The sequence below is a fragment of the Neobacillus sp. genome (assembly GCF_031988165.1).
In the GTDB taxonomy this organism is placed as follows: domain Bacteria; phylum Bacillota; class Bacilli; order Bacillales; family Cytobacillaceae; genus Neobacillus; species Neobacillus rhizosphaerae.
In genome coordinates this window covers 1-57,671 of the sequence record NZ_DALZYO010000020.1, presented here as the reverse complement: position 1 = coordinate 57,671, position 57,671 = coordinate 1, and the positions used below count along the sequence as shown (strand labels likewise).

Annotated in this window: 61 protein-coding genes, 2 tRNA genes and 2 other annotated features (1 of these 65 running past the window's edge); of the genes, 13 read left to right on the top strand and 50 right to left on the bottom strand. The window is 38.0% G+C overall.

The features are described from left to right. Positions 1–141, bottom strand: partial view of an AMP-binding protein gene (locus RTR43_RS13665; RefSeq protein ID WP_312472670.1) — the beginning only. 1,503 nt of this gene lie to the left of the window's left edge; the window shows 141 of its 1,644 coding nt (coding positions 1–141); its start codon is at positions 139–141; its stop codon lies beyond the left edge, outside the window. A gap of 236 nt (positions 142–377) precedes the next feature. Here RTR43_RS13665 and sda point away from each other — a divergent pair, with 236 nt between their 5' ends. Continuing rightward, positions 378–503, top strand: a complete 126-nt coding sequence (sda, locus tag RTR43_RS13660; protein ID WP_396954580.1) for a sporulation histidine kinase inhibitor Sda — start codon at positions 378–380, stop codon at positions 501–503. A gap of 80 nt (positions 504–583) precedes the next feature. On the opposite strand, the gene odhB is transcribed toward sda, so the two are convergent. The 11 genes from odhB to trpE form a co-directional block, all read right to left on the bottom strand. Further along, positions 584–1,852, bottom strand: a complete 1,269-nt coding sequence (gene odhB, locus RTR43_RS13655) for a 2-oxoglutarate dehydrogenase complex dihydrolipoyllysine-residue succinyltransferase (RefSeq protein ID WP_312472669.1) — start codon at positions 1,850–1,852, stop codon at positions 584–586. 2 nt (positions 1,853–1,854) lie between these two features. After that, positions 1,855–4,695 (bottom strand): 2-oxoglutarate dehydrogenase E1 component, encoded by a 2,841-nt coding sequence (locus RTR43_RS13650; RefSeq protein WP_312472667.1) that lies wholly within the window; start codon positions 4,693–4,695, stop codon positions 1,855–1,857. A 247-nt stretch (positions 4,696–4,942) separates the two neighbouring features. Continuing rightward, entirely contained in the window at positions 4,943–6,016 is a 1,074-nt protein-coding gene (mnmH, locus tag RTR43_RS13645) for a tRNA 2-selenouridine(34) synthase MnmH (protein WP_312472665.1), read from the bottom strand. A gap of 233 nt (positions 6,017–6,249) precedes the next feature. Continuing rightward, positions 6,250–6,825 (bottom strand): hypothetical protein, encoded by a 576-nt coding sequence (locus tag RTR43_RS13640; protein ID WP_312472663.1) that lies wholly within the window; start codon positions 6,823–6,825, stop codon positions 6,250–6,252. Between the two features lie 170 nt (positions 6,826–6,995). Further along, positions 6,996–7,775: a tryptophan synthase subunit alpha gene (gene trpA, locus RTR43_RS13635; protein ID WP_312472661.1), complete on the bottom strand. Its 780-nt coding sequence runs from the start codon at positions 7,773–7,775 to the stop codon at positions 6,996–6,998. After that, complete coding sequence (trpB, locus tag RTR43_RS13630) at positions 7,750–8,934, bottom strand: tryptophan synthase subunit beta (protein WP_312472732.1); 1,185 nt, start codon at positions 8,932–8,934, stop codon at positions 7,750–7,752. Before trpB ends, trpA begins: the two co-directional genes overlap by 26 nt. A 59-nt stretch (positions 8,935–8,993) precedes the next feature. After that, complete coding sequence (locus tag RTR43_RS13625; protein ID WP_312472660.1) at positions 8,994–9,602, bottom strand: phosphoribosylanthranilate isomerase; 609 nt, start codon at positions 9,600–9,602, stop codon at positions 8,994–8,996. Further along, positions 9,599–10,390: an indole-3-glycerol phosphate synthase TrpC gene (trpC, locus tag RTR43_RS13620; RefSeq protein WP_312472658.1), complete on the bottom strand. Its 792-nt coding sequence runs from the start codon at positions 10,388–10,390 to the stop codon at positions 9,599–9,601. The genes RTR43_RS13625 and trpC overlap by 4 nt, the downstream gene beginning before the upstream one ends. Further along, positions 10,391–11,416, bottom strand: a complete 1,026-nt coding sequence (gene trpD / locus RTR43_RS13615) for an anthranilate phosphoribosyltransferase (RefSeq protein WP_312472656.1) — start codon at positions 11,414–11,416, stop codon at positions 10,391–10,393. Further along, positions 11,388–11,999 (bottom strand): aminodeoxychorismate/anthranilate synthase component II, encoded by a 612-nt coding sequence (locus tag RTR43_RS13610; RefSeq protein WP_312472654.1) that lies wholly within the window; start codon positions 11,997–11,999, stop codon positions 11,388–11,390. The genes trpD and RTR43_RS13610 overlap by 29 nt, the downstream gene beginning before the upstream one ends. Continuing rightward, on the bottom strand, positions 11,983–13,386 hold the full coding sequence (trpE, locus tag RTR43_RS13605) for an anthranilate synthase component I (protein ID WP_312472652.1): 1,404 nt from the start codon (positions 13,384–13,386) through the stop codon (positions 11,983–11,985). Before trpE ends, RTR43_RS13610 begins: the two co-directional genes overlap by 17 nt. 244 nt (positions 13,387–13,630) lie before the next feature. Then, positions 13,631–13,880, bottom strand: a binding site (T-box leader). 36 nt (positions 13,881–13,916) lie between these two features. Then, positions 13,917–14,166 (bottom strand) — a binding site (T-box leader). A gap of 183 nt (positions 14,167–14,349) precedes the next feature. Here trpE and bcbE point away from each other — a divergent pair. Further along, complete coding sequence (bcbE, locus tag RTR43_RS13600) at positions 14,350–15,633, top strand: bacillibactin exporter BcbE (protein ID WP_312472650.1); 1,284 nt, start codon at positions 14,350–14,352, stop codon at positions 15,631–15,633. Between the two features lie 73 nt (positions 15,634–15,706). Here bcbE and RTR43_RS13595 read toward each other — a convergent pair whose 3' ends face one another. Genes RTR43_RS13595 through RTR43_RS13585 form a run of 3 tightly spaced genes read right to left on the bottom strand, consistent with a single transcriptional unit; the run spans position 15,707 to position 19,246 of the window. After that, positions 15,707–17,569, bottom strand: a complete 1,863-nt coding sequence (locus tag RTR43_RS13595) for a PTS fructose transporter subunit IIABC (RefSeq protein WP_312472648.1) — start codon at positions 17,567–17,569, stop codon at positions 15,707–15,709. Between the two features lie 16 nt (positions 17,570–17,585). Beyond that, the gene (pfkB, locus tag RTR43_RS13590; RefSeq protein WP_312472646.1) at positions 17,586–18,497 is read right to left on the bottom strand and encodes a 1-phosphofructokinase; all 912 of its coding nucleotides are present in this window, start codon (positions 18,495–18,497) and stop codon (positions 17,586–17,588) included. Next, complete coding sequence (locus RTR43_RS13585) at positions 18,494–19,246, bottom strand: DeoR/GlpR family DNA-binding transcription regulator (protein WP_312472644.1); 753 nt, start codon at positions 19,244–19,246, stop codon at positions 18,494–18,496. Before RTR43_RS13585 ends, pfkB begins: the two co-directional genes overlap by 4 nt. 217 nt (positions 19,247–19,463) lie before the next feature. On the opposite strand from RTR43_RS13585, the gene RTR43_RS13580 reads away from it, so the two are divergent. Together RTR43_RS13580 and RTR43_RS13575 are read left to right on the top strand one after the other, a co-directional pair. Next, positions 19,464–19,534: transfer RNA gene (locus RTR43_RS13580), tRNA-Gly, on the top strand. Positions 19,535–19,540: 6 nt separating this feature from the next. Beyond that, positions 19,541–19,632: transfer RNA gene (locus RTR43_RS13575), tRNA-Ser, on the top strand. A gap of 130 nt (positions 19,633–19,762) precedes the next feature. Here the strand turns inward: RTR43_RS13575 and RTR43_RS13570 are convergent. The 4 genes from RTR43_RS13570 to RTR43_RS13555 form a co-directional block, all read right to left on the bottom strand. Continuing rightward, a complete protein-coding gene (locus tag RTR43_RS13570; protein WP_312472642.1) occupies positions 19,763–20,668 on the bottom strand; it encodes a 4Fe-4S binding protein in 906 nt (301 codons plus the stop codon). A 160-nt stretch (positions 20,669–20,828) separates the two neighbouring features. Next, on the bottom strand, positions 20,829–21,416 hold the full coding sequence (locus RTR43_RS13565; RefSeq protein ID WP_312472640.1) for a DMSO/selenate family reductase complex B subunit: 588 nt from the start codon (positions 21,414–21,416) through the stop codon (positions 20,829–20,831). 12 nt (positions 21,417–21,428) lie between these two features. Continuing rightward, on the bottom strand, positions 21,429–23,822 hold the full coding sequence (locus RTR43_RS13560) for a DMSO/selenate family reductase complex A subunit (RefSeq protein ID WP_312472638.1): 2,394 nt from the start codon (positions 23,820–23,822) through the stop codon (positions 21,429–21,431). Then, entirely contained in the window at positions 23,801–24,484 is a 684-nt protein-coding gene (locus tag RTR43_RS13555; RefSeq protein WP_312472636.1) for a TorD/DmsD family molecular chaperone, read from the bottom strand. Before RTR43_RS13555 ends, RTR43_RS13560 begins: the two co-directional genes overlap by 22 nt. A gap of 243 nt (positions 24,485–24,727) precedes the next feature. On the opposite strand from RTR43_RS13555, the gene RTR43_RS13550 reads away from it, so the two are divergent. Then, complete coding sequence (locus RTR43_RS13550) at positions 24,728–25,021, top strand: DUF6509 family protein (RefSeq protein WP_312472634.1); 294 nt, start codon at positions 24,728–24,730, stop codon at positions 25,019–25,021. A 41-nt stretch (positions 25,022–25,062) separates the two neighbouring features. On the opposite strand, the gene RTR43_RS13545 is transcribed toward RTR43_RS13550, so the two are convergent. The 3 genes from RTR43_RS13545 to ku all read right to left on the bottom strand — a co-directional run bounded on the left by RTR43_RS13545 (position 25,063) and on the right by ku (position 26,764). Next, positions 25,063–25,266: a cold-shock protein gene (locus RTR43_RS13545; RefSeq protein ID WP_312472632.1), complete on the bottom strand. Its 204-nt coding sequence runs from the start codon at positions 25,264–25,266 to the stop codon at positions 25,063–25,065. Positions 25,267–25,402: 136 nt separating this feature from the next. Continuing rightward, positions 25,403–25,603, bottom strand: a complete 201-nt coding sequence (gene cspD, locus RTR43_RS13540) for a cold-shock protein CspD (protein ID WP_045524040.1) — start codon at positions 25,601–25,603, stop codon at positions 25,403–25,405. Positions 25,604–25,933: 330 nt separating this feature from the next. Beyond that, positions 25,934–26,764, bottom strand: coding sequence for a non-homologous end joining protein Ku (gene ku / locus RTR43_RS13535; protein ID WP_312472627.1), 831 nt, complete (start codon positions 26,762–26,764; stop codon positions 25,934–25,936). Between the two features lie 131 nt (positions 26,765–26,895). Between ku and RTR43_RS13530 the strand changes: the two genes are divergently transcribed. Then, positions 26,896–28,740 carry a DNA ligase D gene (locus tag RTR43_RS13530; RefSeq protein WP_312472626.1) on the top strand — a complete coding sequence of 615 codons (1,845 nt, stop codon included), beginning with the start codon at positions 26,896–26,898 and terminating at the stop codon, positions 28,738–28,740. A gap of 8 nt (positions 28,741–28,748) precedes the next feature. Here RTR43_RS13530 and dapF read toward each other — a convergent pair whose 3' ends face one another. From dapF to RTR43_RS13495, 7 genes are all read right to left on the bottom strand, one after another. After that, complete coding sequence (gene dapF, locus RTR43_RS13525; protein ID WP_312472625.1) at positions 28,749–29,732, bottom strand: diaminopimelate epimerase; 984 nt, start codon at positions 29,730–29,732, stop codon at positions 28,749–28,751. A 76-nt stretch (positions 29,733–29,808) separates the two neighbouring features. Beyond that, positions 29,809–30,600 carry a hypothetical protein gene (locus tag RTR43_RS13520; RefSeq protein ID WP_312472624.1) on the bottom strand — a complete coding sequence of 264 codons (792 nt, stop codon included), beginning with the start codon at positions 30,598–30,600 and terminating at the stop codon, positions 29,809–29,811. A 480-nt stretch (positions 30,601–31,080) separates the two neighbouring features. Continuing rightward, positions 31,081–31,935: a patatin-like phospholipase family protein gene (locus RTR43_RS13515; RefSeq protein WP_312472623.1), complete on the bottom strand. Its 855-nt coding sequence runs from the start codon at positions 31,933–31,935 to the stop codon at positions 31,081–31,083. 90 nt (positions 31,936–32,025) lie between these two features. After that, entirely contained in the window at positions 32,026–32,805 is a 780-nt protein-coding gene (locus RTR43_RS13510; RefSeq protein ID WP_312472620.1) for an ABC transporter permease, read from the bottom strand. Further along, positions 32,802–33,710: an ABC transporter ATP-binding protein gene (locus RTR43_RS13505; protein WP_312472618.1), complete on the bottom strand. Its 909-nt coding sequence runs from the start codon at positions 33,708–33,710 to the stop codon at positions 32,802–32,804. The genes RTR43_RS13510 and RTR43_RS13505 overlap by 4 nt, the downstream gene beginning before the upstream one ends. After that, the gene (locus tag RTR43_RS13500; RefSeq protein ID WP_312472617.1) at positions 33,710–33,907 is read right to left on the bottom strand and encodes a PLDc N-terminal domain-containing protein; all 198 of its coding nucleotides are present in this window, start codon (positions 33,905–33,907) and stop codon (positions 33,710–33,712) included. Before RTR43_RS13500 ends, RTR43_RS13505 begins: the two co-directional genes overlap by 1 nt. A gap of 102 nt (positions 33,908–34,009) precedes the next feature. Beyond that, entirely contained in the window at positions 34,010–34,333 is a 324-nt protein-coding gene (locus RTR43_RS13495; protein WP_312472616.1) for a DUF4870 domain-containing protein, read from the bottom strand. 192 nt (positions 34,334–34,525) lie between these two features. Here RTR43_RS13495 and RTR43_RS13490 point away from each other — a divergent pair, with 192 nt between their 5' ends. Together RTR43_RS13490 and RTR43_RS13485 are read left to right on the top strand one after the other, a co-directional pair. Further along, positions 34,526–35,653 (top strand): amidohydrolase, encoded by a 1,128-nt coding sequence (locus RTR43_RS13490; RefSeq protein ID WP_312472615.1) that lies wholly within the window; start codon positions 34,526–34,528, stop codon positions 35,651–35,653. A gap of 304 nt (positions 35,654–35,957) precedes the next feature. Then, positions 35,958–36,518, top strand: a complete 561-nt coding sequence (locus RTR43_RS13485) for a GNAT family N-acetyltransferase (protein WP_312472614.1) — start codon at positions 35,958–35,960, stop codon at positions 36,516–36,518. Between the two features lie 56 nt (positions 36,519–36,574). Here RTR43_RS13485 and RTR43_RS13480 read toward each other — a convergent pair whose 3' ends face one another. Further along, positions 36,575–36,733, bottom strand: coding sequence for a hypothetical protein (locus tag RTR43_RS13480; RefSeq protein WP_312472613.1), 159 nt, complete (start codon positions 36,731–36,733; stop codon positions 36,575–36,577). Positions 36,734–36,818: 85 nt separating this feature from the next. Beyond that, on the bottom strand, positions 36,819–37,592 hold the full coding sequence (locus RTR43_RS13475) for an SDR family oxidoreductase (protein WP_312472612.1): 774 nt from the start codon (positions 37,590–37,592) through the stop codon (positions 36,819–36,821). 239 nt (positions 37,593–37,831) lie between these two features. Between RTR43_RS13475 and RTR43_RS13470 the strand changes: the two genes are divergently transcribed. Together RTR43_RS13470 and RTR43_RS13465 are read left to right on the top strand one after the other, a co-directional pair. Next, entirely contained in the window at positions 37,832–38,308 is a 477-nt protein-coding gene (locus tag RTR43_RS13470; RefSeq protein WP_312472610.1) for an Hsp20/alpha crystallin family protein, read from the top strand. Positions 38,309–38,558: 250 nt separating this feature from the next. Next, on the top strand, positions 38,559–39,017 hold the full coding sequence (locus tag RTR43_RS13465; RefSeq protein ID WP_312472608.1) for an Hsp20/alpha crystallin family protein: 459 nt from the start codon (positions 38,559–38,561) through the stop codon (positions 39,015–39,017). A gap of 106 nt (positions 39,018–39,123) precedes the next feature. Here the strand turns inward: RTR43_RS13465 and RTR43_RS13460 are convergent, their stop codons facing one another. After that, on the bottom strand, positions 39,124–39,582 hold the full coding sequence (locus tag RTR43_RS13460; protein WP_312472606.1) for a FixH family protein: 459 nt from the start codon (positions 39,580–39,582) through the stop codon (positions 39,124–39,126). Between the two features lie 12 nt (positions 39,583–39,594). Beyond that, the gene (locus tag RTR43_RS13455; protein WP_312472604.1) at positions 39,595–39,873 is read right to left on the bottom strand and encodes a hypothetical protein; all 279 of its coding nucleotides are present in this window, start codon (positions 39,871–39,873) and stop codon (positions 39,595–39,597) included. A gap of 95 nt (positions 39,874–39,968) precedes the next feature. Between RTR43_RS13455 and RTR43_RS13450 the strand changes: the two genes are divergently transcribed. Then, positions 39,969–40,214: a DNA alkylation repair protein gene (locus RTR43_RS13450; RefSeq protein WP_312472602.1), complete on the top strand. Its 246-nt coding sequence runs from the start codon at positions 39,969–39,971 to the stop codon at positions 40,212–40,214. Positions 40,215–40,284: 70 nt separating this feature from the next. Here the strand turns inward: RTR43_RS13450 and RTR43_RS13445 are convergent, their stop codons facing one another. From RTR43_RS13445 to RTR43_RS13420, 6 genes are all read right to left on the bottom strand, one after another. Further along, on the bottom strand, positions 40,285–41,082 hold the full coding sequence (locus RTR43_RS13445) for a hypothetical protein (protein WP_312472600.1): 798 nt from the start codon (positions 41,080–41,082) through the stop codon (positions 40,285–40,287). A 106-nt stretch (positions 41,083–41,188) separates the two neighbouring features. Beyond that, entirely contained in the window at positions 41,189–42,097 is a 909-nt protein-coding gene (locus tag RTR43_RS13440; protein WP_312472730.1) for a CobW family GTP-binding protein, read from the bottom strand. Between the two features lie 92 nt (positions 42,098–42,189). Beyond that, on the bottom strand, positions 42,190–43,638 hold the full coding sequence (locus RTR43_RS13435; RefSeq protein WP_396954579.1) for a lmo1851 family serine protease: 1,449 nt from the start codon (positions 43,636–43,638) through the stop codon (positions 42,190–42,192). 270 nt (positions 43,639–43,908) lie between these two features. Continuing rightward, a complete protein-coding gene (gene deoD / locus RTR43_RS13430) occupies positions 43,909–44,613 on the bottom strand; it encodes a purine-nucleoside phosphorylase (RefSeq protein ID WP_248737707.1) in 705 nt (234 codons plus the stop codon). Positions 44,614–44,990: 377 nt separating this feature from the next. Beyond that, positions 44,991–45,302, bottom strand: coding sequence for a YodL domain-containing protein (locus RTR43_RS13425; protein WP_312472597.1), 312 nt, complete (start codon positions 45,300–45,302; stop codon positions 44,991–44,993). A 245-nt stretch (positions 45,303–45,547) separates the two neighbouring features. Then, positions 45,548–45,721, bottom strand: coding sequence for a YozD family protein (locus tag RTR43_RS13420; protein ID WP_248737709.1), 174 nt, complete (start codon positions 45,719–45,721; stop codon positions 45,548–45,550). Positions 45,722–45,910: 189 nt separating this feature from the next. On the opposite strand from RTR43_RS13420, the gene RTR43_RS13415 reads away from it, so the two are divergent. Beyond that, positions 45,911–46,078, top strand: coding sequence for a hypothetical protein (locus tag RTR43_RS13415; RefSeq protein WP_312472593.1), 168 nt, complete (start codon positions 45,911–45,913; stop codon positions 46,076–46,078). On the opposite strand, the gene RTR43_RS13410 is transcribed toward RTR43_RS13415, so the two are convergent. The 11 genes from RTR43_RS13410 to RTR43_RS13360 all read right to left on the bottom strand — a co-directional run bounded on the left by RTR43_RS13410 (position 46,079) and on the right by RTR43_RS13360 (position 56,403). Beyond that, positions 46,079–46,774 carry a hypothetical protein gene (locus RTR43_RS13410; RefSeq protein WP_312472590.1) on the bottom strand — a complete coding sequence of 232 codons (696 nt, stop codon included), beginning with the start codon at positions 46,772–46,774 and terminating at the stop codon, positions 46,079–46,081. A gap of 137 nt (positions 46,775–46,911) precedes the next feature. Continuing rightward, entirely contained in the window at positions 46,912–47,133 is a 222-nt protein-coding gene (locus RTR43_RS13405) for a YozE family protein (RefSeq protein WP_312472588.1), read from the bottom strand. 163 nt (positions 47,134–47,296) lie between these two features. Then, positions 47,297–47,593, bottom strand: coding sequence for a YokU family protein (locus tag RTR43_RS13400; protein WP_312472585.1), 297 nt, complete (start codon positions 47,591–47,593; stop codon positions 47,297–47,299). Between the two features lie 13 nt (positions 47,594–47,606). Continuing rightward, positions 47,607–49,046 (bottom strand): lysine 2,3-aminomutase, encoded by a 1,440-nt coding sequence (kamA, locus tag RTR43_RS13395; RefSeq protein ID WP_312472584.1) that lies wholly within the window; start codon positions 49,044–49,046, stop codon positions 47,607–47,609. Between the two features lie 142 nt (positions 49,047–49,188). After that, positions 49,189–50,586, bottom strand: a complete 1,398-nt coding sequence (locus RTR43_RS13390) for a sigma-54 interaction domain-containing protein (protein ID WP_312472581.1) — start codon at positions 50,584–50,586, stop codon at positions 49,189–49,191. Between the two features lie 64 nt (positions 50,587–50,650). Continuing rightward, positions 50,651–51,505, bottom strand: a complete 855-nt coding sequence (ablB, locus tag RTR43_RS13385) for a putative beta-lysine N-acetyltransferase (RefSeq protein ID WP_312472578.1) — start codon at positions 51,503–51,505, stop codon at positions 50,651–50,653. Between the two features lie 216 nt (positions 51,506–51,721). Next, on the bottom strand, positions 51,722–53,002 hold the full coding sequence (locus RTR43_RS13380) for a peptidase (RefSeq protein WP_396954578.1): 1,281 nt from the start codon (positions 53,000–53,002) through the stop codon (positions 51,722–51,724). Between the two features lie 34 nt (positions 53,003–53,036). Next, positions 53,037–53,702 carry a 3-oxoacid CoA-transferase subunit B gene (locus RTR43_RS13375; protein ID WP_312472574.1) on the bottom strand — a complete coding sequence of 222 codons (666 nt, stop codon included), beginning with the start codon at positions 53,700–53,702 and terminating at the stop codon, positions 53,037–53,039. Continuing rightward, positions 53,687–54,379, bottom strand: a complete 693-nt coding sequence (locus RTR43_RS13370; protein WP_312472572.1) for a CoA transferase subunit A — start codon at positions 54,377–54,379, stop codon at positions 53,687–53,689. Before RTR43_RS13370 ends, RTR43_RS13375 begins: the two co-directional genes overlap by 16 nt. Positions 54,380–54,397: 18 nt before the next feature. Further along, positions 54,398–55,735 (bottom strand): aspartate aminotransferase family protein, encoded by a 1,338-nt coding sequence (locus tag RTR43_RS13365; RefSeq protein WP_312472569.1) that lies wholly within the window; start codon positions 55,733–55,735, stop codon positions 54,398–54,400. Between the two features lie 494 nt (positions 55,736–56,229). After that, positions 56,230–56,403, bottom strand: a complete 174-nt coding sequence (locus RTR43_RS13360) for a YjcZ family sporulation protein (RefSeq protein ID WP_312472568.1) — start codon at positions 56,401–56,403, stop codon at positions 56,230–56,232. A 118-nt stretch (positions 56,404–56,521) separates the two neighbouring features. Between RTR43_RS13360 and RTR43_RS13355 the strand changes: the two genes are divergently transcribed. Continuing rightward, a complete protein-coding gene (locus RTR43_RS13355) occupies positions 56,522–57,118 on the top strand; it encodes a DUF502 domain-containing protein (protein WP_312472728.1) in 597 nt (198 codons plus the stop codon). The last annotated feature ends 553 nt before the right edge of the window (positions 57,119–57,671 follow it).

Below are 57,671 nucleotides of genomic sequence, written 5' to 3'. Positions count from 1 at the left end.
AGCCTTTCGGCAATAATCATCAAATTCGCGATAAGTCCAGCGTAGGTTGCGATCTGCATAAATCACCGCTCCATGTTCTGGGTGTAATTTTGCTTTTTCTTCCAATAGCTTACCAATTGTAACGTTTAATAAAGTCGACAATCTTTCATCCCCCTTAAATATGGATAATCAATGGTAAATAAAACGCTAATAAAAGAATGGTATCATATTTTTAGGAATATTCAATATTTTTAAAATATATTTACTAAATGTGAAAAATGTGTGAATCTTTTTTTATTTATTAATTAAGGGTTCTCAAAATAGCAGAAAACCATTACAATAAACGAAACTGAATATTCAATCCATTTTCCAAGGAGGGCATTCTTAAATTGAAGATTATGAGTAACGAGCAGTTGGTTGTTTCGTATCGGGATGCATTAAAGACTGGCAAGGAAAAGGAATGGATTAAGATTTTGAAGGATGAAATTCAACGTCGTGGATTAAGACCATTTAAAAATCAATAACATCGTTTTGAAACATACTAAGATGTAAAAACCGCTGAAGCTAGAATATTCAGCGGTTTTTACAATTAAATTATTATTTTTTAACCTCCAAGAAGTAAATTTTCCGGATCTTCAAGCAAATCTTTGATTTTACTTAGAAAGCTAACAGCCCCTTTCCCATCGACAATTCGGTGGTCATAAGATAGAGCTACATACATCATTGGCCGATTTTCTATTTTCTCTTTATCAATCGCTACTGGCCTTAGTTGAATTTTATGCATTCCGAGGATACCTACCTGCGGACCATTAAGGATTGGAGTTGAAAGTAAAGATCCAAACACCCCACCATTTGTTATCGTAAACGTCCCGCCCTGTAAATCTTTTAGTGCTAATTTGTTGGTTCGCGCTTTATCTGCCAGCTGCAAAATATCCATTTCTATTTCGGCAAATGATTTACGGTCGGCACCTCTAACAACAGGAACCACCAGTCCTTCCTCAGTTGAAACCGCTACGCCAATATCATAATATTTCTTGACCAATAGCTCATCACCCTGAATTTCTGCGTTTAAATAAGGAAATTTCTTCAAGGAGGCAACAACCGCCTTAGTAAAAAAGGACATAAACCCTAGTCTAACGTCATGTTCTTCGAAAAATTGATCCTTTCTTCGTTTCCGAAGATCCATTACAGCTGTCATATCAATTTCATTAAAAGTCGTCAACATTGCAGCAGTTTGCTGAACCTCTACCAGCCGTTTTGCTATGGTTTGACGCCGTCTAGACATACGTTCATAGATGATTGGTTTTTCACTATCTAGAGCGCTTTCACGTTTTGGATCCACCTTTGGCACAGCCTGATGGTTTTGATTTTTATCCGTTTGGAAAGAAGTTATATCCTGTTTCCTAATTCTTCCTAATGGATCTCTTGTCTGTATATCCTTTAAATCCAATCCTTTTTCCCTTGCAAGACGACGTGCTGCCGGAGATGCGATTGGATGCTGACCTATTTCTTCCCTTTTTCGAGCTGGTGGAAAATCAAAATTAGAATGGGTACTATCATTCTTTGTGGAAGGTTCGATATTTTCAGTTTTAGGCAATTCATCATGCTTAAATTCAGTAGCGGGTCGAGGACTTTCCCCTCTTTCATTCACTGTAGCTATTGCCTCTCCTACCCTGACTGTATCTCCTTCAGCAAATTTCTGTTCTGTAAGAATACCAGCAAAGTCAGAGATAATTTCTATATTTACTTTATCGGTTTCCAGCTCTACTAGATAATCACCTTTCTCTACATATTCCCCCACATTCTTTAACCATTTTGCAATCGTACCTTCCGAAATCGATTCAGCTAATTCTGGTATTAATATATCAGACATGATTAATTTCTCCCTTCTTCAACCCTCGTTAATGCCGCTTGAAGGATTTTAGTTTGAATTAATTTATGAACATTTGGTTCTCCCTCCGCAGGGCTTGAGCGGCGACGACGTCCGATATATTCAACCCTCATTCCTTTTGGGACAAGTTCATTTATTCTAGGTTCAACAAAATTCCAGGCTCCCATATTTTTTGGCTCCTCCTGAACCCAGAAGACTTCGCTTATGTTTACATATTTTGCAAAAATATGTTTAATTTCCTCTGTTGGAAATGGATATATTTCTTCAAGCCTAATGACCTGAAGCCATTCAAAAACACTTTCCTCGTTAAGTTGGTCTGCAATGTCAATTGCCATTTTCCCAGTACATAGAACAATTCGTTTTACCTTCTCATTCTCTCTAGAAAAAGCAAAGTGTTCAATCACCGGCATAAATTCCCCTTTACTCAGTTCAATTGCTAGGGAAGAAACAAGCGGATTACGTAACAGGCTTTTGGGTGACATGATCACAAGAGGTCTAATCTCTTCCTTAGTTAACTGTGCTGCCTGTCGCCTTAACAAATGAAAGTATTGGGCTGCAGTTGTAAGATTGATAACCCTCCAGTTCTTTTCAGCAGCAGATTGTAAAAATCTTTCTAACCTTGCACTCGAATGTTCTGGCCCTTGCCCTTCATATCCATGTGGGAGCAACAAGACAAGACCTGAATTTTGTCCCCATTTTGCCCTGCCCGCGGCAATAAACTGATCAAACATTACTTGGGCGGCATTGGCAAAGTCACCATATTGTGCCTCCCAAATGACTAAGGTTTCTGGGGAAAAGACATGATAACCATAGTCAAAGCCAACTACAGCTGCTTCTGTTAATGGGCTATTATATATCCCAAATGATGCTTTTGCTTCAGAAAAATGATGCAAAGGAACGAAGGGTTCACCTGTTTGACTATCGTGTAGGACAAGATTCCTTTGGGCAAACGTCCCGCGCTCGCTATCTTGTCCTGAAACCCGAATGGGTGTACCGTCTGCTAAAATCGTTGCAAATGCCAGTGTCTCTGCTAACGCCCAATCAACTTTACCGAAATCATTTAGGGCATCAGCGCGTCTGCTTAATATTTTTTCAAGCTTATTAAACACGTTAAACTCTTTTGGCCATTGAAGTAACTCTTGGTTTATCTTTTGTAAAGTTTCTAAGGAAACCCTTGTCCCTATCGATTTATATTTCTTATCGAAGGAAGGAGGCTCAGGAATTTCAACTTTCTGCTCTTTTTTCACGGTTGAAACCTTTTGATTGGCAGCCACAAGTCGCTGCTGGATTTCTATTTGAATTTCGGACAACTGCCTATCATTTACAATACCCTCTATTTTAAGGTTTTTTGCGTAAATTTCTCTTACCGTTGGGTGTTTTTGAACAAGCTTATACATTTGTGGACTGGTTGTCATTGGCTCATCCATCTCATTATGACCAAACCTGCGATACCCCACTAAGTCAATAAGAAAATCCTTTTGAAAAACCGTGCGGTATTCAGCTGCTAAAATTGCTACAGCAATACATGACTCTGGATCGTCAGCATTTACATGGATGATGGGAATTTCATAACCTTTTGCAAGATCACTTGCATACCTGGTTGAACGTGAATCCCACGATTCCGTTGTAAAGCCAATTGTATTATTTGAAATAATATGAATGGTTCCCCCGGTACGATATCCCCTAAGCCTGCTTAAATTTAACGTTTCAGCCACGATTCCTTCACCGGGAAAAGCGGCATCACCATGAATTAATATAGAAAGTGCAGTTTTAAAGTTTTCAGTCGGATATCCAGGTTTGCTTCTATTATCCTGCGCAGCACGTGTAAACCCTTCAACAACAGCACCAACATATTCAAGATGGCTCGGATTATTTGCCAAGGTAACCCTTGCTCTTGCAGTATTATTTGCGGTTAACTGCCTGTTCAATCCTAAGTGATATTTGACATCACCTGTCCACCCAAAATTAATACCAATCGATCCTTCGGATGGAACGAGTTCTTTATTTGGGGCATGCTGAAATTCTGCAAAAATCATTTCATATGGTTTTCCAAGGACATGGGCGAGAACATTCAGCCGCCCTCTGTGAGCCATCCCAATGTTTATAAATTCCGCGCCGCCCTCGACCGCTTCTGAAATAATCTCATCAATGACAGGAACCATTACATCAAGTCCTTCAATGGAAAATCGCTTTTGACCAACAAAGGTTTTATGAAGAAACCTTTCAAACTCTTCGACTTCGTAAAGTCTTTTTAAGATATTTAGCTTTTTCTCCTTGTTATATGAAGTTTGAAACCTGTTTCCTTCAATTCTTTCAATCAACCAATTTTTCTCTTTAGCATCATGGACATGATCAAATTCATACGCAATTGTTTTGGTGTAGATTTCCTTTAAATATTGGTAAGCTTCGAGAGCTGTTTGAAATGACGATGCTTCATTTTGGGTAATAATCTCGGCAGGGAGCTGCTTTAAATCCTCCATACTAAGACGATAACTTTTTAGTTCAAGATGAGATAAATCTGGTTTTTTATTCCCCAAGGGATAAATATCAGCAGCTAGGTGTCCATAAGTGCGAATATTTTCAGTAAGCTTTACAGCTGCAATTATTTTCTCATGCTGATCAGGCTGTTGTGCTGTAACAACAGGAATTGGATGATTCAAATCTGAAAAATCAGCTTCAGTTATTTCCTCAAAAAATAAACTTAATTCGTGTTCAACCGCAGTTGGATCCTGTTTATATCTTTCAAATTGGTCAATCAAATAACCGAGATTCTGACCGAAAAAACCATCAAAAAAAGCTTTTTTATCTTCATTTGGACTGTTCATGCTTCAATCCTCCTTACTCCGTATGTATTATGACAACATCGATAATTACAGAAATTGACTAAAATCAATATATTCTTATGTAATGAATATTGTTTAGTGTGTGTTATTTAGGCACAAAAAATTTCCTAATAAAAAAAAAGTACAGAAAGGGAAAAGAAAATGAGAAATAAATGGAAATTCCCTTAAAAAGGAAAAACACACATCAAAAATGATGTGTGTTTTTCCTTTTTATTGAACATCGTCCTATTCAATAGTTTTTAATTGCGAAATTTGGATGAATGGACAACTCATTAAGTAAATTGGCAATTTTTCCGGCAGCATCAAAAGGGTTATCAGCATGAATGTCAAAAAAATCCTCTTTATACTCTTGTCTAGCATGGTCATAACGTGGGTCATAATAGTGTTCAAGTAAAATTTTTATCATTTCTTGATAATCCTTCACATGCAGCGATTCAATTAGACTTTTTCTTACTTCACTATCTTTCACACGTCTTAATACCTTTTCAATCCCATCGGAAATTTTATCGTAATACCATTCCTCTTGCTCATATGGTTTTACATATTCAGAAATAAGCTGAATAACCCGTTGTTCAAGTGGAGAGTGAATATAAATATTAGTACCTTTAAATTTAATATCCATTAATTTCTCAGGCTGAACCGCTTTGCCAATTCGTTTGCTTTCAGCCTCGACAAGAAAATAATCTGCTCCTTGGATTTCTTGAAGCCCTTTAAATAGAAGGGAGTCAAATGTTTTTTGGTTATGACCATTACTAAGACCAATTGTCCCGAAAATTGAACCTCTGTGTCCCGCCATTTCCTCAAGGTCCAAGATTGGATAGCCCTTCTTTTTCAGTAACTTTAACACCTCAGTTTTCCCAACACCTGTCATTCCATGTAGCACGATTGCTTTACTTGGAAGCAGAGATGGTAACTTTTCAAGGATATAATGACGGTATGCTTTATAGCCGCCGATTAATCGCCAAGCGAAAATGCCCGAAAACTCCAAAAAGGTTATAACTGCTTTGCTGCGCATGCCACCACGCCAACAATGAATAACTATCTCTCCTTTAGTCTGGTAGGATTTAATTATCGATAGTAAATGGGGAATTTTCGGAGAAACCAGTTCCATAGCTCGCCATTTCGCTGCAGAATTTCCTTCATGTTTGTATATCGTTCCTATTTCTTGACGTTCTTCATTTGAAAATAGTGGAACATTGATTGCTCCAGGAATAGCTCCATCCTCAATTTCAATCGGTGAGCGTATATCAATGATTATCGGATCTTTTAACATGAAAAGTTCATCAACAGTAATTTCCTTCATATAAACTACGCCCCTAGATAAAATAATAATTGCCGCAAGTGGTAAAATTCTATTAATAAACAAACAAAACTTCCGCAAGTGGGAAGTTTCAAACGAAGTTCATCTCATCATGAAAAAATACTTTCTTGCGCTTATTTGAAAGAGATTTTCTTTAAGAATATAGATCTATTATAAAGGAGATAATTGACGCTAGCAAGAAGTTGAAAATTTACATTGAAGTATTTAGCAGTTTTTTAGCGAAACGGGGTTCCGGTTAACTTTTCCACCGCAGTGCAAAACTTCTCCCAATTGGGTGGAAAACATTCGATTCCTTCGCTTTGGTAGATCTTTCCCATCGTTTTCAACTTTAATGACCAGTATTTCCCATCAAGGATTATTCCATCCTCTTTCCGGTAAGAGTGTTCCCAATCCCAAATATTCACCGTATAAAGCTCTCTTTTGAAATCCTCTAAATTGCCTGAATTAGCAGGATGAATAGTTGAAAATGGGTGACAATCATCTTGATTTTTCCATTCTAACGAAGCAAAGTTATTTTTCACAAAATTAACACGTACTTGATAAGATATTCTTCCGAAACCTTCTTGAGTTGCAATTAATGAGAATGGATATTTATCTGGATGAATGGAAATGCTGCCTCTGTTTACACGAAATAAATCCTTTTTTCTTGTGACAATCGATTTAATATGTGAAGGAAGAATTGGTTTTTCTCGATGTGATGTAAGGACTTGATTTACTTCATAGCAAATTTCCGGAATGGGTAATGGTCCATTTTTTTCTAAAATCGAAAGTATCGTTTCATAAACCCTCATAACTCCTCATCCTTATAGTTAAGCTGTTTAGTTTTATTTATAATACCTGCGTCTAAAATTAGTTTCAACAACCTAAATTATATTAAAGAAAGCCATTCCCTGCTGTAACAAATGACACTTAGAAGGTGAAAAGTCTACTTCTAAGAAAAGAAGCAGACTTTTCACCTATATTATTTATGATTCTTGTTGAATATCGACATTAATATTTCCATTTCGCTGAGGTTATTTTTTTCAAATAATTCGACAATTCTACTACCGACTACTACTCCATCACAATATTTGGTCAGTTCGTTTATTTGTTCTTCACTAGAAATCCCAAAGCCCGCTAAAACTGGAATGGGACTTAACTCTTTTACTGCTCTTAAAAATTGATTTAAGTCATGCTGGAACAAATTTCTCGTTCCTGTTATCCCTTTAACTGTAACCATGTATAAAAACCCTTTTCCTCTGCCTGCTATCTGTTTAATTCTTTCAAGTGGTGTTGCAGGTGTAACAAGACGAATTAATTCAATCTGCGCTTCCGCAAGCTGGGGGACTAGCATATCCTCTTCTTCAATCGGCAGGTCAGGAATAATACAGCCGTCCACCCCAGCATTTTGAATATCTTGAACGAAGGCTCCAATCCCGTAAGCATAAATTGGATTTAGGTAGGTCATAAGGATAATTGGAATCGTAACGAGCTCTCGTGCTTTTGCTAATTCAGTTATTATTCCCTTTAATGTTGTTCTACTTTTAAGTGCCCTAATCCCTGCGTTTTGAATAATTGGGCCATCAGCAACTGGATCCGAGAAAGGAACTCCGACTTCAATGGCAGTCGCTCCGAATTTTTCTAGGAGCAGCAACCTGTCTACCAAGCACTCTAAACCACCATCCCCTGCCACTAGGTAGGGGACAAAGGCTTTACCATCGTTTTCATTTAGTAAATCAAAGGATTGTTCCAATCGATTCATTTTCTTTCCCCTTCTCCATTCTTGTTTTCACAGCATCTACATCTTTATCACCACGGCCCGACAAACAAACCACTATATTTTGAGTTTCTTCCATTTCAGAAGCCAGTTTTACTGCAAAAGCGATGGCATGCGCACTTTCAAGCGCTGGTATGATTCCTTCCAACCTTGATAAAAGCTGAAAGCTCTCAAGTGCTTCATCATCCGTAATTGCATAGTATTTTGCCCGACCGCTGTCCTTTAAGTAGCTATGCTCGGGTCCTACTCCTGGATAATCAAGTCCGGCTGATATCGAATGGGCTTCTTGAATTTGCCCATCATCATTTTGTAGCAAATACATTAAGGACCCATGTAAAACTCCCGGCTTCCCCTTAGTCAGCGAAGCAGCATGAAAATCCGTATCAATGCCCTGTCCAGCCGCTTCCACACCATATAAGCTGACAGACTTATCCTTAATAAAGGGATAGAAGATTCCCATTGCATTGCTCCCTCCACCAATACAGGCCACAACTGCGTCAGGAAGACATCCATTTCGCCGTTTAAATTCTTCTTTTGTTTCCTTACCAATGACACTTTGAAAATCTCTTACCATTGTGGGGAAAGGGTGTGGACCCATAACAGAGCCCAATAAATAGTGGGTATCATCCACATTAGCCACCCAGTACCTGAGAGCTTCGTTGACTGCATCCTTTAAGGTCGCACTTCCTGATGAAACACTGACGACCGTAGCACCGAGCAATTCCATCCGAAATACATTTAGTGCTTGTCGTTTAATGTCTTCCTCTCCCATAAAAATGATGCAATCAAGGTTTAAAAGGGCACAAACAGTGGCTGTGGCAACCCCATGCTGCCCAGCTCCAGTTTCAGCAACTATTTTCCTTTTTCCCATTCGAACAGCTAAAAGCGCTTGACCAATAGCATTGTTGATTTTATGAGCACCCGTGTGATTTAAATCTTCTCTTTTAAGGTATATATTCGCTCCACCGGCATACTTACTAAGGTTTTCTGCCAAATATAACGGGGTTTCCCTGCCAACATATTCTTTTAATAATCTATCTTTCTCTGTATGAAAGTTAATATCCTTTTTTGCATTTTCATACTCCTGCTCCAATTCCAATATAGCCTTCATCAATGTTTCAGGTACAAATCGTCCGCCGAACATGCCAAAATGACCTTTTTCATTTGGTAATGTATAGGTTTTCACACCGTTTTCCTCCTAATCTAAATGACGCCTTTAGCCTTTTCGATAAATGCCTTTATTTTTTTTACATCTTTTACCCCATTTGTTTCTACTCCGGAACTTACATCTACCATAAATGGGCTGATGGTTTTGATGGCTGCCTCAACATTATCTACATCTAATCCTCCAGCAAGGATGATTTTTTCCCCCTTAATAAGGCTAGTATTCACATCCATCCAATCAAATGCCTTTCCATTTCCGCCCCTGTATTTTCCTTTCGGACCGTCTAGTAGTAGATATTCACAAGGAAATTGATTATACAGTGCTAACGCTTCATTGCTATTAAAGCTGATTGCTTTGATTATCGGTAGGGATATAGTCTCACTGAAAAACGCTGTTTCATCTCCATGTAATTGGATATGAGTTAGACCAACAATAGCAGCAATCCTTTCTATTTCGTCCCTGGTCTCGTTAACAAAAACGCCAACCTTGATCACTTCTACAGGTATATGAGAAACAACTTCTTTTGCCTTTTCCGGAGATACTTTTCTCTTACTTTCCGCAAACACAAACCCGAGGGCATCTGCACCGTATTCTACAGCAGCAACCCCAGTGTCAACATCCGTTATCCCACAAATCTTTACCTTCATCGTTGTGCACCTTCATTTATAGGGAGGCGAAAATCGACAAAGGTTTGATTTATATCAGAACTCTTCATAAAGGCTTCACCAACTAAAATTCCATTTGCACCTGCATTTCTAACTCTTTTTACATCTTCCTGATGATGAATTCCACTTTCACTAATCAAAAAGGCCCCACTGTTTTTTACCTCAGCAGCTAATTTTTCTGTCACATCAAGTGAAACTTGAAAGGTTTTCAGGTCTCTATTATTAATGCCAATCAGCTCCGCACCAATCTTAATGGCCTTTTCTAGCTCCTTCTGATTATGGATTTCCACCAATATCTCCAATCCCATACCCTTAGCATATTGATAAAGTTCATGTAATCTCATTTCATCCAACGCTGCTACAATTAATAGAATTAAATCGGCTCCATATGATGCTGCCTGCTTGATTTGAAGTGGATCAATAATAAAGTCTTTGCATAGAAGGGGCAGTTCTACAGCCTCACGAACTGCCTTTAAATCGGAAAATGAACCTTTAAAAAAGGTTTGATCTGTCAAAACAGATATCGCACTTGCCCCAAATTTTTCGTAGGTAGATGCTTGCACAGCTGGATTCACAGCATTATTTATCGTTCCTTTTGAGGGTGATGCCCGTTTGAATTCGGCAATAATTGATAATTCATCAGTTGTTTGTAGTTTTTTCATAAAGGAATGTCTTTTATATTGACTTTCTGGGATGAAATTCTTTCTTTTTCGAAGATGATCTACTTCTTGCTTTTTTTGTTCAAGGATTTGCTCAAGGATCGTTCCCATTTATATCGCCTCCCTTTGCCCCGCTTGGGATTTTTCAATTAAGGACGTTAATTTTTCAAAAGCTGCCCCTGAATCGATGATTTCCTTAGCTGCTTGAATGCCGCCTCTTATTGTGTTGGCTTTTCCTGCAGTGAAAATTCCGATTCCAGCATTGAGCAGTACTGTGTCCCGATAAGCACCTTTTTTTCCTTTCAAAACGTTTACCAATATTTCGGCGTTTTCCTTGGCATCGCCACCTTTAATACAACTATTTTCATACTGCGGCAGGCCTGCCTCTTCGGGATAAAAGGAATGATTTGTAATCATTCCATTGTCCAAAATGATAAGATGGTTTTCCCCTTGAAGTGAAGCTTCATCCATAAAGCCAGCCCCATTGATGACTGTTGCTCGTTTACGTCCCAGTTGTTTTAGTACCTCAGCAAACACATTTAATAAATCCCTACGATAAATTCCAAGAAGTTGATAATCTAGTTCAATCGGGTTTGTCAGCGGACCAATAAAATTAAAAATAGTTGGGATTTTGAGTTGCTTACGGACCGTCATAACCTTTTTTAAATTTGGATGAACATGTGGTGCAAATAAAAAGGCAACTCCGATTTCTTGAAGTATTTCTTCCGAACTTTCTACTGATAAATTCAGATTCACCCCTAAGTACTCCAGGACATCAGCACTTCCTGTTTTACTTGAGATACTTCTATTTCCATGCTTGGCGACGGGTACTCCTGCTCCTGCAATGACAAAAGCGGAAGTAGTACTAACATTAAAGCTTGATGAACCATCTCCCCCCGTCCCGCAATTATCAAGAACATTCACAAAGTTTTTCTTGAATGTCAGCGAATTTGCTTTCATTGCACGGACAATGCCGACAATTTCATCCACTGTTTCTCCTTTTGATTTCAATCCCATTAAAAAGGCTGCGATTTCCGATTCCGAAACCTCTTCTCCCAAAATAAAATCAACTGCTTCCTTCATTTGATTTTCAGAAAATGATTTTTGCTCAGCTAACTGGAGTAAATAGTTCTTCATTTGTTTGCTTCCTTTCTATCTCAAATAAAAAATTTTGAAGAATTTGTTTTCCTGATGAAGTCCCAATGGATTCAGGATGGAATTGCAGCCCAAAGACGGGATATTGATTATGTTGAATGGCCATCACTTCTTTGTCATCAATTGAATGAGCGATACATTCAAGCTCCTCTGGTATAGTGCTTTTTTCAATTGCCAATGAATGATAGCGCATGACTTCAAGTGGTGATGCCAGATCATTAAATATTGGGCTGCACTTATGAATAATGAAGGAGGTTTTGCCGTGCTTAATGAAATGAGCACTTCTAATTTCACAGCCAAAAGCTGCACCAATTGCCTGATGACCAAGACAAATTCCTAAAATCGGAATTCGTTGGTAAAAGCTCTGAATCAATTCAATGCATATTCCCGCATCCTCAGGTTTTCCAGGACCAGGCGACAGGATGATTGCTTTTGGATTCAAATTATGGATATCACCCACCGTTAACTGGTTGTTTCGATACACAACTACCTTTTCTCCCAATTCTCCGAGATACTGATAGAGGTTAAACGTAAATGAATCAAAGTTATCAATTAGTAAAATCATCCTTATATCCCTCCAAAAAGCCTTTTAACTTGCTAACAGTTTCCTCGTACTCTGTCACGGGATTGGAGTCAAAAACAATTCCCGCTCCCGCTTGAATATAGGCTGTTCCCTCATTTAGAATCATCGTTCGAATCGCAAGTGCAAAATCCATGTTTCCGTTTATCGATAAATAACCTATCGCTCCGGAATAAAGGCCACGTTTTGACTTTTCTAAGGAATTAATAATTTCCATCGCTCTCACCTTTGGAGCGCCTGAAACAGTTCCTGCAGGTAGGCAAGCAGCAAGTGCATCAATCGCTGTTTTGTCAGGTTGAAGGCAACCGCTAATTTCTGAGACAAGATGCATAACATGGCGGAACTTTTCTACTGCCATTAACCTCTCAACCTGAACAGAGCCAAATTCACTCACCTTACCAAGATCATTCCTGCCAAGATCGACGAGCATTTTATGCTCTGCAAGCTCCTTTTCATCATGTAATAATTCTTTTTCAAGCTGAAAATCTTCCTCTTCGTTTTTCCCTCTCCTTTTTGTCCCAGCGATTGGATTGGCTATTACTGTTCTCCCTCTGGTTTTAATTAAACTTTCAGGGGAGGAGCCAATAACGGTATATGCCTCGAAATCGATATAAAACATATATGGTGTGGGATTATTGGTCCGATGCATTCGATAAAGGGATAAAGCTGAACCTTGGAACGCTGATTTCATCCGCCTTGAAAGCACAACTTGGAAAATATCACCGGAAAAAATATGCTCCTTTGCCGTTTCTACATTTTTAACAAACGCCTCTTTTGTCGTTTCCGAGGTAAATCCCGAAAGTGAAAAAGATTCCTCTGCAAGATAATCGTAAGGCCTTTTCAGCTCCATCACCCTTTGGTTAACCTTGTTTTCAACAATTTCCAGATTACTTTCTTTTAAAAGTGGTATACCTATAATCAAAACCTTTTCCTTAAGATGATCAAAAACAATGATTTCTTCATAAAACATTAAGTGCACATCAGGCATATTTAATCCGTTAGGGTATTCTTCTCCGATGATTTCCAACTGCCTGATGATGTCATAGCCTGCATACCCTACCGCACCACCTATGAACGGAAAAGGCATTTCGTCGATATTGATATAAGGCAGAAGGTCCTTTATTATCTCTAATGGATTTCCTGTTAAAATCGTTTTTTCACCATTTCGATTGATAATTTCGTTCTTATCTCCAGTTGAAATAAGTTCAAAAGCCGGATCTGCTCCAATAAAAGAGTAGCGTCCAGAATCATTAAATTTATGAGAGCTTTCCAATAAAAACTTCTTTTTTCCATTAATCTTTTGCAAAATAGAGATAGGAGTGTGGATATCTCCGCTCATTTCTCTAATAATAAAATCAATTTTGGTCGTCATTTCTCTACTCCTTTCATAATTAGAAAAGCGCAAGCGTCCTGTTCAGCGACGTAAGGGCTGGACTGAACCGACTGAGATAAAGGAAACACGGTAAACGAAGTGAACCGATGTTGACTTATCGTAGGGAGGTGAAGGAAGCACTCTAGTCGCTAGGGCGCTTGCGCTGGACAATTTTCAAAGTTCAATATATAAATTCTTATATAAAAAAAAATCGTCCTCTATATGCATAACAATCGTTACGCATATAGAGGACGATTTTGAATCGCGGTGCCACCTCCATTTGAAGCAAAAAGACCTTGCTTCCTCTTTTCAGATACAGAGCTTTAAGACCCGATATCCTATCCTTTTAACGGTGGAACTCCGTGTATCCCTACTTTTGTTCAAGATACCTCTCACAAGTCCATTCCACAAATCCTCTCTTACCGGGTTCTCACCTATTCCCGGCTCTCTGGAAAGAAATAAAAATGTGTACTCCTCTTGTTCAACAATTTGCTTTTTTAAGTTGTGAAAATAAAAAGGGCCCTCCATCCAAAAAGGACAGAAGACCCGTTGTGCCACCTTTAGTAGCTAAAATTTAGCTCACTTTACCGATATCGAAGCAAAAGCTTTTAATATCTGTCTCATGTAACGATGAGATTTTCGCCAAAGCCTACTGATCTTTAACAAGGTTCGGTTTGGAAGCTCAGAAGTCCATTCACTATTACATCATCACTGATTTGCACCAACCATCAGCTCTCTTCAGATTCCGTATTAGTTACTACTCTTCGTCAATGCCTTAACTTCATTTTATTGTTTTTAATATTATTAAATCCCCTCCCTCTTGTCAAGAGTATTTATTGAGAATTTTCAAAAAATATATTACCTCTCCTGCCATTAAAAGGATTCCCTTCATATCGTTTTTTTTTTTGAAAAAAAGTCAATATTAACAGTACAAATAAAATGAAAGCGGGATAGAGAGAAAAAATGGAACATATTGATCAATTATGGAAAAGCACACCTGCTAGACAAAAAAAACAGTCTAAATCAGGACAAAAGCGTTCCGAAGAGATATCGAAGCAAAAATGGGCAATTCTTTCACTATCTTCTATTCCTTTAGTCATGACATTAGGAAATTCCATGTTGATACCCATTTTACCTTCGATGGAAAAAAAATTAGCCATTACATCGTTACAGACAAGTATGATTATCACCGTTTATTCAGTCGTTGCCATTTTTTTAATACCTATAGCCGGATATTTATCAGACCATATCGGTAGGAAGAAGATCATCATCCCAAGTCTTATCATTGCTGGAATTGGCGGTCTCATTTCCGGCTGGGCTGCATGGAAATTAGATAACGCCTATTGGGTAATATTAGCGGGGCGTGCTCTTCAAGGAGTGGGTGCTGCTGGAGCCTTTCCAATCGTACTACCATTAGTAGGAGATATGTTTAAAAATGAGGATGACGTTAGTGTTTGTTTAGGTCTTATTGAAACCTCAAATACCTTTGGAAAGGTATTAAGTCCCATCTTCGGAGCATTCCTAGCCGGATTTATCTGGTTTTTACCTTTTCTTTCTTTTCCAGTCTTTTGTGCCATTTCTTTATTGATGATGATTTTTTTGGTTAAATCCCCAAAAAGCTCTAATAAACCAATCCCATTTAAGGATTTCTTTAATGGTGTTAAAAATACCTTTAGTGCAAAAGGGCGTTGGCTTTTCGCGATCTTTTTTATAGGTGGCATTTTAATGCTCGTTCTATTCGGAATACTGTTTTACCTTTCAGAAATATTCGAAAAAGAATATGGTATAAAGGATATTAAAAAGGGCTTCTTTTTAGCGTTACCATTAGGCGCGCTTTGCCTTTCATCTTTTATAGGCGGAAAAATCATTAAAAAAAATAAAGTATTAATGAAATGGTTAACCTTTGGCGGATTACTAGCTACAGCTCTTTCCATTGGGGCCTTATGGTTTTCGATTAAGTTATGGTATATGATTACAATGTTTTTAATAAGTGGTATCGGAATTGGTATTGGGCTTCCTTGTCTAGATACACTTATTACTGATGGTGTAGAAAAGAAAGAACGTGGGACTATCACCTCGTTTTATACTTCCATGAGGTTTATTGGGGTCGCAGCAGGTCCACCGATTATTGCTATGCTAATGAAATTTTCAAACCATTGGATTTTTATCGTCATGAGTAGTCTCAGTATTATTGCAGCCATAGTGGCGCTATTTGCAATTAAACCCAAGGCTCAGGGACAACATTAACATAAAGAGCCTGTGGCTTGAATACCTCCTTTAATAATAAAATACCGGCAACCTGGGATTGCCGGCAAATTTTTTATTTTACTGGTTTCTTTAAGAAACCTATTAATAATGCGGATACGACCGAACCAACTAAGATCGCTAAGGCGTACATCATTGCTCCATTGTCAACTAATGGGACAACGAATATTCCGCCATGTGGAGCCCTTAAACCAATCCCGAATGCCATTGAAAGTGCACCTGCAATGGCCGATCCTGCCATAACTGAAGGAATCACACGAAACGGGTCAGCTGCTGCAAATGGAATCGCTCCTTCTGTAATAAACGACAATCCCATGACATAACATGCTTTTCCAGCATCTCGGTCCTGTTTATTATATTTATTTTTAAATATAGAAGTAGCTATCGCAATGGCAAGTGGAGGCACCATTCCTGCTGCCATAATTGCCGCCATTGGCTGATAAACACCACTTGCTAACAAGCCAGTTCCGAAAACATATGCTGCTTTATTAACTGGACCACCCATATCAAATGACATCATTAATCCCAGCACAACACCTAAAAGTACAGCGTTTCCGGTCCCAAGACCTGTTAACCAGTGAGTAATTTCTGAATTTATCCATGAAACGGGATTGTTAACAATATAATGCATGATGAAACCTGTAATCGCAATCCCGAAAAGAGGGTATAGTAATATACTCTTAATTCCTTCTAGTGATCGTGGCAGACTAGTAAAAACCTTTTTAAGCAGAAGGACAACATATCCTGCTAGAAAGCCGGCAACCAACCCACCAAGGAACCCAGCACCTCCGCTGGCAGCCATCATCCCTCCGACCATACCTGGAGCAAAACCGGGGCGGTCTGCAATGCTTAAGGCAATAAATCCCGCAAGAACTGGGACAATTAAAACGAATGCATTATCACCCCCTATTGCCTTGATTACAGCGGCAATAGGATTGTAGGATGGGTCGTCCGGATTAGCGGAATTATATCCGAACATAAAGCTAATGGCGATTAAAATTCCACCTCCGACAACAAATGGAAGCATATTAGACACACCGTTCATCAAATGCTTATAAAAACCTTTTTTTGATGGCTTTTGATCTGTTGCTTGCTTATTTTGACTGCCGTTTCCATGATAAACAGGTGCATCTTGGCCTAAGGCTCGTTCAATCAATTGCTCAGGACGGCGAATCCCATCGGCAACGGCAGTATGAATAACATGCTTGCCTTTAAAACGCTCCATTTCTACATTGATATCGGCAGCAACAATGACTGCTACAGCATTGTTAATTTCCTCTTTTGTCAGGACATTTTTTGAACCACCAGAACCGTTGGTTTCAACCTTAATCTCAACTCCCATTTCAGCAGCCTTTGCTTTTAATGAATCCGCTGCCATATAGGTATGAGCAATCCCTGTTGGACAGCCTGTAACAGCAACAATTGAATTCTTCTTATTTGAGGAAATGGTCTCTTCCTTCTCTTCTTTATCATAGCTGTTAATGGTTTCAATTATTTCTTCAGGCGTTGTGGCCTTCAACATCTGGTAACGTACTTCCGCTTTCATCAAAAGTCCAGAAAGACGTGCTAATGCTTCCAAGTGAGTATTATTTGCTCCTTCAGGTGCGGCAATCATGAAAAATAAGTGTGCCGGTTTCCCATCCAATGAATCATAATCTATACCAGTTATCGACTTACCAAAAGCGATTGCTGCATCCTTCACCGCTTTTACTTTGGCATGGGGAATAGCAATTCCGTCGCCTATCCCCGTTGAACTTAGTTCTTCACGTTTTAAAATTGCCGCTTTAAATTCACTAGAGTCCGAAATTTTTCCAGCATCGAACAATACATCAACAAGCTGATCAATCGCTTCTTGTTTTTGCTTGCCGTCAATATTTAGTAAAATAGTATTCTTTGTTAACAATTCTGTAATTTTCATCTTTGCCTCTCCTTTACTATATTTCTCTGATTTGAACATGTGGAAGAAGTTCTTCAACCATATCTTTCGAACATAGCCCCATTGAAAATGCTGTTGCACTGCCAGAAGCAACACTATAACGGAAGGCTTCTTTTATGTTGGAAGTTCTATCGTAGGCTGCTAAGAACCCTGCAACCATTGAGTCCCCAGCACCAACGGAATTCTTTACCATTCCTTTAGGAACCTCGGCCCTTAATGACATATTCTCGTTAATCAATATAGCTCCTTTAGCTGCAAGAGATACAATTACATTCTTCGCACCCATTTGAACAAGCTTTTTTGCATATGGTATGGCTTCCTCGGGGCTTGAAACGGTTACATGGAACAAATCACCAAGTTCATGATGGTTTGGTTTAATTAACAATGGCTGATAGGGTAGAATCTTTTTTAAAAGAGTCCCTTCTGCATCAACAACAAATCTTGCTCCTTTTTCACTACATATTTTCACTAGCTCTTCATAAATTGTTTCAGGTAATGTAGCAGGAATGCTCCCCGCTAAAACTATCAAATCTTCTCCCTTCAGCTTCCTAATTTGATCCATTAGCAATTGAAGATCATGTTCAGTGATGCTTGGTCCCTTGGCATTTATTTCTGATTCTTGTCCTGTTTTTAACTTAATATTTATCCTCGTATCTTCTTTGACCTTGACAAAATCGGTAGCAATTCTTTCTTTCTGAAGATATTGCTCAATATATGCTCCAGTAAAACCACCGATATATCCAAGTGCTTTACTCTTCATTCCTAATTGGTTAAGAACTCGTGAGACGTTAATTCCTTTACCACCTGGAAATTTCTCCTCACTGATGGTTCGATTTAACTCCCCTAATTGAAAACCTTCTAGCCGAACGACATAGTCGATAGAAGGATTTAAAGTTAATGTATAAATCATGCTGTCACAACCTTTATTGAAGTCCTATTTAAGTATTGCTTCTTCGTTTCATCTTCTAATTCATTGGTTATGATCGATGCTTCATGAATATCGGCAATTTTGGCGAACGATATTTCAGCAAATTTCGTAGTATCAGCTAAGGCATACGCCTCTCTTGAAAGAGCTATTGCCTTTTGTTTGACCATTGCCTCTTCCTGGTCCGGAGTTGTAAAGCCAAACTCAGGATGGATGCCATTTACACCCATAAAACATTTATCAAATCGGTACAAGTCTAGACTAGCCAATGCACCTCTTCCGATGAAAGCATTGGTATTGGGTTTAACTAATCCACCGATTAAATACGTGGAGATTCCTTTGTATAAAAGTGGAGCCGCATGCATCAAACCGTTTGTAACCACAACAATATTTTTTAATGGCAACAAGTCAATCATTTCAAACACAGTGGAGCCTGCGTCAAGGTAAATACAATCTCCTTCTTCCACTAAACTTGCTGCATATTGAGCAATTAATCTCTTTTCATGAAGGTTTTTGGAAGATTTCTCAACCATACTAGGCTCTTGCAGTTTCCCCTGTAATCTTGAAGCACCGCCATGGATTCGCTTTAAGAACTTTTGATCCTCTAATTGTGATAAATCTCGGCGGATTGTTGATTCAGAGGTATTTGTCAACTCAATGATTTCTTGTATTTTAACACTATCTTTTTCTTTTAATAGTTGAAGAATAATTCGATGACGTTCTGGAGTTAACAAGTCATCACCACCTATTATTTTTGTTATTATGTATATTTTACTGAAAACGATTGCAAAAATCAATCATTTTCTTTCAAAAACAATCATAATATGGATGTTTTTGAAGGTTTTTTTATCATAACTACCAAAAATCTATCATGAATGTAGGCAAAAACAAAATTTCCCTATCACATTCGAAGTTTTTATGCTATAATAATTATTATTCTAATCAAGATATGCGGGTGTGGTTTAATGGTAGAATTTCAGCTTCCCAAGCTGACGGCGGGGGTTCGATTCCCCTCACCCGCTTCACATGGAGAAGTACCCAAGTGGTTATAAGGGGGCGCACTCGAAATGCGCTAGGGCGGGCGACCGTCGCGTGAGTTCGAATCTCATCTTCTCCTCCATACATAGATAAGCGCGAAGTACACTAGCTGCTGAGTGCTGGAGCTAGACAGTTATCGAAGTTCATTGTTATAAATTCTTATATTTCGAATCAAAAAACGCCAGAGTTTCTGGCGTTTTTTGGATTTAAAATTATTCAAAAGGACTTAACCATTCAGAATCTCTGTTTGCACAAATATGACATGTCTCTTTTTCTGGCTGAAAAGAAGAAAATGACTGTCCACAATCCCGGCATTTTTTTGTATTAAGGCTTTCAACCTTGTCACTTTTTTCTTTTATATTTGATCGAATACGAATGGCCGCTTCTGGACAAATATCTGTGCAGGCAGTACAATTCACACATTTTTCATGTTGTATCTGGAAAGCAGTATCTACAATAGTAAACACTTTTTGCGGACAAAAGGAAAAACAAGCCATGCATAGTGTACATTTATTTTTATCTATTTCTACTGAATAAAATTGGAACTCATGATAATAATTTGTCAGATTCCACTCATCTTCTTCCATTTGCCACGAAACTGGAGCCAAACTTTTAGCTAACTGTTTCCCCTCTTTTTGTAGTGATGAAAATAAGGCTCTACGTGATAGCTTCTCCTCATTTCTCTTTTGAACAATTTCAATCGGTTTTTCACCAAGCTGGATCAATATCCGATTGGTTCCAATAAGGACTAAGTCCCATTGTTCATTCAATGGATTATGTTTTATCTGAATGGCGTTCATTCCTCTTTTTTTATATATCAACAATTCCTTTATCGTCGGCGTATATGCCTCACTATAAATGAGACAAGTATGATCAAATTCCCTTGTTACTGCTTTTCCTTTAATAGCCGACAAGGGGCAGGCAATGATACAATTTCCACAGGAATTGCAACGCTGTGAATCTATTTCCATTGTTCTTTCATTGCATGAAATGGCTTCATATTTACAAACTTTCGTACAAACAGTGCAGGTGGACCTATAGTTTCTTTTCCTTGAACATTTATCCGTTATTTTCAAATCAGCATGCATACTTTCTAACCAATTTAGAATCAAAGACATAGTATCACCTGGATAGATTAGCCGAGGTACCAATGATCCCTTTGGCACTACAGCTGATTGTTTTATCCCGCATTTACTTGAGTTAGACCCTCACTTCAAGGCTTTGCTCTTACATGAAGGTTTAGTGGGGGATGAAGCCCCCACGGATTGAAGTTTCACCTTAAGAACTGGACAATTTCGCATCCTTGTGGGGCGTAATGACGATATTGGGATGTGTAATCGAATTGCTCGGCATCCCTTTGATTTGACTTACATTTCCATATTTTTTCTTTAATTCCTCAACTGGCCCAAAGTCAATTGCCCTCATTGGACAAGTCGAAACACACACGGGCTCCTCTCCTTTTTCTTGAAGTTCGATGCAAAAATCACATTTATTCGATTTAAACTTCTTTTTATTATATTGCGGTGCCCCATATGGACATGCTCTAACGCAAAGCTGCGCCCCTGCACAAATCTCTTGATCGATCGTAACGACACCATTTTCTTTATTTTTAACAATCGCTCCGGTTGGGCAGCTGGGAATACATTTTGGTTTAGTGCAATGATTACAGGCGATCGAAAAATAAAAGGATTTAATGTTATGAACAATTCCGCTAGCCGGCTGCTGGATGAAGCTTCCTTCCTCATAGGTATACACTCTTCGAAAATTCACACCCACATCGAGATTATTTCTATCCTTACAAGCAACACTGCAGGCCTTACAGCCGGTGCAAAGACTTTGATTAATATAAAACCCTAACTGAGCCAAACTCCTCACTCCTTAAGCTTTTTTCACTTCAACAAGGTTTGTCTGTTGCGGATTTGATTTTGCAAGTGGTGTTGGCCGCTGCGATGTTAGGACATTAAGGGATCCTCGTTGATCTAGTCCGTTTTTATCTGGTGTGTACCATGCACCCTGTGGTATTCCAGCTACACCAGGAGTAATACGCGGCGTTACTTTCACATCAATAATTAGCGAACCACGATCATTAAAGACCTGTGCACGGTCACCATTTTTTATGCCCCGTTTCTCGGCATCCTTCGGGTTCAGCCACATTTCCTGCTTTGCTGCTTCCTCAAGCCATGACTGGTTGTCATAGGTAGAATGACATCTCCGTTTGTAATGCCAGCCAATGAGCTGTAAAGGATACTTCTCTATTAGTGGATCTTCCGGTCCTTCCCATGAAGGAATATACTTTGCGATAGCCGGTATTTCATCATGCTGGTCCATATCCCATAAAGCCTTTGAAAATAATTCAATTTTTCCTGAAGGTGTTTCAAACGGTTTTTTCTCGAGGTCATCTATTTGGTCTTTAAATCCGATCAGTGGTGAATCATATTTAAAGTGATGGACCCCCTGTTTACGGAATTCCTCAAATGTCGGGAAGTTAGGATCAATCTCTTTCCTTGTTCTTTCCACGCTTTCTTTAACCAAGTCGAGGATGGTTCTTCCTTCAGTAAATTTTTCTTTTACCCCTAATTTATCAGCTACCTCAGCAAATACATCATATTCATTACGGCATTCATACAGTGGATCAATTGTTTTTTCCCCAAAAACAACATAATCTCCAAAACACCATGGCACACCAATATCATAGCGCTCAAAAAAGGTTGTACCAGGCAATAAAATGTCAGCATACTTTGCACTAGGGGTCATAAAAATATCACTTACCACAATAAATTCTACTTTGCTTTCATCCTCAAGAAGTTTGGTCGTCTTATTAATGTCTGAGTGCTGATTAATAAGCATATTCCCTGCCATATTAAAGATTAATTTTATATTGGTTTTTAACTTGTCTGTTCCTTCTAGACCGTCTGCCGCTGTCATTTCTGTTCCTTTTTCCACTGCTTGTGTCCAAAGAAAACATGGAATAGAAGCTTTTACTGGATTTTCATAGGAAAATGGAAATACTATATTCGATCGGTTCCAATAACCAGTCCCAGCTCCCCAACCGCCAAGCTTGCCAACGTTTCCTGTCAGACAGGCTAGCTGTGCTCCTCCGCGCATGAATTGCTCACCGTAAGCTTGCCGCTGTGCCGCCCAGCCTTGAATAAGGGCGGCTTGCTTAGTTTTGGCGTACTCGCGAGCAATTTCACGGATTTTCTCTGCTGGTACGTGGCAAATTTTTTCAGCCCATTCCGGTGTTTTTGGAGTACCATCCTTTTCCCCAAGTAAATAGCTTTTCAGAGATTCCAGCTTGGCTACTCCATCAGGCATATGTTCACCATCAAAACCGATACAGTATTTATCTAGGAATGCCTGGTCTTGTAGTTCCTCTGTAATGATTACATATCCCATAGCATCCATCATGGCATTATCAGTCGTTGGGAGTATGGGAATCCACTCATCCGCAAATGCGATGGCCGTATCTGTATACCGCGGGTCAATGACGATAATTTTAGCGCCATTTTTCTTTGCCTGCATTAAATATTCCCTATATGGAGTAGAAAATATCATTTCTGAAGGGTTTTGCCCCCATAAAATAATAAGCTTTGAATGTAACAGGGTATCAAAGCTGCTCCCTGAGTTATTCGTTCCATAGGTATACGGAGTCGCCACATTTCCTGCTCCTGAACTATAATCATTACGGTAATTTAAATAGCCTCCTGTTAGCGATAATAGTTTCCTAGCCGCATTTTTTCCTCCATGTAATCCCCAGCTTTGACCGGAGGCATAGTTTACATAACGTGATTCTGGCCCATATTTATCACCAATTCGTTTCACTTCAGAAGCAATTGTCTCTATTGCCTCTTCCCATGAAATCCTCTTAAACTTCCCCTCTCCACGTTTCCCCACCCGTTTCATCGGATACTTTAAACGGTCTGGATGGTAAAGCATGTTACGATAGTTTCGTCCTCTGACACACGCCCTTAAAGGAGGTGTTGCAAAGTCGCCGCCTGCTTGTGTGTCAGTACTTACACGTACAACCACTCCATCTTTTACATGCGCCTTGATGACACAGCGCCCACCACAGTTATTAATGCTACAGGTTGAAATAATTTTCTCACTATCTTTTGCCACTACTACCTTTGCCTCTTCTTTACGATCAATGAGCATCTTTGTTCCGATTCCACCTGCAATTACTGGTAAACCAATTGCCCCTGACCATTTTAAAAACGTACGTCGTTGCATTTTATTGGCTAACAAATTCTTTAATGGATTTTTTTCAGACATATTCTTGTGCCCTCCCTTACTTCAACTAATGATTCCAGGTCAAAGCTCAAAAAATCTTCAAGAAGCATGGCTGCTCCTAAATATAATTGACTATTCGTATTTTCAATTACTCTTTCACAAAAAAATGGAATCCAGATGATTAAATGTTCTTCTAGAAAGCTAATCTGGGTGGTAAGCAATTTTTCTATCTTTTCTTCTGTAGGTTCATGCAAACATAAATCTGAAAGATAGATCATAAATTCCAGTTCAAGTAATAGATGGTCGTCAGGTTCATTGTTTTCCTTCCTATATTGGAGACCAAATCGATGGTATTGCTCCCTGACTTGATAGGTCCATTCTTCAAAAAGCAGATGTTCCTTACTCCTGTAGTACGATTCCCAAGGTGGTGCAACTAATGGTCCTGGTCCTATGAAAAGCCTTTGGTACTCTTCCTTCTCCCTTTTGATTTGCTCAATAGACAGGTGTTTAAAAAAGTCATGAAGGATTTTCCCCCCTTCATGGAATTCCCCTAATTCTTCGAAAGTGTTATCCTTTTGAATTTCAAATAAGGTTTCTAATTTTTCTGGTACAAAAAATAACAAGTGTAACAGTTGATAACATTTTTTTCTCGATAACAAAAACGACTGTAATTGGATATGTATAGATTCTGTCGTAGAAGTCATATCGCACTCTCCTGTTTGTGAATTATTTCACATAAATATTCAAATATTTTTTCACCTACTTTATATCTATATTACATATTCATATTACCGCATTCTCCCAAAATTGTTATCTACTTTGTGCATTTATTCACATTATTTTCAAATTAAGGTGACAAAATTATACAAAAAGATGGATAATTTGTTCTTATTTTTCTCAGAACACAAAAAGAGTGTATAATAAGACGATAAAATAATATATAAAGGATGATCAGCTTGAACATTACTAACCATTTAGTTGAGAAACTTGAAGATCCATTCGGATTATTATCTGGTGACCGCTATGAATTTTTCCTTGAACTTGATGTAGATGAAGAGGATGAACTCTATTCTGATAAAGGTGTTGGAATAAAAATAATTTTTGTAAGCGATGAGAATGGACAAAGAATTTCTCAGTATCATTTTTTTGAAAAAGGAACTGAAAAAGTGTTAGACTTTGCCCTTGAAGAGGACGAAGAAGAATTGGTCTTAAATTTTTGCAAAGAACATTTGGAAGAATAAAAAAAGCAGGAGACATTTCCTCCTCCTGCTTTTCAAAATGATTACATAAAATTCTTACTATGGTTATGAATTACCTGAAGCTCTTTTGTGGTTTGACTCATTTCACTTTTGCATATTGGACATAGGGGTACATCACTGCTCTTAAAATTATCGCGAATCCAGCATTTACAATTATCTGAAGAACATACCCAAATTTTTGTTTCTTCTAATTTAATTTCTTCATCATTTTTTCTGCCAAACGCCAAAACTAATCACCCCTTGTACTTAGTGCATGACTGTTTTTGAACACTTTGTATCTTCCTCAAAAACTATGTTTCTAGTGATATATAGATAAAAAGGTGATGCCCTATTCGAATGCATCACCTTTATATTTTAACAGAATTATACTGCTTTAACGTTAGAAGCTTGTGGTCCACGAGCGCCTTCAACGATTTCAAAAGAAACCGATTGGCCTTCTTCTAAAGTTTTGAAACCTTCTGATTGGATTGCTGAGAAGTGTACGAATACATCTTGACCGCCTTCAGCTTCAATAAATCCGAATCCTTTTTCTGCATTAAACCATTTAACTTTACCGTTATTCATGGAATTACCCCCAAAAAAATGTGTTCACTTTAAGTTTATCTTACATTTAAAATAATAAAAAAGGCGCACTTGCACGTTTGGGCAATAGGCATCACCCACTGTTCGTGCAGTTACGACTACCAAAACCATAAATATTTAACGAACATTAAAGCGTATCTCTATTTTATCTCAATAAACCTGTTTAGTCAAACTAATTTCTAAAACTAGGAAATACTGAAAATATCTTGTATTATATTCGAGAAAAAATGAAGTTTTTGAGTTTCACAGATGGAAATTTTTCTTTTTTAAATGTAAGAAAGCCAATTCAACAGTCCGAATCGGCTTTCTTTTTCATGCTTCTTTCTTTATCTTTGGTTCTGCCTTCTTTTTTTGCGCTCCACCTTTTTTGGGTTTTGTCCGATCTATCGATGCTTTTAGTGCAGCCATTAAATCAGTGACATTTGAAGGAATATCCTTCGTCGTAGCCGTTACCGTTTCTTTCCCGTTTCGTTTTGATTCAATTAATTCTAGCAAGGCAGAACGATATTCATCCGTATATTTATCAGGCTCGAATTCTGAGGTCAATTGGTCAATAAGCAAAATCGCAGTGTCTAATTCTTTTTTTGTCACTTTATCTTCTGATGGGACATTCGGTACGTCACCAGCCTTGCGGACTTCGTCTGGAAAATGAATAGTTTCCAAAACCAATGTATTCTCATAAACACGAATGACGGCCAATTGCTCTTTAGAGCGAATGACAATTTTAGCAAGTCCCACTTTTTGTGATTCCTGTAAAGCTTTTCGTAATAATGAATAGGCCTTACTACCACCTTCATGCGGTGACATATAATAGCTTCGCTCAAAATAAATGGGATCGATTTGTTCAATTTTAACAAAATCGATGATTTCAACTGCCTTTTCCTCGTTTTCCTTTCTTAGTTTTTCGAGGTCATCGTTATCAAGGACCACGAATTTTCCTTTTGTGTATTCATATGCCTTGACGATTTCCTCAGGTTTTACTTCCTCCTCACAAACAGTACAAATCTTTTCATATTTAATCGGAGCGTGGCATTTATTATGAAGGGTGCGCAACTTAATATCCTTATCTTCTGTTGCAGTATGAAGCTTGATAGGAATGTTAACAAGCCCAAAGCTAATACTGCCTTTCCACATCGTATGCATAAAGTAATTCTCCATTCTTTTTATTATTATTTTGTGTCTCCTTATAAAGGTCATTCATTAAAACATCTGGAAAAGGATGAAAATGTCCATCTTTAAGCAAAATAAAGATAAAAAGGAAAGGAATAAAAGTAATGAAGCCAATGCTACCTAGTTTAACCTTTGAACTTCCTGTACGTCCCAATTGGCTTTACGAGGTTAAATATGATGGATTCCGAGCAATACTGGACTGGAATGATAACGGAATTGAGTTAACGAGCAGAAATGGTAAACCACTTATTCCACAATTTCCGGAAATCAAGGAATTTTTGTTAAAATATGAAAAGCAAATCAAACCTTTTTTACCACTCGAGTTGGATGGTGAGCTTGTTTCATTGGAAAACCCTTATAAAGCTAATTTTTCCGCCATTCAAGCGCGCGGCCGTCTAAAGGCAGCGAAAAAAATCACGGAACAAGCAGAGAGATCTCCTTGCCGGTTGATGGTTTTTGATGTTCTAATGGTAAAAGGAGAAACCATATGTTCCCTCCCCTATCAGCGCCGAAAAGATAAGCTGATTCAATTATTTCAAAATATCGGTTTAGGATTAGATGCCAATCCCAATAATGCTCAACTGCTACAGCTTGTTTTTCCCAATGAAGATTTTAATGAATTATGGGAAAATGTTGTGTTATATGATGGAGAAGGTATCATTGCCAAATATCAAAATAGTCTTTGGGAGGAAGGGAAACGTTCCTTACAATGGTTGAAATACAAAAATTGGAAATATGTTAGCTGTTTTGTCACTTCATTCGATAAAACCAATGGATATTTTTATGTTGGCCTGTATAAGAAAAACATCATTCATGTGGTTGGCCAAGTTCTTTTTGGTTTTAAACCGGAAGAAAAACAGGCCCTTCAGCAAACGATTAAACAAAATATTCTTAGTGAAGATACACAATTTATTAATATTGAACCCTCTATTTGTCTAGAAGTGAAATATTTGGAATTATTTGATCATCAGCTCCGCGAACCACATTTTGACCGCTTCCGATTCGATTTAGAACCGAGGGAATGCACATATGAACAATTTATTTTTCAACAAAAAAATTTACCAGCAGATTTACCTATATCCCACCCAGATAAACCACTCTGGGAAAATCATAATATCCAGAAAACTGATTTCATCCTTTACTTACGTGAAGTTTCTCCGTATATGCTCCCTTTTTTAGAGAATCGCTTGCTAACGGTCATTCGCTATCCACATGGGATGTCCGGAGAGGCATTTTATCAAAAAAACTGTCCAGCTTATGCACCAGAGTTTGTCCACACACATTTAGTTGATGATATTGATTATATTCTCTGTAACAATCTAAAAACCCTCATTTGGCTGGGAAACCAATTAGCGATTGAATTTCATATTCCCTTTCAAACGATACACAGCAAGGGACCTAGTGAAATTGTCTTCGATTTGGATCCACCATCAAAGGATGCGTTCCATTTAGCTGTCAAAGCTGCTTTATTAATAAAAGAAGTGTTCGATCATTTAAATTTGATCGGCTTTATTAAAACGTCAGGTAATAAAGGACTGCAAATTTACCTACCTTTGCCTGAAGGTGAATACTCCTACGAGGATACAAGACTGTTTACGACCTTTATCGCCGAATACTTAATATCACAGGCCCCTGACTCCTTTACCATTGAGAGAATGAAAAAAAACCGCGGAGAAAGGCTTTATATTGATTATGTACAACACGGGGAAGGGAAGACGATTGTTGCCCCCTATTCGATGCGTGGGAATGAACATGCAGGAGTTGCTACACCACTTTATTGGGAAGAGGTTGATGAAAAACTCACTTCTGTTGCATTTAACATGGAAAGTGCATTAAATCGACTTCGGAAACATGGAGATCCATTTAGGAATTATTTTCAAACAAAACAAATTCAGCCCTTTGCACCGGTCCTTGAAGTTTTAAAAAAGGATTCAGTAAAAAAAGGATAAGGGGAACCTTATCCTTTCAACGTTTTTGTTATTACTTGTTGTGCCACCTCTTGTAGCTTTTCATATGAGTGTTGTTCCATGAAGTCTTTTTTGGAGGATATTGTAAATGATTCACCTTTAAGATTTATCTGTGCCGTTGCTTCGTAAAGATAAGTAGCGTTTCCAATTAGGTCAATCTTATATTCCCCCGCAATTTGATGAACAACGCATTGTACTTTTCCGCCATTATTATATACATTAATGGTTTTCTCAAATTCATTTAATTCTTGTAAACAAGTAACGAGCGAGGATGCTGACATTGCTGTACCGCAAGCATTTGTAAATCCAACACCCCGTTCAAAAGTTCTTACATAAATTGCTCCAGGTTGTAACGGTTTTACAAAACTAACATTCACACCATCCGGAAATAACTCATTGGGTCCATTTACTTTTTCACTAAGTTGTTTTTGAATATCACTTTGAAGTTGTTCCGTCTCCACAATCGCGATTAAATGCGGGTTAGGAACGGCAAGTGCCGTAAATGTTAACTCATCTGACAGTTCCTTAATTCTCTCGTTATAAAGCGTTGGCTGGTTTAAATTTAATGGTAAGGTCTTTAACTCAAACAATACCGGAGAAACTTCTACTTGATAGGTGTGGATATCCTGAAGGAGGTCTGCTTGTTTACTAACCTTAAGATTAGCCTTCATGGTTTCAATTACAGCTTCATTCAGTCCATATAATTCACAAATATATCGTGCGACCAGCCGAAGTCCATTTCCGCACATCGAAGCCTCAGACCCGTCGGCATTAAATACCCGCATTCTTCCATCAGCGTGCTGACTCTTCATCACAAATAAAATCCCATCTGCTCCTAATTCAGTATTACGATTGCATAACAAACGGGCAAGTTCCGCCCTTTCCTTTTCTGTGAAAGAAATAGCATTGGAAATTTCATCGATTAGAAGAAAATCATTTCCAGAGCCATGGCCTTTAATTAAGTCAATCTGCACAATAAAACCCCCACAAGAGATGTAAATTTTCTTCTATCATATCAAACAAAATTCATGATGGAAACCGTACAAACTTTTACCTTTCGATAAAGAATTCATTTATTAAAAATGACATTCTCAAAAGTTTTTCCCTTTCTGATAAAGTTCCCGTAAATGAGAGTACTGGTGTATTGGGTTCTGGAAAACGAAGGCTCCATTCTATAGGCATCCATCCTCTGCGCAGTCGCCCCTCCTGCATATCTTCCGAATTCAATACCTGCTCATCCATAAAAACAGCAGACCCTTCCACAGCACCAATGTATCTCCCCGCTACATCCAGCAATTCTTTTTTGTTTTTCCCCCAAGAAAGTTTCTTTTTCTTCAAGCAACCTAAAAAGTTCCTCTCTTGATCGAATACGCCAATCTTGATTGTTTTTTTTCCTTTTATTTCAAAGAAACCCATGGCTTCATCCTCTGAATTGTAGAGAGCAAACATTTTGGAAGGTCGTAATCCGTTTAGTCTCTTCCTGCGATACATACATATCCTTCCTGCTAAATTTCCGTCTGTAAAGTAGAGTAGCAAGCTGGGTGAGGGGGTATTCATGTAACATAATAAAAGATGGCGGGTCGTAAATAACGAGTGATGAAAGTCTTCATTTCTATCATTCGTCATATTCTTAGTAATCAAAATCGACTGTCTCATTCTAAAAAGATAGAAATGGAAGCTTATAAAGCTATAAATTATAAATGGTATCGTCCATAACATTATTTCTTGAGTTTTTAAAAATGAAAGATTTCCTATTATGATCATACCGGCTGGAATTAGTGCAGCAATACTCTCATTTAAGTTAATATTCGCTGAATCATAGTAATAATCGTTGATTTTCATCTAGAAAACTCCTTATCGATTCCTCTTATACTAGCTTATTAACTATGGAGGAAAAAAATGATAGAAGAATTTTCAACTAGAATCCGACGTGGGCTTCACCACCTACCCACTCATCGAAAATAGCCTGTTTATGATTAGTACACCAACATAATAAAGGTGGTGGGAGCAGAGCAAGCTTAGCTTTACCTATCCAAAGAAAAAAATAGATATTTTTACGATAAGATTCGACATAGTAATTCATTTATGCGACGCTCCGCCCCTTTTCCATAAAAACTATCATGAGCCTCAACTCCCAACCCAACCATGGAAATAAATTTAGAGAACAAGCCGTAGTCACCTAATAAAGGCGGTGAGAGCAGAGCTAGACTTCACATCTTTCGTCTAGTGAAATGGGTATTTCACTTTAACTGGTTAAAGTGATTCATTTTTGCGGCGCTCCGCCCCTTTTCCACAGAAAAAGAGGCTCATTTCCAGCCTCTTCTAAATATCAACATATTTAACTATTTCACTCAATGAATGCTTGGCATCCTCATAGCCCTGAAAATACAGCTCCGCTAGCCTGGCTGGATTTCTTTCCATTCTTCCAACCTTTAATGGCGTAGTAGGACGGATAATTAGTACATTTCCATCGCGCTCTTCCTTTTCAAGATATGCTACAGTTTCATTGTAAATTCGATAGCGATTCCTTAGAGCCTTTCGCAAGCCTGTATATTCAGGATATTTTCGATCAACAAGGAAGTGAAATTTTGAAGGTTTTTTCAAATAACCTTGATTCCTTGTTAAAATGACAATGTTTTTAGCAAAGCCATCATGCTGTGCTTTTTTAATAGGAATCGGATCACTAATGCCACCATCAAGTAGAATTCTATCTTTAAAAGATATTTCGGGTGCAATAAACGGAAGCGAACTAGAGGCGCGCAACACTGTTAAAAGGTCTTTATCATATTCCTTCTTATTGTAATATACGGGCTCTCCTGTTAAACAATCTGTAGTTCCTACGACAAATTCAGAAGTGTTATTATAAAATGTATCATAATCATAGGGAACATGTTTATTAGGTATTTCATCAAAAATAAAATCCATTCCAAAAAATTGCCTGCTTTTAAAATAATTTTTCCAAGATATATATCTTGGATCAGCAGCATAATCAATCGTGACGGTTTTATTTCTCCCTTTTTGCTTCGACAAATAGGAGGCAGCATTGCAGGCACCGGCAGAAACGCCAATAACATATGGAAAAAACAGCTGATTCTCTAAAAAGTATTCAAGGATTCCCGCAGTATAAACACCGCGCATCCCTCCACCTTCTAACACCAAACCGACTTGATTTGACACGTTTCCTCGTCCTTTCTAGCTAAGTTTTGCAAAATAGAATAATAGATATTATAGATTATTACTAAAATTTTGCAAAACGAAAAGACTCTATTATTGCGGTAGCTCTTTTTTTCTAAAGATAAATACACTTAAAAATAGCAAAACAATTATAAATACTGCAGCGATTAAACTGGCCGGCAGTGTATCTGCTGGTATCCTATTATCTAAAAGTACTTCATTTGCATAATTAGTTAACTGCGCCGGGCTCCATTCTAGCCAATTGGAAAGGATGCTGCTCACGAGACTAAGAACAATGGCAACGGCAAGTGAAAGAAACCCGGCCATTCCAGAATTCACAAACGATGAACTAAAAAAGACGGTAACTGTTAGAATAACAGTAAGCCACAGGGCATAAAAGAAAAAGGACTGTAAAAATTCGATGAATGGAATCCAATCAAATAATAAACCGGTATAATACCAGGTTGACAAATAGCCGATAAAAAAGGAAAACCACATTAATAAAACGCTACCGGCCCATTTTGCTGACACAAATGATTGAAAGGAAACAGGTTTTACCAATATCATGGCAGCAACACCGCTTTTTCTTTCTCCGGAAATTATACCCATGGTTGTAAGAACAATAATTAGTACACCAAGCGTAGTATATTGACCTAAACCAGTTATTAACACTTCAGCTGCTGTTGGGGTAGGTAGTTTTATTACTGCTCCCTCAGGCAGCCCGCCAACAGCATCAAGGATTTGCGGCAAATAATAGCTGGATAATGGTTCCTTTACCCCTAATAATATAAAGGTAATTGGTACCCAAATCCATTTGAAGTTTCTCCACATCTCTAGAATCTCTTTTTGTAGCAATGTCATCCATTGGCTCATTTCCCCACCACCTTCATAAACACGTCTTCAAGGGTCATGCTACTAACCTCAAATTTTTCAAGCGGCCAGTTTTGTTCGGCAATCGCTTGCAAAAAAGCACGTCTTGCTAGCGATACATCCTTCACAAAAACACTAACCTTATTTCCTTCGATCCTGACGGACTGTGTTAATTCGTGATTTGAAAGAAAATTTGCATATTTTTCTGCTTTTCCTCTAAAAAATAGGTCGATTTTAGCCTGCTGATGCCGTTCTCGGAGATCTGTCATCGTTCCTGATTCGACAATTTCTCCATTATGTAGAAACAGAATTTCGTCACAAACTTCTTCAGCGTCACTTAAAATATGTGTCGAGAACAAAATGGTAGTTTCCTTCTTTAACTCTTCGAGGAGATCCAACACCTCTCTTCTGCCGATTGGATCCAATGCAGATACAGGTTCATCCAGCATAATTAACTTTGGGCGGTGAATTAACGCTTGAGCAATTCCTAATCTTTGTTTCATCCCGCCGGAATATTTAGCTGTTTTTCGGTTTTTTGCATCGATAATTCCAACTAATTCCAAAAGCTCTAATGAACGTTCCTTTGCTTCTTTTCCAGTTAATCCGGCAAGTTTGCCAACATAGGACAAAAATTCAAGTCCTGACATCCAATCATAAAATACAGGAAACTGCGGAAGATATCCAATAAAGTCACGGATATCCTCACCTTTCTTAGCTTCGGTAAAGGTAATGTCTCCCTCAGTTGGCTTCATCAAGCCCGAGAGCATCCTAAGTATTGTCGTTTTTCCCGCTCCGTTTGGGCCTAATAAAGCGATACATTTTTCCTTTTCTAAAGTAAAATCAAGACCCTTTATCACTTCTGTACCCTGAAAACTCTTTTTTAATCCAGAAATTTTAATTAAAGACATCAGTTACTTTTCCTCCCGATGACAAAATATAGAATTGGACCAATAATATTTATAAATAAAATAATGATAACCCATAACCACTTCGGTCCATTGGTTTTCTCAATTCTAACTAAGTCTATAATTGCAACGATTATTAATATTAGTTGAATAATGAGTATTGGTAATATAATTGGTAAATAATTGGCTAAAGCATCCATGTTTTTCCCCCTTGGTTTGTTTTCTTAATACATTGATATGACGTTTGAACTTTAAAAACGTTCAAAAACCCGGCAAATTTTTTTTGCCGGGTTTTCAATGTTTTATTTAATTAGCCTGAAAATCAAAGGGAACCGATATTCATTTCCTTCATAGGCTTTAACTGCTGCAATAATTGTAAAAATAAGTACTGCAATTCCAAGTGCCCATAAAAGAAAAATACCGATAATTACAATAACTAAGATGCTGGCTATTATTGAGTAAATGAAATAAGAAATGGCAAAATTAAAATATTCCTTCCCGTGATAATCGATATAGGAAGACTCATCTTTCTTTATTAACCAAATAATTAGTGGTGCTATAACTGGAAAAAATAGGCCTAACACATAAATACCAGCCGCCAATAACCTTTCATCATTTTGTTTCATTTTTTATTCCCCCATATGAAAAAATGTTAATTCCATTCTCTATTATTTACGCTTTACATATTTAAAAGTTTCAGCATTTACAAAAAATTCCGCGATTTTAATTAAATAGGTCTCGATTTTCCACTTTTCCTTTAACACACAAGTTGTTAAAATAGATAAAATACTATTAATAACTTGAAGAAAGGTTTTATAATGACAAAAATACTTTTCAAAAACGCTCACGTTTATCCAATTACCTCCAAGCCGATTAAAAACGGTGATGTTCTAATTGAAGAAGGAAAAATAAAAAAGATAGGGAAAAATATCAAGACCGATTTAAATGTAAAAATCATCGATTGTGGCGGCTTGTACCTTTTTCCCGGCTTTATTGATGTTCATACCCATTTAGGTCTGTATGATGAAGGCACTGGATGGGCTGGAAATGATGCGAATGAAACAGCTGAAGCACTTACGCCCCACATTCGGGCAATTGATGGCGTTTATCCACTTGACCCGGCCTTCACCGATGCAGTTAAAAGTGGCATAACAACGGTTCACATTATGCCCGGGAGCGCAAATGTGATTGGTGGAACCACTTCTGTCATAAAAACTACAGGTAAAAATATCAAGAAGATGATAGTCCAAGAGGTGGCAGGATTAAAAATAGCATTGGGAGAAAATCCAAAAAGAATTCATAGCAATGGCAATAGCGACTCCATTACAAGGATGGGGATCATGGGAATGCTTAGGGAAGCATTCTATCAAGCTATTCATGCTGATAACCCTGATGAGATTAGAATTGCCCCGATTGTGATGGCACTAAAAAGGGAGATTCCCGTTCGGATCCATGCCCATCGTGCTGATGATATCATTACTGCCCTCCGTTTAGCTGAGGAATTTAATCTTGATTTACGAGTTGAACATTGTACAGAAGGACATCTTATTGCCAATGAATTAGCTGGAATAGGACTAAAGGTTTCTGTTGGTCCCACTCTAACGAGAAGATCAAAAGTTGAATTAAAAAATAAAACATGGAAAACCTATCAGGAGCTAACAAATCATGGTGTCGAAGTGTCGATTACAACCGATCATCCGTACACACCTATTCAGTATTTAAATATTTGTGCTGGGATAGCCATGAGAGAAGGCCTGTCTGAACAAATGGCGCTTGAAGGAATTACCATTCTACCTGCTAGAAATTTAAAAATCGACCAAAAGGTAGGGAGTATTGAAGCGGGAAAGGATGCTGATTTAGTACTTTGGAGCCATCATCCTTTCCATTACTTAGCAAAGCCACAATGGACAATGATTGGCGGAGAAATGGTCTATATAGAAGTGTAGAAATTTGCTGAAAAATGGTTAAAAATTTAACGAAAAATCAACAAAAAAACTATTTATTTTTTTCATATTTTCTTGTATTATACTTTAAGGAAAATCATTTTTGACCTGATAATCTTGGGGGTTTATGACTATATTCTGTTAACAAAAAAAATGAAATAGGGAAGGCAAATGGTGCGCCACCGATTTAACCGGTTCTAGTGGGTTCGATTCCCACCCCGAAATTTTTTAGAAACCTAATAAAAAATTTCGAGGGTGGACCGCTTCTTTGAACTTGGGATCGGAATGCCCTAATGGAGGGATATTCATGCTAAAAAAACGTGATCTTCATGACAGCCACACATTGTACGAACTAATGACGCACCCTGATGTCTTCCCTTTTGTACGAAATAAAGCTGACTCTTATGAAGAATTCTTATTTATTACAAAACAAACAATTGAAGCTGAGGAGCGCGGTGAATTAATATCACGGACTATTCTGGATGAATGGGGTACGCCAATCGGCACGATTAATTTGTTTGATATTGAAGATAGGGCAGGATTTTTGGGAACATGGCTGGGAAAAGAGTATCATGGCAAAGGGTATAACAGCCCAGCTAAAGAAGCCTTTTTTCAGGAACTTTTTTACGAAATCGGAATCGAAACTGTTTTTATGCGGATTCGAAAAGTAAATATTCGGTCAATAAAAGCTGCGGAAAAACTTCCATATGTTGTTAAAGCAAATGATACCAGAACGTCTATCTATGAACAATTAAATGCAAATGGCGAGGTGTATGATTTATACGAAATTCCAAAGGATCTATACTCTTTCCATCTGCTTCGAAATGGCTCCGTACAAACAGATACCTCTCATTTATTAGAGGCGTAAAAAAGCAAGCAATCGGTACCCGATTGCTTTTTTATTTAGATGACAAAACCTTCATATTAATCCGTTACATTTTGTTCTATGGTTTCATTTACATCACTAAGTCCCATTTGGAGCAAAAATTCTTCTAATTCCTCATTGGTTAATGTTTCAAAGCGGCCATCATGAAAAAAAACTTGGGTTTGATTTGGATTAATCCTGCTGATATTAAAACTCATTTTCTTTGCTCCTTTCATAGATAATTAATTCCTATTATCCACAAAAGAAGCGGTTTTCATACAAAATGTAAATGGCCTTCCAGGCCTAAGTTTTTAATGCTTTCCCCAATACATCTATCCCACCAGTAACAGGGATGATACTCCCGGTAATGAAATCTGATTTTTCATCAGTAAGAAAGGAGATTACCCTACTTATGTCTTCCCCAGTACCCGGCCTTCTAATTGGGATATTTCCATTTATGGCCTCTACAGAATCTTCTATATTACTTTCCTTCCACTCATTTATTATATCCCCTGGACTGACCATATTTGCGGTGATCCCATGTTCCGCTTCTTCTAGCGCTATTGTCCTAGTTAAAGAGGCTAATCCTGTCTTTGCTGCTGCAAAAACGGAACGATATATCCAGCCTGGTGCGGTTTCAACCCTATCAAATCCAAGTGTAATAATTCTTCCCCATTTTTGTTTGCGCATTAATGGAATAATGTGCTTTGATAAATAAAAAACGGCACTTAAGTTTCCCTGGATTAAATAATTCCACTCTTCGAAAGAGTAATCTGTCAGTTTTTTTCTTTCATGGATGTATGGACCCGCATTATGGACTAAAATATCCACCGTTGAAAAGACAGAAAGGGTTTCATTTACCATTCGAAGACAATCGTCTTGATTAGCTACATCCCCTTGAACGATGATTGTTTTTGTACCATAACAATCATGTAAGTGCTTTGCTAAGAAAACCGCTTCTGTTTCACTATTTCGATAGTTGATCACAAGCTGATATCCTTTTTCAGCAAGCTGTATTGCTGTTTGTTTACCAATACCAGAAGCTCCTCCTGTAATCAAAGCTGTCTTCTTTTTCACAAACATTACCTCTCTATATTTAGAATTCCTCTTTATACTATATGTTAAAAAGTTTTTAATATATATGCAAATATTTAATTTTATTCATTGGGCAAGCAGGTTAAATCCAATATTCATAAGATTTAATAACGGATAGGCTGCAATTAGCATAGTATGGAATATTAAAGTGTTCAGTCTTAGTCATGACTACTTTTACCAATTTCAAACATAATTTATTTTTTTTGAAAGGATGAAAAGGAATGTTCCCTTGGAATATGTTTCCGTTTAATAAAGAAATGAAGGAAACAATGACTAATATGAAGCCCGAGGAGATCAATAATTATGTTCAAGATATCATCGGAAAAATCATGCCTGGAAACATGCAGGGAATGATGAACCCACAGGAAATGTTCAACGGGTTTCAAACTTCAGCCCCTCAGCAACGATCTGCTTCAGGGGTGTTAAACTCGTCTGCCTATGAGACACATGACTATGTTTTCGTAAGAGTACCGCTAAAAAATGACGAATGGATTAAAAAACTTCGTTTATATCATACTTCAAATCAGCTGATTATCGAGCACATCCCAGAGCACGAGGATACAAACACCATTACCCTTCCAGCAATTGTAAAGAGAAAAGGGGCTATCGCAAACTATAAGGAAGGCATTCTTGAAGTGAAAATTCCTAAAAATGTTGATATGCAGTATTCACAAATTGACGTAACGGAAATTTTGTAAGTGTCTTTTATGTATGGAAAAGGGGCGGAGCAAAATATATCATTCTACCCAATTTGAGAGAAAAATATTCATTTTTCCTTTGAAAAGGTGAAGCTCAACTTTGCTCACACCTCCTTTATTCTGTTGGTGTACAACTCATAATCATTTCATTTCCATGGATGGATTGGGAATTGAAACTCATGGTAGTTTTTTTGCATGTTTTTTCTAATAAAAAATAAGATGAATTAACAGGTAAAAAGAATGGAGTGAAATGATGGAGATTGATAAATTTAAAAAATGGGTGGATACTGCTCAACAATTTCAAGCGGAAGAATTTTGGAATACTATCTTCGAAACTCAAAATAAAAATTCTCCCTCCGGTAACCCAGGAACTATGGTCACCGAGCTTGTTCCGAAATGTGATTTATATGGAACGGACACGGAACTTGTTGTCGAGGCCGAAATTCCAGGGCTCTTGAAGGAGAATCTGCATATTTGCATTCACCATCAGCTGCTGTCCATCACTGGCGAATTTAAAACCCTTCAGCAAAATCGGAAATACTTTATAAAAGAACGGCCAAATCGAAAGTTTAAAAAAGAAATATCACTCCCCTACCCAGTAATTATTCAGCAAGTGAAATCAGAAATTCGCTACGGCATTTTATCTATTATGATGCCGATTAACAAGGAAGACATCGAAAATATTCCAATCAATTTTAATCAGTCTTAACCTAAATAAGAGCAAAAAATATGTCATGAATGAAAAGACAGCCAAATGAGGCTGTCTTTTCATAATAGTTGATTAATGATTTTCACTCTTATGGTTATCATCATGATCATTTTTGATCGTCCATGTTCATATTATCCATCGAGTCTTTGGCTTTCGGGTCTTCTGGTTCACTTGGAGTCCCTACAACGAATTCCTTTTTAGGCATATTATGCATATCTCTGGCTGTAACATGCGAAATGAAATAATAAGTTCCTTCTTGCGGGAAAGACTTTTCAAGCCTGTATATACCGTTCTTAGCATTTTTTATTTTTATTTTCTCATGCTTTTCATCCTTGGCACGCCAAATTTCAAATATGACCTCATCCGCATCGTTGACTTCTTTATTTCCTTGAGTCACCTTCGCTTCAAATGTAATCGGCTGATTTACTTTTCCAGTCTCTGGTTTAACTGATAATTTTACTTCTAACATACCAGGTAACTCAACTGTTTTATCTTTTTGTTTACTACATGAAACCAACATACTAAATAATAGAAAGGTAATAAAAATAACTAAAAGCTTCTTCACTAATATTCTCCCCTAACTAATTTTCCCCATTATTTCTACATGCAATGTTATTAAAGCTGACTTCATTTCTGGCTTTAGCGGAGACTCGGTAACTCTTTTAATCGCAGAATAGAATTTTTCATAGCACGTTTTCCTAACTCTTGGATGTGAGTTCTCGTCTAAAAGCTCCCTCTTTATCGCATTGGTTAAAATCTCTTCACAGCCATTCTCCCCTGTTTCTAATAGACGATTGTTCCAAATTGATCGGTAAGCAGCTAGTAAATCTGCAAAAGTTTCATTTTCTTTTAACAAACCAGTCCCCCCTTTTTCCTTCATTTGCATTGTTACATATTTGTCACCATTATTGCAAAAAATATAATTTACTAATACTAAGAAAGGTGAAATCTATGTCTACTCCATACAGATGTCCTAATTGTAAAACAAATCGTAGTCGCTTTAATTTCATTCAACAGGTTGCCCATTCAGTGAAACTGGATCCCCATTCCGGAACAGTCGTGCGGGAGTATGAAGAAGGCGCTTTAGAACCCTTCCACCTTCCATATAATGGACCAGAATACAGGATTCAATGCGGGGCTTGTGGCTTAATCGAAGATGAACGAACCTTTATCAAATTTGGTGAACAGCCCCTTTAAGTTCTTCTCGTTAAACAAAGACACCTTTATCAAGGGCTAGTCCTTTTATAAAGTTGTCTTTGTTTGCGATCTATGGAAGATTATTTTCTTCTAAAAATTGCTGTGAGTCCACCTTCCAACCATCTATGAGAGAAAATCGCACCAAATGAATTTCACCTCTAAATGTTTGCCTGCCTTTATTTTTTATGTACCATTCAATTTCAATCGGCACATTCAAATTAATTTCTTCCGTTAAATCTTCTGGTGGTAAAAGTTCCATTCGGGAAATTCTAATATTTTCAACTTTCGCCAAAATGGGTTTCCACTTTATTGTTTGTAAAGAAGCCTGTGAAGTAATCCATCCATCCTGCTGTTTAAAGCCAACTACATAGGCATTAATTACTTCGTAAGGATTTGCTTTTCCTAGATATTCATTTAAATTCCCCGATGCCTTAAGGACCATAAGCATATGGGATAAGTCCATAGTGTTTGTCCTATGGGTAGTACTGCCATAAAAATGAATACAAAAATGTCCGGGAAAGTTATTTTCTAGAGCACCTGCTCCATGCGGCATACCGTGCATCGATGCGGCAATCCATTGGTCTTTATGAATAACAATAATAGCCCGTCGCTTCCAGCTCCATTTACCACCATATATTTTTTTCATTACTTTCGTATCTTTCGTGGTCAATGGTTGTACGTCGGCATGGTGACTTCCAGCACGTCTTTGCACTTTGAATTTTTTTCCCGTTTCTACATCCAAAACAGTGAATTTCGTGTACTTTGGTAATATATGATTTACGTCTTTCCAGTCCAGCATCTCAATTTTATAACTAATATCTGATGCGGCATGAATCCCTTGACCATATAGGAGGATATGAATAATCACAAAAATGCACACAACCTTCTTCAGGTTAAACCCTCCTTTTAATGGTTTTTAGTTACATTAAAAGAGTTACCTGAAGAAGTGGTTATCATTCATTTAAGATTGATTTTTAACATGTTTTTTCTAAACCGGCCAATTGTACTTGAATCTCATTCCATTGGATGTTTTCGCCGATAAAGACGAGATTTAATGGCAAATTCATATCTTCCTTCATGTAAAGAGGCATCCCATATGAAAATTGAAATAAAAATGGATGAGCAGAATGCTCAAACTTAACATAACCCTTTATCCGGTATATCGTATCAGGCAATTCTTTTAAGAATTCCTCAAACCTAGAATGATTTATAGCTGTCTTAAATTGGTATACAAATGTTGATAAATGTAAATCAATTCGTTGGGATTCTTTTGTAAAGGAAACAGATAGCTTTCTAAGTTGGTCAATCGATACTTGAGAATAATTCGTTAGCAAACACCTTGCTGTTTGATTGATTGCCTGGATTTCAAATGAAATAGCCGCTTGTTCCTTTTCTTTTAAATCATTCATTCTGTTAATAATGATAAAATCTGCATGTCTTACTTGCTCATGGATTAGCTGCTGAAGTTGCGGACTTAATAATTTTCTATCTTTCCATCTCGTTCCATCAACAAGTGTAATAATACCTTTAATCATCAATTTATCTGCAAACAAAGGAGATAGGATCGCATCCAAGACTTCAACAGGATGGGCAGCACCTGTCGTCTCAATATAAATGACATCCGGTCTTTCTTCTACTAATAACCCTTGAAGTTGGGCTTCAAGCTTGTCCTGAATAGAGCAGCAAATACAACCGCCTAATAACTCTTTTAGTGACACATCGTCATCTACAGCATTAGAGTCAATCGATACTTTTCCTAATTCATTCATCATTACAGCGACTTTTCTAGATGATTTCTGTTCATCCTCTAGTAACCGTTTAAGTAATGTTGTTTTTCCACTGCCTAAAAATCCTGATAAAATATAGATTTCAGCTTTTTTCATCTTCATATCCCTTCACTCTTTTCATCGCCTTGATTATATGTGTAATGGTCAAAAGAAATGAACCCGACTCAGTTGAATCGGGTCCTCATTTTTTATTTCATTCTTCCCTTTAAAACCTCTATTGCTTTTAGCATTTGAGTATCATTTGTTTTAATTTTTTCTCTTAAAAGATCCATTAGCTTTAAAGTAGATTCACCTTTTAAAACTCCATTTGCAGGGAGTTTTTGTGCTGTTTGAAAGGCAACCACAGCTGCTGAAGTTTTTTCATCGAAGAATCCATCTTCTCTACCAGGGTCATAGCCAATAGCCTTCAACATCTTTTGGGCTGTCTGCACATCCGTAGATGAAGTTGACAAGGCAAGCTCCTTATCTGGGTTGATAATAGGCAAGGTTGCATAATCAGGTAGAGCAACCTCTACATCTGGCATAATTCCTTTTTTGTGAATCCAAGTTCCATTCGGTGTCAACCATTTGGCAATTGTATATTTCAGGTTAGAGCCGTCTTTGAAATCAGCGGCAGTCTGAACCGTCCCTTTTCCAAATGATTTCTCACCAATTAGCGGTACACCAGCTGATTCTTTTACAGCAGCGGAAAGAATTTCTGAAGCACTTGCTGAGCCTTTATCAATCAATACCACAAGAGGAAGGTTTGGATTACCTTCATTTTGCGAAGGGATTTCTTTAATTTTTCCGTTCCGGTCTTCTTCTTTGACAATTAATTTTCCTTTCGGAACAAACATACTGGAAATACTGATTGCCTGGTCTAATAATCCCCCTGGATTTTGACGGAGGTCTAATACAAGGCCTTTCATTCCCTTTTTTTGTAAATCATTCAAGGTATCAACTAATTCTTTTGATGTATTGGTTGAAAAGCTTGTAATTTGAACTTTGGCAATTGAATCATCAACCATTTCTCCATAAACGGTTTCAATTGGAATCTCATCACGAATAATCGGAACGGTCATCGGGGCTTCGATACCAGGACGTTGAACCATTAATTCTACCTTTGTCCCCTTTTTCCCCCTGATTAAGGTCACTGCCTGGGTTGAATTCATTCCCTGTAGGCTTTTTCCATCCACTGAGGTAATCATGTCATTTGGTTTTAAACCGGCTTTTTCAGCTGGCGAACCTTTTATCGGAGAGACAATGACAATATGCCCATCCTTTTCTTGAATTTCGGCACCAATTCCTTCAAACGAAGAAGAAATACTACTATGAAAGCTTTTTGCTTCCTCATTACTCATATAATCGGAGTAAGGGTCATCCAGAGATTCCACCATTCCATTTATCGCACCATTTATGAGCTTTTTTTGATTTAAATTCTTGTAATACCCATTTTTCAATGTATCATATGCTTCATAGAGCTTATTGAATTCTGTCCTCTGTGGAGCAACCGTTACTACCTTTTCCTTTCCAAATGCAAGGGCAAAGGTCGTAATCCCTGCAGATAGAAAAACGATGAAAAATAACAACATAATAAAGTGAAACTTTTTCAATCGAATATAGCCTGATTTATTTTCTGTTGCTTGCTCTTGTTCCATTTTTTCTTCTGGAACCTTCTCTTGCTCAACATTCTTTTCTTCCAAAGCCTTCACCACTTTCATTGACCATAAAAATAAGAAATATACTAGCACTAAATTAACAGCAAATGCTAAATGGTTTTTCAAATTTTCACGAAGCTAGTTTCAGATACTAAAAGGTAAACCCTTAGTGATTAGAATAACATCTTTTTTATAAAAAAACACAAGAAAAGTTAATGAATTTAATATTAAATAAAATACCCCTTCCTTTAAGGTAGGGGCGTAAAGTCTTTATTCCTTGATTGCTGCCTCTAATGCCACTTCAATCATATCATTGAATGTCACTTGTCTTTCTTCAGCTGTTGTTTCTTCACCTGTTAAGATGTGGTCACTAACGGTAAGTACAGAAAGTGCTTTCCGGTCAAATTTTGCGGCTAACGTATAAAGAGCAGTGGTCTCCATTTCGATAGCAAGGATTTGATATTTTGCCCATTTTTCAAGCTCGGCATTATCATTATAAAACGAATCTGCCGTGAAAATATTTCCTACTTTCAAATTAAGTCCTTTGGCTACTCCAGCATCATACGCCTTTCTTAGCAAATCAAAGTTGGCGGCTGGCGCAAAATCAACATGGCCAAAGGTAAGTCGATTCATATTTGAGTCTGTAGAACTAGTCATCGCTAAAATAACATCGCGGACTTTTACATCCTTTTGAATCGCACCACACGTACCAACTCTGATTAGATTTTGCACATTATAGCTATTCATTAATTCATTTACATAAATCGAGATGGACGGTACACCCATTCCGGTTCCTTGAACAGAAATTCTTTTTCCTTTATAGGTTCCGGTGAAGCCAAACATATTTCGAACCTCGTTATAACATTTTGCATCCTCTAAAAACGTTTCAGCGATATATTTTGCACGAAGCGGATCTCCTGGAAGTAATACCGTCTCCGCAATTTCGTTTTCTTTAGCTCCAATATGTACACTCATAAAAAAACCTCCTAACAATTGTCGGTACAATTTCATTCTGTACCATAGACACTATAACATAAACACTATTTAAGGAAAACCTCTCAGAGAAATAGACATGAATTTTTAAAATTGTGGGAAGCTATTGGTAAGTATTTAAGGAGGGATTAACCTGGGAAAAAAACATCGAAGTCGAGTAAACGGACAAAAAAAAAATAATCACATTCCTGCTGAGGCGATTGTAGCAGAACACGAAGCACATGCAAAAGAGCATAAAGCAACTGGAAGAAAGAGATGATCAAAAAAAGCACAAGCCTCCTTTGTGTATGGACTGAGGCACTTCATCTGAAATAAAATAAACCTAAGGAATTTTTCCTTAGGTTTACCGTTTGAGTAGTTTAGCAAAGCAAGATTCGATTAATGGGAAACCAGCCGCCGGGTTTCAGTTGAAAATAGTATTGACCGCCGCGACCTTCATCAATTAGGATGATATCTCCTGTTGAGAGGAACCTCCCGTTATAATTTGCAGGAATTCTGTCGGTAACATTAAAGCGGCTAAATGTTTCCTGCAAACATTGTTCACGATTATTCGCTGGGATAGTTGTTCGATAAACCTCTTTATGCCCTTTATGTTCGCGGTACTTTGGAGTTTGAAAGATCGTAACATCATACGGTATGCTGGCTCTTTTAGTTAATACCTTGATCATCATACACCTCCAATTATTAGAATTATTTATCTATTCTAATAATTGGCGATGATCATTGTCGAATCCTCCTTAGAAATCTCACTTTTTTTGTCGAATGGCAATTTTTTTTAAAAGTTAGACTGTTTCTTGTGAGAATTTTTCATATACAGCGCTTGCACAAACAAAAAGAGAGCAGGGAATGCTCGTCTCTTTTCATCATCTATCGTAAAAAGAAGAGACTTCTTGCCTCACTTTGATTAAATAGATTCTTATTCATCTTGTACTTCTTCGTCAATAATACTTTTTTCAATTAAGTATTCGAAGGTAATGTCTGCGATTTCTTCTAACTCTTCTTCGCTAGGAACGTATCCCCTTTTCACAAGCTCATGAAAGAAAAATTCGGCAATCTCTTCAGTATCGATAAATACTTCAACTTCTCTCATTAGCATCGCCCCCTTTTTAGTGAATGTATGATGTTTATAGCTTTTTCATGCTATTTAGTTTAAATAGCAATATACATTGATTAATTCTATGGATATTTTCTATTGAACAAATATTTTTAAGAAACGTACATGTCTTTTTCAGATTGGACAAGCATAGGATGATTGTAAAGAACTATATGAGGTGATTGGATGTCAAATTTACAATTGAAGCTTGAGGCATGGTTGGAAGATGTAAATCAGGAGGATGGCGTCACCCTCCGCCTATTTGAGAAGATTTTGGACATGATGTTTTTTCTCATTAAATGGGCCGGTTTACCGTTTGTTATTTATTTATTTATAATTATCACGAAGTGGTAATTAAACATGGCTTTTGCCATCATTACTTCCAAGACTTTCTAATTTTCTGAGAATCACCCGCATAACCTGATAGTACTCCTGATCTTGAAACATTTCATATAAAATCCGGTAATCATTAAATATATCCAATAAATTGTCAATTAATTCCTTTTTCTCTTTTTTTCGTTCGATTTCTTCAAATTCCGCTTTTCTTACCATACCCTGTAATTTTGGATTCTTTTCTATTTTTTCCTGTTTATTCACTAAGTATAAGAGACCAAGCTTTTGGATAAATGTATCAGCATTCTCAGCATCTGCTACAAGTGTCAGCTCCTCTTCGCCCGCTTCAAGCCATTCCCCATCACTAACCCTGGATAACTCATAAATGACATCTTCCCAGGCATCTTCTTTGTAGCGCCATATTTCTGTTCGAAAGCCAACCACTTTAAATAAATCGGCACCATAACCACTAACTTGAACTAAATCTCCGAAGAAAAACTTATATTCGATATCAATTTGTTCCTGTTCCATTACCAAGCCATCATATTCAGAAAGCAATTGCAAGGCTGATTCAATGAACAGCCCATCACTCTTATTTACTTCATATACATACTTCCCATCGAGCCATTTAACATCTGTTATCCTGCCGACAGTACCGTAAATTGTAATCACGACCGTGTCACCGATCTTATATTTCGGTTTTTTCCTGTTCGCCATGTCCTCCCATCCCCTTTAAATGAGTAGTCGTGAATTTTGATTACAATAGTATATGCACGGAAAGGATAAAAGCGCATGTCAATTGTAAAATGAAAAAATCGCCTCGAATTAAGAGGCGACAACAATTTCTACTTGATTTAGCTTTCTGTACTAATATATTGTTGCCAGACTTCATCAAAAACCGACATCGATTCCAAATAAGGTCCATTGAGTTCTAAATAAGAACTAAGCTCATGGTAATCATCTGCTGTTTTCGGGAAGGTATGATCCAAGTAAGCATCGTTTGCAAATTGACTAATCTCATCCATTGGGGCTGGATGTCTATATTTCATTAAAAAATGATAAAAGGATTTCCTCATATAAAATCGCCCATTTCATCCAGAATCACACTATTCGTTTTGCTAAGAAATACTATAACGAATACTTCCGGAATCGTCCAGCACATACATTAAGAAAACTCGCCAACTGGCGAGCCGTTTGACGAAGACAGAGGCGTAGTTGCACTGATGCCTGATAAGAAAGTTAACCTTCCCTATCAGCTGAAAAATCAAAATAATTCTTCTTCAATAACCTTGGAATCCCCATTAATTCTTCAAAGATAATCACTTTTCCCACTCGTTTGCAATCAATTAAAAACAAATGGTTCTCAATTTCCTTTACAATTGCTTCACTCTGATAAATCATGTCACAGTCTCTACAGCTATAGGTAGGAGTTGCGGTAATTTCAATTGCCCTCGAGCCATCGGGTAATTCCCAGAAAACGGAGTCAGTAATTAGCTCTACATTTCTGCTGTTGCACCATTCACATGCAATTCCCATGAAAGTCTTCCTCCTATTCCTGAGTTGGCTCAGCTGTATTATCTGCAATTGCCATTTCTTTACTTCCCTTTTCTTTCTCGACCAATGCCTGAAATTTTTTATCCTTTAATTCATCTCGTCTTCCGCGTTTATCTTTTAATGATGTATGGGCAGGATCGCTGTTGTAATCAATACGGCGATTTAGCCTTGTTAGCCCATCGGGAACCAGGTTAAAATGTCGATCATTCATAATTCCGGCAATTCCGGCAAGCGATCGCTTTTCTTCCATGTCAGGATAAATTTGGTGAAAATAGCCTTCTGCCCTGCCAGGAACATAATTTTCAGGCTCAGGATAGGACGTAATCACCCCTTCAAAGTTACGGAGGACAACCTTTTCTGGGCTTTGTGAAATTAAATAATTCGGTTGTAGAGCAATTTTCCCACCACCACCAGGGGCATCGACAACAAAGGTTGGAACAGCGTACCCACTTGTATGACCACGGAGACCCTCGATAATTTCAAGTCCTTTAGAAACAGGTGCGCGGAAATGACCGATTCCTTCTGAAAGATCACATTGATAAATATAGTAGGGGCGTACTCGAATTTTCACGAGATCATGCATCAGTCTTTTCATGATTGGAACACTGTCATTAATTCCAGCGAGGATAACCGACTGGTTACCAACTGGAACGCCTGCATTGGCAAGCAATTCACACGCACGTTTTGAGTCCTCAGTGATTTCGATGGAGGTATTAAAATGAGTATTTAGCCACACAGGATGATACTTTTTCAATATATTGCAGAGATTTTCCGTGATTCTCTGTGGAAAAACAACAGGTGCTCTTGTACCAATCCGTATTATTTCTACATGATCAATTTCACGTAAATTTTTGAGGATATATTCCAGAATATTATCATTAATTAAGAGACCATCTCCTCCGGATATTAAGACATCCCGCACCTGCGGTGTTTGCCTGATATAGGAAATGGCAGCATCAAGTTGCTTCTTCGGAACCCCCATCCCAATCTGTCCTGAAAACCGTCTTCTTGTACAATAGCGGCAATACATCGAACATTGATTAGTTACCAAAAAGAGGACCCGGTCAGGATAACGATGTGTTAAACCTGGAACTGGAGAATCTTCATCTTCATAAAGGGGATCTTCTAGATCATACTTTGTTTTATATATTTCCTTTGAAATGGGTACGGATTGCATTCTAATCGGGCAGCGTGGGTCATCGGGATTCATCAAGGATGCATAGTAGGGTGTAATATTTAAGGGGATTGTTTTCGTCGAAATTCTTACTCCCTCTTCTTCATCTGGAGTTAAATGAATTACTTTTTTTAAGTCATCCAAAGTTCGAATTGTATTCGTCAATTGCCATAGCCAATCGTTCCACTGCTCTTCTGTTACATCCTTCCAAAGCTCAATATCCTTCCAATGCCTTTTTGGTTTATATAAAAACTGTTTCATATCATTTCCCCCTATTCTCGCTTTATTTAAAAATATGCAAGAATTGTGCCAACTAACCAAAATAGCTACAGTACTTCATTTGAGCGGATATCCCTATTTTTCAAATCAAAATCCATAAAAAAAGCGCCGAAAACTCGGCAGCTTAATCCAGTGTTTTTTTCAGCTTATATTGCAAGGTTTGCCTCGGAATCTCTAAAAGCTTGGCAGCTTTATTTATATTCCCCTTACTTAAGTCAAGGGCATTCATGATTAACCTTTTCTCTACATCCTCTAAATTTTTACGTAAAGATAAACTCTCATTTGGATGAACCCTTTTTCCTTGTGAAGATGACGAAAGCTGTCTCAACATGATCGGCAACTCTTCAAGAGTAAGCCGCTCTTCCTCGCAGACATTCATCATGTACTCAATCGTATGTTTTAATTCACGCACATTCCCAGGCCATTGATAATCCATAAAAAATAATTCAAGCTTTTTTTCCACACCTTTAATGCTTTTTTTTAGTTTTCTATTAAATTCATAAATAAAGTAATCCGTTAAGTACAATATATCCTCTATCCTTTCTCTTAATGGAAAGAGGGAAAAAGTAAACACATTTAATCGATAAAAGAGGTCATTGCGAAGCTTTTGGTCTTGAAGGGCCATGGTAGGGTGCACATTCATTGCAGCAATCACACGCACATCAACGGAAATATTTTGTGAACCTCCCACCCTTCGAACCATTCCATCCTCTAACACGCGGAGCAGCTTTGCTTGGAGTTCAATCGGCATTGTATGTAGTTCATCAAGGAATAGGGTACCACCGTCAGCAAGCTCGAATAACCCTTTACGATCAACTGCACCGGTATAGCTTCCTTTCGCCGTGCCAAAGAGAATACTTTCCAGAAGGGTTTCGGGTATGGCTGCACAATTTTGGGCAATAAAGGCTCCGCCCGAACGAAGGGATTCATGATGAATGCCTTGAACAAATAATTCTTTCCCTGTTCCAGATTCGCCGTAAACAAGAATCGGAGAATCGGATTTTGCCAATTTCCTTGCTTCGTTCTTCATGCTAATAAAGGCTGGATTAACTGTCTTTAAATCACTTAATGTATAGCTTACCTGCTTCAATACTTTTTTCTTATTACTTTTATTAACCCCTTTTTGTAAATCTAATAATCTTTCTGATAGGAGCTTCATGCGCGAATAATCCTTCGCGATTTCTACAGCTCCAATAATTTCTTCGCCCAAAAAGATAGGCAGTGTCGTATTGATTGTATCAATTCTAGTCCCATGCAAATTCAGATAAACCTGTGTTTGATTGTATATCGGCTTCCCTGTCCTAATCACCATTAAAAGCGTACTAGACTCTTCTGACAGGGAGGGAAATGCGTCAATTAAATGCTTTCCCTGTACTTCCCTTACGTCCATACCATCATGCTTGGCAGCGACCTCATTGTAAAAAATTGTTTTTCCCTCTGTATTAACAACATGGATCCCTTCATCAATACTCTTAAGTATGGCTGTAAGAACTTCTTGCGTTAAAGCCGTTAATTGAACCATTTCATTCACCTGCCCTTCTTAACCGTTTTATTAGTGCCGAAATATTGGCATTTGAGCCGAAATTTTAGCAGTTTGCCAGATTCTTTACCCACATATTCATATTTTCTAGCTTGTCATAAATATAGCAATTATTCATTAGCCTGCCCCGGTATGAATATCCTAACTGAAATAACACCGCATTCATTCCGAAGGATAACGACCTTGCAATCGAGTAGGCACAAAAGATGCCATTTCGCTTCAATTCACTTTCTAGCTCTTGAAGAATAACCTTCATCAGTCCATATTTTCGGTGTTCAGTTAGTGTAGCACAATCCGTTAGTTCTGCATTTTTATAAAAAGTATTGATTTCGGCGGAAGCTGCACTGACTATTTTACCTTGGTGAAAAAAGACATAATAAATGGTCCCCTCCTGCATCGTTTTTTTTACGTATTCCGGGTCATGCAATGGGGTTGGATAAATTTGAAATATATGACGGTATAGAGCGGAAAGCTCAACTGCACAACTTTCATCAGCCTTTCTTAATTGGTATTCCTTTGGGGGTAGGATTTTTTCAATTGAATTATCCAATTGATAAATGCTATGGATCATTCCATCCTCGATAATCCAATGGTCATTTTTTTTTCGCTCGGGTGTGTAGAATTTTGAAAAAAAATGAGCATCTGAGCCAAGAAAATAGCGATCGACCACCGCCTCTGGCTGAAGGCCTTGTTCGAAAAAAAGAAGGAAGTCTTCATTACGACCTTTAATGATTAATTTTTCTGCCTTATGTTGCACAACGAGCTCCTCTGCCTTTTCGAGCAGTAATTTCGTATTTCCGCGATAATCATCAACACGAATTCTTTTATTAAATGGATCTAGATAAACTTCGAGGAAACAGCTACTTTCCTCAAGAAAAATGGTAGAAGCGGTTTGGTTCATTCACTTACCCTCCTTCATAACCTAAATAACTGATATCTAAAAAATGTCTGGCCTAGTTGTAAGCCAGACATTCCCCACTACTCAATTTTAGAACTGATTAACTTAAGCTTGTTCATTTCCTCGATGGCCAATTTAATTCCTTCCCTGATATTCTATTATTCTTTCCATATATTGCTATTATATCAATCTTTTAATGATAATGGAAAATATTGCTTACTAATTTTCATCAGAAGCTTCATCAGTCCCGCACCAACGCAATAGTGTGAGGGCAATAATCTCGCTAACTGCAAACATATCTTCAAGGACAATGTGTTCATTCGCATCGTGAGCAGTTTCTGTAATACCTGGACCGAAAACAACTGTGGGAGTGTTCCCGACACTGGAAAGGATGCCACCGTCTGTACCCCACGGACTTGCTTCAATGGTAGGATTATCCCCTTTTACTTCTATGAAACTCGTGGTAAGTTCATTGATTAAAGGATGATCACTGTCAAGACTGCCAGGAATCCATCGGCCCCCAAACCACTCAACTTGAACAGGGTTTTCAAAAAACCACTCATCTTGCTCATTCATTTCCTGCAAACATTCCTCCATTACCGTTTGCGCTGATTGAATGGTTTCTTCCGGGGATACCCCCATCCTACCCTCTAGGATAGCGGTGTCAGGCACCGAAGATGGCCATTCACCACTTAAAATCTTCCCGATATTAATTGGAATTGGAATGGGTATTTTTTCGAAGAGAGGGTCAGAGACCATAGCATTTCTATCTTTTTCTAATTGTTGTAACCTTTGAATAACCAAAACTGCCTTTTCAATTGCACTTACCCCTTCGTACCTTGTTCCACCATGTGCGGCCCTCCCTTTTACGGTGATTCGAAACCACATCGATCCCTGCTGTTTTGGAAATATTTTCATATTTGTTGGTTCAGGAATAATCGCCCCATCGGCTTGATACCCTCGTAATACCGCTGCAAGAGTACCTGCCCCGCCGCTTTCCTCCTCAATCACACTTTGAAAAATAACGTCCCCTTTAAGCTTTATTCCGCTTGCAATTAAAGACTCAAGCGCCATTAATAGAGCAACATTTCCCCCCTTCATATCTGTTGCTCCTCTTCCATAAAGCTTGCCACACTCAATCTCCCCACTAAATGGGTCATGTTTCCAGTTCATCTCATCTCCAACCGGAACTACATCAATATGACCATTTAAAATAATGGATTTTCCGCCTCCTGAGCCTTTTAACACTGCTACCAAGTTAGGATTTCCATCGAAGCTTTTACGGTCGCAGAAAAAGGCAGGGTGGTTTTTCAGTTTGCTGCCGTCTATTTCCCAAATATCGAGTATTAAACCCAGCTGACGGCATTTTTCGATAATGATCGCTTGGGTGCTACTTTCATTTCCCCTCGTGCTATTTTCCCGTACGAGTATTTGTAAAAGTCTAGCGCCTCTAGCACGATTTTCCTTTAGCCACTGCTTTATACGGATTTCATTTTTCACCAAATGTTTCACTCCTTTCAGCCATGGTCCCTGTTTAGTAAGATAGTTTACGGACATTTTCACAAATCTTAAATTCACATCCAGTTTTATTCATGACATAATCTAAATTATAAGGAGCAAACAGCTCAGTCAAAAGCAACCCTTCCTCAGTTACCTTGAAAACAGCTAAATCCGTGATAATAAGGTCAACACAAGCAGCTGATGTTAATGGTAGCGAGCAGTTGCTGACGATTTTCGGCTTTCCCTGTTTATCACAATGGCTCATGACAACAATCACTTTTTTCGCCTTTTGAGCAAGCTCCATCGCTCCTCCCATTCCGGGGACTTTTTTTCCTGGTACAATCCAGTTAGCAAGGTCGCCATATTGACTGACTTGTAGCGAACCTAAAATGGTAATATCCACTCTTCCTCTGCGAATCATTCCAAAGGCAATCGCACTATCGCAATATGAACCTCCGCTGTTCAGCGTGATTGGAAATCCTCCCGCATTGCATAAATTTTCGTCTTCTTCACCTTTGATGGGAGAGGGTCCCATTCCGGTAATACCGTTTTCTGCATGAAACATAACCTTAGTCCCTTTTGATAAATGGTTGGGTACGAGCGAGGGAATACCGATACCAAGATTGACAACCATGCCATTGGCAATTTCCTCCGCAGCCCTTTTGGCCATTTGGTTTCGACTATCTATTCCCATGCCCATTTCCAATTGACCCCCTTCGATGGAATCAGATAATCAACGAATACTCCCGGAGTAATGATTTCTTCCGGGTTAAGACTTCCGATTGGAACGATCTCTTCTACCTCTGCGATCGTTATATTTCCTGCCATCGCAACGAGCGGATTGGTATTACGGGCACTTTTGTCGTAGATTAAGTTTCCATACTCATCTGCCTTCTTCGCATAAACAATCGCCACCTCTGCCGTTAATGCGCTCTCAATCAGATAGTCTTTTCCATCAAGAATAAACCGGGGTTTATTTTTTGAGACCATCTCATTATCCATCCCGATATCAGATAAAACAGCAGCTAAACCAACACCACCCGCCCTGATTCTTTCGGCTAAGATACCCTGAGGCGAAAATTCCACTTCAAGCTTTCCGTCATGCATCAGTTGACCAGCAAACGGGTTTGAGCCAACATGCGAGGCAATCACTTTAACAGCTCTTTCGTGGCTTACTAATTTTCCGATGCCAATGTGTGGAAAACCTGTATCATTACCAATCAGTGTCAGCTCCCGAATACCTTTTTCAAGAATTCCATCAATGATTGTCGGTGGGGACCCAACCCCACCAAACCCCCCAAACATCAATGTCATTCCATCATGAAATAATTCTAAGACACTCGCTAGAGTTGTAATTTTCCCAAACGGATTTTCCATCTATTTATCACCAGCCATTCATGCGTTTATTTGGTTTGAAAAGTCTTCAAATGTTTCTGTTAATAATTGCACCAATAGATCAATTTCTCTTTCGGTAATTGTTAACGGAGGTGAAATAATGATGGAATCACCATTTATCCCATCGATTCCCGCACCCGCAGGGTAAACCAGGAGCCCTTTTTCCTTAGCTAAAGCCACCATTTTTTGTGTAACCAAAGCGTTACGAGGATATGGGAATTTAGTGCTTTGGTCTTCGACAAATTCTATTCCAAGTAACAAGCCTTTGCCGCGAAAATCTCCAATAAAAGAAAATTGATCCTTTAATTTTTCAAGCTGGTATTTCAAGTAATTGCCTCTGCCTTCTACTTTGTTGATTATCTTGTTTTTTTCTAAGTATTCCAGCACCGCTAAGGAAACGGCACAAGATTGGGGGTTGGCGCTAAAGGTATGACCGCTCATAACTGACTTTGAGCCAGATAATATTGGCTCCATAACCTTTTCACTCGCGACAGCTGCGGCAATGGGTGCATAACCTGCACCCATGCCTTTTCCTAACGCGACAATATCAGGAATAACACCCCAGTGCTCACATGCAAGCATCGTTCCAGTCCGTCCGGAACCCGTCATTACTTCGTCAGCAATAAAAAGGATGTCATGGTCTTCACAGATTTTTTTAATGATTTTAAAATAATCCTTTGGCGGTGCAATCGCTCCTCCTGCTGCTCCAATCACTGGTTCAGCCATGAAGGCTGCGATTTGATCAGCACCAATCCGCTTAATGGCTGTTTCTAACTCATGGGCACAAAGATAGCCGCAAGAGGGAGCTTCAAGGTTATAGGGGCAACGATAACAATACGGAGGGTTAATGACGGGAAAATCCTCCAACAGCGGAACAAATCGGGCTCTTCTGCTGGTATGCCCTGATAAGGACAGCGCTCCTAATGTTATGCCATGATAACTTACCCATCTCGATAACACCTTTATCTTCGTTTTAATTCCTTTTTCCTGCCAATATTGGATTGCCATTTTCATCGCCGTTTCTGTCGCTTCTGATCCGCTGTTAACAAAGAAACTCCAATTAAGATCCCCCGGTGTCCATTCGGCAATTTTTTTGGCCAGCTTCTCAGCTGCATCGCTCGTAAATTGTGAGCGATACACAAACGATACTTTTTTCGCCTGTTCCTGCATCGCCTCAATAATCTCGTTTACCCCATGACCAATATTGGCAGTAACCGCACCGGAAGCCGCGTCTAAATATTTTTTTCCTTCCTTATCAAATAAAAAGATCCCTTTGCCATACTCAATGACAGGGTATGTTTCATCAAGCACTGGTTTTATTAAAAATGATTTCTCCACTGGTGACACCACTTTTCTAATTAAATTAAGTCAAACCATATTAAAAGTGTATGATTCATATTTAGTTTCTTTCATCTTATTTATAGCTCATCAGTCTCATTAAATTTAATAGGCAATAGCTTGATGCTAAAGATAACAAGTAGGAATAAAACCTTTCTTTTTCTTTCTGCTACGATTATTATCGAATACTCTTAAATTACTTAAGGAATGAAATCTATGAATACATTAAAAAAATCTAGTTGAAACCGATAGATATTTACAATTATTTAGTAGATTATTTTTTACCTTTCGACTTTCATAATCTCTAGTTACATAAAACTAAATTCCTTTATGTATTTTTTTGCAACATTCTGAAAAACTTCTATTTAAAGTTATTTTATCAAATGAATAGGTAATTTGTAAAAAAAAACCTGTAAAAAATATTGTCCCTCATTCCTACCCCAAATAGAAAAGGCTGACGTTCGGAACGGATCCTTGCGTCAGCCTATTTCTTTTTAGCAAAAGTTCCAGCTTGCACCGATAATGATTAGCAAAATAAATAAGACGACGATTAATGCAAAGCCCCCAAATCCACAGCCCACTCCACATCCTCCAGCAGCAGGATATGCAGGGTAACCGCAACACCCATCAAATCCACCATATCCACCATATCCACCATATCCATACATACACATTCACTCCTCGAGTATTTGTTTCTTTCCAATGTTACTTTATGAACTAGATACTTGACCTGTATGTGCATTCGCCTATATTATGAGAGACAATGATAAATTTGTAGGTGATATGATGAAAACGATTTTGAAAAACTTTATTAATGGGATATTGACAATTGTGCCAATTATTCTTGTAATTTATGTTATTTATAAAACCTTCATGTTTTTAGACGGTTTGTTAGGTAATACGCTAAAGCCTTATTTCAGGGGAGATTACATCCCTGGCATAGGCTTGCTATCCACGATAATCGTGATTACCCTTCTAGGTTGGTTGTCTACAAAGTATTTTACTGGAAAAATCATCAAATTAATTGATCGTTTTTTCGAGAAAATTCCAGTTGTCAAAACCATCTATTCTGTTATAAAGGATACGGTTCAATCCTTCCTTGGCGATAAGAAATCTTTTTCCAAAGTTGCATTAGTTGTTATCCCGGGAACAGATATGAGAAGTCTCGGTTTTATCACATCGGAGCAATTAGAGGATTTCTATAGCCCGTTAAAGGAACATGTTGCTGTCTATATTCCACAAACATTCCAAGTTGCTGGATTTACGTTTTTAATCCCGAAGGACCAAGTGGAAATAATCAATGTCAAACCAGAGGATGCAATGAAATTTGTCCTTTCTGGTGGGATGACATCAACTGCTAAACAAAAGGAAAAGAATGTATAACAAAAAGCCGCACAATGCATGCGGCTCAGGCTGTCGAAAAACCTTCGACAGCCTTTTTTTTGTTACTTTAACATTTCACTGCTGTAATTTGTTGTAATATTATTCATGCAACATGTCTGTTGATTTGCGCTCCAGGCGCTTCGCTTTCCGCGGGCGTGCCGGGGAGCCTCCTCGGCGCTAATGCGCCTGTGGGGTCTCCCCTGCCCCGTACTCCCGCAGGAGTCTTCGCGCCTTCCGCTCCAATCAACAGGTGCAAATTCAATAATGTCCTCACACAACCAAAAAAATAAAAAAATAAGTGGTGAAATCTATGTTTAAACCAAGAGAATCTTCCCAAAGTGAATATGAATTTGTGTCTATTGATGAATTAGTTCCTGATCCCATTTAAAGTAAAATGCAAATAAGCACAAATACACGAGAGAAAAAGTTGAAGTAGAAACTCGTGAATACTTTGATGAATTAAATAAGGCTATTGAAGAGGATAGAATAAAGCATGGAAAAAAGCCATTAAAGGAAAAGGTAAGGTTAAATCGCTTATCTAAATCGGGAAAAT

Excerpts from the sequence above, each read along its gene's own strand:
- ku (WP_312472627.1), bottom strand. The coding sequence starts at position 26,764 with ATGCATACGATGTGGAAAGGCAGTATTAGCTTTGGGCTTGTTAACATT.
- RTR43_RS13625 (WP_312472660.1), bottom strand. The coding sequence starts at position 9,602 with ATGAAGGTAAAGATTTGTGGGATAACGGATGTTGACACTGGGGTTGCT.
- mnmH (WP_312472665.1), bottom strand. The coding sequence starts at position 6,016 with ATGAAGGAAATTACTGTTGATGAACTTTTCATGTTAAAAGATCCGATA.
- sda (WP_396954580.1), top strand. The coding sequence starts at position 378 with ATGAGTAACGAGCAGTTGGTTGTTTCGTATCGGGATGCATTAAAGACT.
- RTR43_RS13415 (WP_312472593.1), top strand. The coding sequence starts at position 45,911 with ATGTCAAATTTACAATTGAAGCTTGAGGCATGGTTGGAAGATGTAAAT.
- RTR43_RS13640 (WP_312472663.1), bottom strand. The coding sequence starts at position 6,825 with ATGAGGGTTTATGAAACGATACTTTCGATTTTAGAAAAAAATGGACCA.
- RTR43_RS13595 (WP_312472648.1), bottom strand. The coding sequence starts at position 17,569 with ATGAAAATTACAGAATTGTTAACAAAGAATACTATTTTACTAAATATT.
- RTR43_RS13410 (WP_312472590.1), bottom strand. The coding sequence starts at position 46,774 with ATGGCGAACAGGAAAAAACCGAAATATAAGATCGGTGACACGGTCGTG.
- odhB (WP_312472669.1), bottom strand. The coding sequence starts at position 1,852 with ATGTCTGATATATTAATACCAGAATTAGCTGAATCGATTTCGGAAGGT.
- kamA (WP_312472584.1), bottom strand. The coding sequence starts at position 49,046 with ATGAAACAGTTTTTATATAAACCAAAAAGGCATTGGAAGGATATTGAG.
- RTR43_RS13355 (WP_312472728.1), top strand. The coding sequence starts at position 56,522 with ATGAAAACGATTTTGAAAAACTTTATTAATGGGATATTGACAATTGTG.
- RTR43_RS13550 (WP_312472634.1), top strand. The coding sequence starts at position 24,728 with ATGATCAGCTTGAACATTACTAACCATTTAGTTGAGAAACTTGAAGAT.
- RTR43_RS13555 (WP_312472636.1), bottom strand. The coding sequence starts at position 24,484 with ATGACTTCTACGACAGAATCTATACATATCCAATTACAGTCGTTTTTG.
- trpD (WP_312472656.1), bottom strand. The coding sequence starts at position 11,416 with ATGAAGAACTATTTACTCCAGTTAGCTGAGCAAAAATCATTTTCTGAA.
- RTR43_RS13405 (WP_312472588.1), bottom strand. The coding sequence starts at position 47,133 with ATGAGGAAATCCTTTTATCATTTTTTAATGAAATATAGACATCCAGCC.
- RTR43_RS13400 (WP_312472585.1), bottom strand. The coding sequence starts at position 47,593 with ATGGGAATTGCATGTGAATGGTGCAACAGCAGAAATGTAGAGCTAATT.
- trpE (WP_312472652.1), bottom strand. The coding sequence starts at position 13,386 with ATGACGACCAAAATTGATTTTATTATTAGAGAAATGAGCGGAGATATC.
- bcbE (WP_312472650.1), top strand. The coding sequence starts at position 14,350 with ATGGAACATATTGATCAATTATGGAAAAGCACACCTGCTAGACAAAAA.
- ablB (WP_312472578.1), bottom strand. The coding sequence starts at position 51,505 with ATGAACCAAACCGCTTCTACCATTTTTCTTGAGGAAAGTAGCTGTTTC.
- RTR43_RS13435 (WP_396954579.1), bottom strand. The coding sequence starts at position 43,638 with ATGGAACAAGAGCAAGCAACAGAAAATAAATCAGGCTATATTCGATTG.
- trpC (WP_312472658.1), bottom strand. The coding sequence starts at position 10,390 with ATGGGAACGATCCTTGAGCAAATCCTTGAACAAAAAAAGCAAGAAGTA.
- RTR43_RS13440 (WP_312472730.1), bottom strand. The coding sequence starts at position 42,097 with ATGAAAAAAGCTGAAATCTATATTTTATCAGGATTTTTAGGCAGTGGA.
- pfkB (WP_312472646.1), bottom strand. The coding sequence starts at position 18,497 with ATGATTTATACATTAACTTTAAATCCTTCTATCGACTATGTCGTTCGG.
- RTR43_RS13420 (WP_248737709.1), bottom strand. The coding sequence starts at position 45,721 with ATGAGAGAAGTTGAAGTATTTATCGATACTGAAGAGATTGCCGAATTT.
- RTR43_RS13470 (WP_312472610.1), top strand. The coding sequence starts at position 37,832 with ATGTTCCCTTGGAATATGTTTCCGTTTAATAAAGAAATGAAGGAAACA.
- RTR43_RS13490 (WP_312472615.1), top strand. The coding sequence starts at position 34,526 with ATGACAAAAATACTTTTCAAAAACGCTCACGTTTATCCAATTACCTCC.
- cspD (WP_045524040.1), bottom strand. The coding sequence starts at position 25,603 with ATGAATAACGGTAAAGTTAAATGGTTTAATGCAGAAAAAGGATTCGGA.
- RTR43_RS13505 (WP_312472618.1), bottom strand. The coding sequence starts at position 33,710 with ATGTCTTTAATTAAAATTTCTGGATTAAAAAAGAGTTTTCAGGGTACA.
- RTR43_RS13500 (WP_312472617.1), bottom strand. The coding sequence starts at position 33,907 with ATGGATGCTTTAGCCAATTATTTACCAATTATATTACCAATACTCATT.
- trpA (WP_312472661.1), bottom strand. The coding sequence starts at position 7,775 with ATGAATCGATTGGAACAATCCTTTGATTTACTAAATGAAAACGATGGT.
- RTR43_RS13375 (WP_312472574.1), bottom strand. The coding sequence starts at position 53,702 with ATGGGCATGGGAATAGATAGTCGAAACCAAATGGCCAAAAGGGCTGCG.
- RTR43_RS13530 (WP_312472626.1), top strand. The coding sequence starts at position 26,896 with ATGAAGCCAATGCTACCTAGTTTAACCTTTGAACTTCCTGTACGTCCC.
- RTR43_RS13450 (WP_312472602.1), top strand. The coding sequence starts at position 39,969 with ATGTCTACTCCATACAGATGTCCTAATTGTAAAACAAATCGTAGTCGC.
- RTR43_RS13610 (WP_312472654.1), bottom strand. The coding sequence starts at position 11,999 with ATGATTTTACTAATTGATAACTTTGATTCATTTACGTTTAACCTCTAT.
- RTR43_RS13465 (WP_312472608.1), top strand. The coding sequence starts at position 38,559 with ATGATGGAGATTGATAAATTTAAAAAATGGGTGGATACTGCTCAACAA.
- RTR43_RS13570 (WP_312472642.1), bottom strand. The coding sequence starts at position 20,668 with ATGTCTTTGATTCTAAATTGGTTAGAAAGTATGCATGCTGATTTGAAA.
- RTR43_RS13510 (WP_312472620.1), bottom strand. The coding sequence starts at position 32,805 with ATGAGCCAATGGATGACATTGCTACAAAAAGAGATTCTAGAGATGTGG.
- RTR43_RS13520 (WP_312472624.1), bottom strand. The coding sequence starts at position 30,600 with ATGAAAATCAACGATTATTACTATGATTCAGCGAATATTAACTTAAAT.
- RTR43_RS13360 (WP_312472568.1), bottom strand. The coding sequence starts at position 56,403 with ATGTATGGATATGGTGGATATGGTGGATATGGTGGATTTGATGGGTGT.
- RTR43_RS13560 (WP_312472638.1), bottom strand. The coding sequence starts at position 23,822 with ATGTCTGAAAAAAATCCATTAAAGAATTTGTTAGCCAATAAAATGCAA.
- RTR43_RS13495 (WP_312472616.1), bottom strand. The coding sequence starts at position 34,333 with ATGAAACAAAATGATGAAAGGTTATTGGCGGCTGGTATTTATGTGTTA.
- RTR43_RS13650 (WP_312472667.1), bottom strand. The coding sequence starts at position 4,695 with ATGAACAGTCCAAATGAAGATAAAAAAGCTTTTTTTGATGGTTTTTTC.
- RTR43_RS13390 (WP_312472581.1), bottom strand. The coding sequence starts at position 50,586 with ATGGTTCAATTAACGGCTTTAACGCAAGAAGTTCTTACAGCCATACTT.
- RTR43_RS13480 (WP_312472613.1), bottom strand. The coding sequence starts at position 36,733 with ATGAGTTTTAATATCAGCAGGATTAATCCAAATCAAACCCAAGTTTTT.
- trpB (WP_312472732.1), bottom strand. The coding sequence starts at position 8,934 with ATGTTCGGCGGACGATTTGTACCTGAAACATTGATGAAGGCTATATTG.
- RTR43_RS13485 (WP_312472614.1), top strand. The coding sequence starts at position 35,958 with ATGCTAAAAAAACGTGATCTTCATGACAGCCACACATTGTACGAACTA.
- RTR43_RS13425 (WP_312472597.1), bottom strand. The coding sequence starts at position 45,302 with ATGATGATCAAGGTATTAACTAAAAGAGCCAGCATACCGTATGATGTT.
- deoD (WP_248737707.1), bottom strand. The coding sequence starts at position 44,613 with ATGAGTGTACATATTGGAGCTAAAGAAAACGAAATTGCGGAGACGGTA.
- RTR43_RS13370 (WP_312472572.1), bottom strand. The coding sequence starts at position 54,379 with ATGGAAAATCCGTTTGGGAAAATTACAACTCTAGCGAGTGTCTTAGAA.